Origin of the sequence: Bacteroides sp. B1-V-101, from assembly GCF_023656585.1 — a bacterium.
GTDB lineage: Bacteria > Bacteroidota > Bacteroidia > Bacteroidales > Bacteroidaceae > Bacteroides > Bacteroides thetaiotaomicron.
Window position 1 is genome coordinate 57,672 of the sequence record NZ_JAMOKH010000009.1, and the last position, 57,671, is coordinate 115,342.

Here is a 57,671-nt window from a genome sequence, read left to right on the forward strand (position 1 = left end):
TTACAATAACAATAAAATGAAAATATTACTTTTAGATAACTATGATTCTTTCACCTACAATTTGCTGCATGCAGTGAAAGAACTGGGAGCTACAGACGTCGAAGTAGTCCGCAACGACCAGATAAACCTTGATAAAGTGGAACGATTTGATAAGATCATACTTTCACCGGGGCCGGGAATACCCGAAGAAGCAGGCTTGCTATTGCCCATTATCAAACGATATGCACCGACAAAGAGTATTTTAGGCGTTTGTCTGGGACATCAGGCCATCGGCGAGGCTTTTGGTGCACGACTGGAAAACCTGAAAGAAGTATATCACGGTGTACAGACACCGATCAGCATCCTGCAGAAAGACGTACTTTTTGAAGGGCTGGGCAAAGAGATACCTGTCGGACGTTATCATTCCTGGGTAGTCAGCCGGGAAGGTTTTCCCGAGTGCCTGGAGATAACTGCTGAAAGTCAGGAAGGACAAATCATGGCATTACGTCACAAAACCTATGATGTACATGGCATCCAGTTCCATCCCGAATCCGTACTGACTCCGCAAGGAAAAGAAATCATCAAAAACTTCTTAAACGAATAAACTTATGAAACAGATTCTATATAAACTTTTCGAACACCAATATTTGGGACGCGATGAAGCACGTACTATCCTGCAAAACATCGCACAAGGGAAATATAATGACGTACAGGTAGCATCACTGATTACTGTCTTTCTGATGCGTAATATTTCTGTCGAAGAATTATGCGGATTCCGTGATGCATTATTGGAAATGCGGGTTCCGGTTGATTTGAGCGAGTTTGCTCCGATCGATATTGTCGGTACGGGAGGAGATGGAAAAAATACGTTCAACATTTCTACGGCGGCCTGCTTTACAGTAGCCGGAGCAGGTATTCCGGTAGTAAAACATGGCAATTATGGAGCTACTTCAGTCAGCGGTGCCAGCAATGTGATGGAGCAACATGGGGTTAAATTCACAAGTGATGTTGATCAGATGCGGCGCAGTATGGAACAATGTAATATTGCTTATCTGCACGCTCCTTTGTTCAATCCGGCACTGAAGGCAGTTGCCCCGATCCGTAAAGGATTGGCGGTACGTACATTCTTTAATATGCTCGGTCCGTTGGTCAATCCGGTATTGCCAACTTATCAGCTTTTAGGCGTGTATAATCTTCCGCTTTTGCGCCTTTATACCTATACTTATCAGGAGAGTAAGACTAAATTTGCCGTTGTACATAGTCTGGACGGATATGATGAGATTTCTCTGACGAACGAGTTTAAGGTAGCTACCTGTGGCAATGAGAAGATTTATACTCCGGAAGGTCTCGGATTTGCACGTTATCAGGATACTGATCTGGATGGTGGACAGACACCGGAAGATGCTGCTAAAATCTTTGATAACATCATGAACAATACAGCTACGGAAGCACAGAAAAACGTAGTTGTTATCAATGCAGCTTTCGCTATTCAAGTAGTTCGTCCGGAAAAAACGATTGAAGAGTGCATCGCCCTCGCTAAAGAATCACTAGAAAGTGGCCGGGCATTGGCTACACTGAAGAAATTCATTGAATTGAATAATAAGTAATAGGTAATAAGTTATAAATGATAAGTGGTAAAGGATGAATATACGATATCCTTTGCCTTGATTCAAAATTTAAGATTAATGAAAGATATATTATCCGAAATTATAGCTAACAAACGGTTTGAAGTCGATTTGCAAAAGCAGGCTATTTCCATCGAACAGTTGCAGGAAGGTATCAATGAAGTTCCGGCTGCCCGTTCTATGAAACAGGCATTGGCTTCTTCCGATTCCGGTATTATAGCCGAATTTAAGCGTCGGTCACCATCCAAAGGGTGGATCAAACAGGAAGCACGTCCCGAAGAGATTGTTCCGTCATATCTTGCGGCAGGTGCTTCCGCCCTCTCTATTCTCACTGATGAGAAATTTTTTGGAGGAAGTCTGAAAGATATCCGTACAGCACGTCCTTTGGTCGATGTTCCCATTATAAGAAAAGACTTTATCATTGATGAGTATCAGTTATATCAGGCAAAAATTGTCGGTGCGGATGCCGTACTTCTTATCGCCGCCGCACTGAAACAGGAAAAATGTCAGGAACTGGCAGAGCAGGCACATGAACTGGGATTGGAAGTATTACTTGAAATCCATAGTGCGGAAGAGTTACCTTATATTAATAGTAAAATTGATATGATTGGGATTAATAATCGCAATCTGGGTACTTTCTTCACAGATGTAGAAAACTCTTTCCAACTGGCAGGACAACTTCCACAAGATGCGGTATTAGTATCGGAGAGTGGCATTTCCGATCCGGAAGTGGTAAAACGTCTTCGGACTGCCGGATTCCGGGGATTCCTCATCGGAGAGACATTTATGAAAACTCCGCAACCGGGAGAAACGCTGCAGAACTTTCTGAAAGCCATTCAATAAATACATGAACTTCCAAAAACGGACAGCCCTATGATCAACGGAAAAATCATCAAAGTATGCGGTATGCGTGAAGCCCCCAATATACGGGATGTGGAGTCACTACAAAAAGTGGATATGATAGGATTTATCTTCTATCCCAAATCTCCCCGTTATATCTACGAACTTCCCGCTTACCTACCCGTTCGTGCCCGCCGTGTCGGAGTTTTTGTGAATGAAGACAAAGATGTAATCACGATGTACGCCGACCGTTTCGGGCTGGAATATATCCAGCTCCACGGCAAAGAATCACCGGAATACTGTCAGTCACTGCGCACCTCCGGCCTGAAAATCATCAAAGCTTTTTCTGTGGCTCGCCCAAAAGACTTGAATCACATAAGCAAGTATGAAAAAGCTTGCAATCTTTTCCTGTTTGATACGAAATGTGAGCAGTATGGTGGCTCAGGAAACCAATTCGACTGGAACATTCTGCATACCTACAACGGACAAGTTCCATTCCTATTGAGTGGCGGCATCAACTCACACAGTGCCAATGCATTGAAAGCATTCAACCATCCCCGTCTGGCAGGGTACGACCTGAACAGCCGTTTCGAACTGAAGCCCGGGGAAAAGGACCCGGAACGAATCCGGATGTTTCTAAATGAACTAAAGTCATAAATTTAAATTCTCAAAATCATGAACAGAATTAATCAACTCTTTAATAGCAACAAGAAAGATATTCTTTCTATTTATTTTTGTGCAGGTGATCCTGCCCTTGATGGAACAGTCAATGTCATCCGTACTCTCGAAAAACATGGCGTCAGCATGATCGAAATCGGAATCCCATTCAGTGATCCAATGGCGGACGGTATTGTCATCCAAAACGCTGCCACTCAGGCATTACGAAACGGCATGTCACTGAAACTCCTTTTCGAACAATTACGAAACATTCGTCAGGAAGTAAGCATCCCATTGGTATTTATGGGATACTTAAACCCTATTATGCAGTTCGGATTTGAAAACTTCTGCCGCAAATGCGTGGAATGCGGAATAGACGGCGTTATCATCCCCGACTTACCTTTCAGAGATTATCAGGATCACTACCGCATCATTGCCGAACGTTATGGAATCAAAGTAATCATGCTCATCACCCCGGAGACCAGTGAAGAGCGGGTACGTGAGATCGATGCACATACAGACGGATTCATCTATATGGTTTCATCCGCAGCTACTACAGGCGCACAACAGGACTTCAACGAACAGAAACGTGCCTATTTCAAAAAGATCGAAGACATGAATCTACGCAACCCGCTAATGGTAGGTTTCGGTATCTCCAACAAAGCTACTTTTCAAGCAGCTTGCGAACATGCTTCCGGAGCTATCATCGGTAGCCGCTTTGTCACTCTGCTTGAAGAAGAAAAAGATCCGGAAAAAGCCATTCTGAAACTGAAAAATGCACTTAAATAGACATAGGAAATAGTCAGACAAATAGTAGCTAAAATAGCCGGACAGCATCGTTTTGCTTTGCATAACCATTCTTTCCGAACAATTTTAGCTACTTGACTATTTTTACGACTCACTTCATTTTTTCTTTTAATCCATCGTATAATTCCGCATAAATATTCATATTTATAACATTTCACTGCAAACTACGAACAAATTCATCATTTACTATTCATAATTCGCAATTAATCTATATCTTTGTCAGCGTTTTAACAGAAATTCATCAATTATGAGAGTAGAGACCCCTTCTGTTTTGTTGATTTACACGGGTGGAACTATCGGAATGATAGAAAATCCGGAGACAGGTGCCTTAGAAAACTTTAATTTCGACCATTTGCTCAAGCACGTTCCTGAGCTGAAAAGATTCAACTATCGCATTTCCTCCTATCAATTCGAACCTCCTCTCGACTCCTCGGATATGGAGCCTGCTTACTGGGCAAAACTTGTAAAGATCATCAACTATAATTACGACCATTTTGATGGTTTTGTTATTCTGCATGGAACGGATACAATGGCCTATACTGCTTCCGCCCTAAGTTTTATGCTCGAAAATCTGAGTAAGCCTGTTATTCTGACCGGTTCTCAATTGCCAATCGGAACGCTGCGTACGGACGGAAAAGAAAATCTGATCACTGCAATCGAGATTGCTGCTGCCAAGAATCCAGACGGTACAGCTATTGTCCCCGAAGTATGTATTTTCTTTGAAAATCACCTGATGCGAGGTAATCGTACCACAAAAATCAATGCTGAGAACTTTAATGCCTTCCGGTCTTTCAATTACCCGCCATTGGCACGCGTAGGCATCCATATTAAATACGAGCCCAACCTTATTCGCAAACCGACCCCGGACAAACCACTAAAGCCACACTATCTGTTTGATACAAATGTGGTAATATTAACTCTTTTTCCCGGCATCCAGGAGGAGATCATCCATTCACTACTCCATGTCCCCGGATTGAAAGCTGTCGTGATGAAAACATTCGGATCAGGAAATGCACCGCAAAAAGAATGGTTCATCCGGGAATTAAAAGAGGCTACTGATCGTGGAATTATCATTGTTAACATCACACAATGTGCTTCCGGAGCAGTAGAAATGGGACGTTACGAGACCGGAATGCATCTGCTCGAAGCAGGTGTTATCAGTGGATATGACAGTACTCCCGAATGTGCTGTAACTAAACTGATGTTTTTGCTGGGACACGGACTATCTAATAAAGACATCCGATACAAAATGAACTCTTGTTTAATAGGGGAAATAACCAAACCCTAAAAAAGAAAATCTCTATAGTAATCTCCTGATTTTCATCCTATAATATTTCTGCAAAAGAAAAAATCAGGAGATTACTCTTTCGTTTTTCATATAAAGCGAACCAAAACGGAAATATCGTTGCTTTTTACACAAGAAATATCAATAAATACATCTTTAATCCAAAATATACAACTATCTTTGCAACAAACAAAAAAACAATCAAACAATAGACATTATGATGAAAAAAACAATTCTGCTTACATCTATAATTGCGATAGCAATAGTAAGCATGTTATCCAGTTGCGTAGATTCCGAGAAGGATCTATATGATCCGTCTTATCAGACAGCCAATCCAATGGGGGACGGTTTTGCTGCACCGGATGGATTTGACTGGAATATGACTACAACTAGTATTCTAAGCATAGAAATTGATGATGAACTATACAACCAAATAGAAATATTGGACGCAAATCCATTTTCAACGTCTGATTACCATATACTTGCCAAAGGAGTTGCCAAAAAAGGTCAAGCTTTTTCACAAGAAATAAATTATACAGAAGGAACTAATTACCTATATATTCGTAAGACAGACTCTAGAAGCAGAGTGTCTATTAGTACATGGGATGTATCTAAAAATAAAGAAATTGTAGGTTCAAGGACTACAAGAGTGGCAAAAGCGACCACCGGAAGCTATAATATTCCAGAAAAATATCCCGAAGAAACTTATGATACCACAGGAGCCATTGAGCTTAGAGGTAATACTAATTGGAATCAACCAAATCATCATTTGGAAACAGGCAAAAGCTATATCATAAAAGACAAATTTAATGGTGAAATCAACCATACCAGTGGATATTTGAATGGCGGAAGATTTACCATATTTGTAGAAGGTGAATGGACACCCTCGCAAAACCAAATACAAAGTGCAGATATTATTATTTTGAAGGGTGGAAAAATCAACACAGATTCATTCACGAGTTTTCTTATTGCTGACAACTCAATATTAACGATTCAATCAGGCGGAAGTCTTATTGGCAATAACATCAATCTTGCTGCCATAGGAGTATTACTGAAAAATTTTGGAACAATTAATGTCAATAGTATGAAGGACTTGAATACGACGTCTATTTTATACAATGCTCCTAAAGCCACAATTAATGTTACAGGAAAATCTGTTGCTTCTTGGGAACAGTCCATATTTACCAAAGGAGCTATTTATAACTTTGGAGAATTGACTATTCAAGAAGGTGCATTAAAGTTTAACTCTCAAGATGCAACATGCTATTTTTATAATGGAACTGAAGCAACAATTAATACTCCAACTTTCATTATAGGTGGAATTGGTGTAAATGATGGAACTGTTAATGCTCAAAAAATAAGTAATGATAATGGCGGTAACCCTACTTTTACTAATAATTGCAGTCTTTATGCCAAAAACTCTTTCGAATTCGGAGGAACAAACGGAACTATCATAATGAATAAAGGTATATTGGCTGGTGGCATAGAAAATGGTACTTTTATAGCTATTCCATCTTTTAAATGCAGTAATAGCGGAATCACTTTTGAACTGAATAATGGTTCTATGATAAAAGCAGAGATAATGGATATTCCTAATGTCACTTTTAAAGCTGCCGGAACCCGTTCATTATTAAAATCTACAAAAAGCATATCTACTGGTTGGACAACTAAGTTCAATGGTAATTTAGATATTGAATGCCCGGAAGGGGAATTCGCCAAAGGGGTACCTGCCAATAACCCTAATTACATTATGGAAAATTCAGTAGAATTATATATCCCTAATGGTTCCAAAACAATCATTACTTCATGTAGTGAAATTTCAGAAATACCTGACCCTACCCCTGACCCGGAAGATCCTGAATTCCCTATTGAAGTGGAAGACAACAAGGATTATACCTACCTCTTTGAAGACCAATGGCCACTATATGGAGATTATGATATGAATGACATTGTTCTGACCATTCAGAAAAGGAAAATATATACTAATAAAGAGAATAAAGTAACAAAATTCGAGTTGAGTATTGACTTATCCGCAGCCGGAGCAACAAAAAGCATCGGAGCAGCTATTATGCTGGACAATGTACCCGCCAATGCCATTACACAGCCAGTTGAATTCAGTGACAATACTCTTGCCAAGAATTTCAATCTAAATAATAACAATATCGAAAATGGTCAGGATTATACTGTGATTCCTCTGTTTGATGATGCTCATAAAGTATTGGGAAGAGATCGGTATGAGCAGATTAATACTGTTTCAGACTATGCAGGCAATACCAAACCTAAAAATATCAGTTTCTCCATTACATTCAATAATCCGACAATATCAGCAGATGCCTTTAATGTCAACAAATTGAATGTCTTTATCATCGTAGACGGCAACAGAAACCCACGTAAGGAAATACATGTTGCAGGCTACCAACCAACCAAACTCGCAAATACCGATCTGTTTGGCGGAAACAACGATAACAGCCATCATGCTAGCAAAAAATATTATATCAGTAAAGAGAATCTGGCATGGGGCATCATGGTTCCTTCCAATTTCAAATGGCCTTTGGAGTATGTAAATATCAAAACTGCTTATTCACAATTCAGTGACTGGGTAACGAGCGGTGGTACAGAAAATGAAAAATGGTGGAATGATTTTGATGTAAACAAGGTATTCCAAACAAATAAAAACTAATCTCCCTTATCAACACGGGTTTCATAAAAATAATGAAATCCGTGTTTTTTTTCCTCACTAAACGTATCAGATATATTCTATTAATAAATAAAAATAATAATCTTCATGAATTTTACTTCTGCTAATTGGAAGTTTATTCTAAAATTATATATATATTTGCACGAAGTGAAACAAAGGCAAGAGATTCAATTTAATCTATATAAATCAAGTAGCAAAGCAAGCGATAGAAAGGTTCTATTTGTATGAAAAAAAAGATACTATTAGTTGACGATAAAGCGACTATTGGAAAAGTTGCAAGTATATATTTAGGCAAGGATTACGACGTTATGTATTTGGAGAATCCTATTAAAGCAATAGATTGGCTTAATGAAGGTAATGTACCCGATCTCATTATTTCCGATATTCGTATGCCGTTAATGAGAGGAGATGAATTCCTCAGATATATGAAAGCCAATGAGTTATTCAAGTCAATTCCTATCGTTATGCTGTCCAGCGAAGAAAGTACTACGGAAAGAATCAAATTACTGGAAGAAGGGGCAGAAGACTATATTCTGAAGCCATTCAATCCTTTGGAACTAAAAATCCGAATCAAAAAGATTATCGACTAATACAGCCTTTAAATGCAATATTTTGTTTACATAGGCAGACACAACAAAACAATAGAACTGTTTTCGAAATTAAGTACCGGAGTATTCTATGCAGCACCAAACTGCTATAAGGCAACTAAAGTGCTAGACAAGATACGAGAAAAATACGACGCAGCTTTATTTATTGAGCAGGTAGAATTATCAAAAGATATCGCTGATATTCGCTCTATACGAAAAATGTATCCAGGGCTTTATATGGTACTGGTTATAGATTCCATTACTAAGGAAGAAGCTACAGAATACTTGAAGGCAGGAGTTAATAACACGATTAAGTACGAAACCAACAGTGAAGTACTGAAAGATCTGTCAACTTTTCTCACACGTAGAAAAGAACAAAAAATAGCAGCACTGCAACTCCAAACACAGAATTTAAAAGCCTTTCGCCTGCCTTCATGGAAAAGAATCTTCGATATATTCTTTTCCGGAATAGCACTACTTTTCCTTTCTCCTCTTTTAATAGCTACTGCTATAGCCATTCGCTTGGAGAGCAAAGGACCGATTATCTATAAATCCAAACGTGTAGGAAGCAATTATCAGATATTTGATTTTCTCAAATTCCGTTCGATGTATACCGACGCTGATAAACATCTGAAGGATTTCAATGCTCTCAACCAATACCAACAGGAAGAAGAAGAGGAAGAAGATATATGGGGAGAAGAATCCTGTGTCTCTGAAGAAGCAGACGAAGAAGAAATTCTCCTGATATCCGACGATTTTGTAATTTCTGAAGAAGACTATATCCACAAGAAATCAAAAGAGAAAAGTAATGCTTTCGTAAAACTGGAAAATGACCCCAGAATCACAAAGATAGGACGTTTTATCCGTAAATACAGCATTGATGAATTACCACAGCTTATCAATATCCTCAAAGGAGATATGTCTATAGTGGGCAATCGTCCCCTCCCACTCTATGAGGCAGAGTTACTGACTAGTGATGAACACATTGATCGTTTTATGGGACCAGCCGGTCTTACCGGGCTGTGGCAGGTTGAAAAAAGAGGTGAAGCGGGTAAACTCTCCGCAGAAGAACGCAAGCAACTGGATATCCAATATGCAAAAAACTTCTCTTTCGGACTGGACATAAAAATCATTCTGAAAACAGTTACTGCATTCGTTCAAAAAGAGAACGTATAACTCCTTCACTACAGGATGGACTACTTTATCTACATAGCAGACGATTTCTTCTTTTTGTGTATAGGGCTTTTGCTCCTATACCTTTTCATATTGGCTGTTGCCTCACATTTCAAACATTCCAATTATCCCAAAGCCAGAAAACAATATCAGTGTGCCATATTAGTTCAGGACGGAAGCCTCCTTCCTTTCATGTATCAACAGGAAGCATATGAATTCATCACATATAAAGATTTGCTGGAAGCAATTAATTCATTAGATAAAGAACGATACGAATTAGTCATCCTTCTTTCTGATAAAGCCAGTGCTTTATCACCCCATTTTCTGGAAAAGATTTATAATGCCTACGATGCCGGAATACAGGCAATGCAGTTACACACGATCATTAATAATCATAAGGGAGTACGGAAACATTTCCATGCTCTATCCGAAGAAATCAATAACAGTCTTTTCAGATCGGGGAATACTCAGATCGGCTTTTCTTCAAGTCTTTTCGGAACCAATATGGCTTTCGACTTAGAATGGCTACAGAAGAATCAAAGAACTGCCAAAACAAATCTCGAACGAAAGTTATTCAAACAGAATATATATATTGAATATCTGCCGGATGTGATTGTACACTGTGACTCCGCCCCTGTTTATCCCTATCGCAGGCGCATACGGAAGACCCTCTCTTATCTATTGCCGTCTTTATTAGAAGGCAACTGGAATTTCTGCAACCGTATAGCCCAGCAGCTGATACCTTCTCCGATGAAATTATGCACCTTCATCAGTATTTGGACTTTATTGATAACAGGATACCACTGGACCTCGTCACTCAAGTGGTGGATATTGCTTTTAGGATTGGCAATCACATACAGTCTGGCAATACCGAATTATTTAGTAGAAGATAAAAAGAAACAAAAACATTCAATATGGAAAAAAGGACACTGAAACTGCGAATCAAACAAAATCCGGCTTTGAAACAAGTCGTACATCGTTTTATTATGCATCCTGTAAAGACACGCCCCAACTGGTGGATACGCCTTTTCTATTTTGTATATCTGAAATGTGGAAAAGGTTCCGTGATTTATCGCAGTGTCCGCAAAGACCTTCCTCCTTTTAATCAGTTCTCGCTAGGGCGCTATTCGGTAGTAGAAGACTTTTCCTGCCTTAATAATGCGGTAGGAGATTTAATCATTGGAGATTATACCCGCATCGGATTAGGAAATACCATTATCGGTCCGGTTCTTATAGGAAATCATGTGAATCTTGCACAGCATGTAACAGTCACAGGACTTAATCATAATTATCAAGATGCGGAGAAATCAATCGACGAACAGGGAGTAAGTACACAGCCTGTCACTATTGAGGATGATGTATGGGTAGGTGCAAACTCAGTCATACTGCCAGGAGTTACTTTAGGGAAACATTGTGTAGTGGCTGCCGGAAGCGTTGTCAGCCGTTCCATCCCAGCATACTCTATTTGTGCCGGTTGCCCTGCCAAAGTGATCAAATCATATGATTTCGCAACGAAAGAGTGGAAAAAAGTAAAATGATATCCACCACTAATTATTAATAGTGAGAGCAGCTACGCAATATACCTTATAAAGGGGATTGTGACAGATACAGAAACGCACTATCTTTGCAGTATCAGAATTGAATTAATTAGTCATAATTTTATTACGTAGCCACATTTAAGTAAAAATGAAATAGGGTCCCGCCGAAGCGATTTCGTCGGGATTTTATTTTATACACTCCTGGCATTAGCAATCCCGGTATTTATATACCTTTCGGCTCCCCTGCGTCTATAAACAAAAAACGAGTCAATTCCTAGAAGGGAACCACTCGCCACAGCATCAGAAAAGCCAGAAAGGCTTTTCTTTTATTACCTCAATTCCTGAAAACTAATCTTCTTTTTACCTTTTAAACTTCTTACCTATTGTTATCCTTTTTACCTTTTACCAAAAAATGTCCTATTGAACACTAAAAAATTTAATACCTTAATTATTTAAATCTAATACCTTAATAATCTTTTCTTTTACCTTTTAAACTAATAGCAATTTCCCAATTGCACTGCAAAGGTACGAAAAGATTCCGTGTTCGCAAACGGCTTCAGATTTTATAACATTCTTTTAAGGTTATAAATCTTTCACATCATTTAGCGTAACAAGCTTATTTACAATAGCATAAATAGTCAGGCCAGCCGCACTGTGTATCTGTAGCTTTTTGCTGATATTTCTCCGGTGAGTAATGACAGTGTGAATAGACAAGAAAAGATTCTCTGCAATCTCTTTATTCGTCATACCTTTCACCACACAGATCACTATCTCTTTCTCCCGTTGGCTAAGCGTTTCCTGATTGTCAAGCTCCTCCTCTTCCGAAGCCAGATTTAGCAGACCATGAATCTTTTTAGAAAGAATATCCAGATCATCAAAGATAGAAATCGACTCATCATATTTAGTCAGCAAAGAGGCATCTACAAAAGAGCTAACCAAAGCAATCAAACGTATTTTCTTACCGGCAGTTTCTTCCCGGAACTTATTTACATCAAAGTAGTCACCAAAAGTAGGATTTACAATCAGCATTTCCGGATATTGCGTACGCAGGCAATCACTCAGAGCCTCTACTGAAAGTAATTCTATAGGTTGCACCTTCACATTAGGAAGACGCTTCAATGCAGCGGTCAGCCCACCCCGGATAATCACTGAGGTTTCGGCGATCGCAATTCGAATGGCTTCGTTATTTTTCATTTTCCCTAATCCTCCTTTCCAACTTCAGAATGGCAGGAACAAAAATATAGTCTTCAACCTTGCAGTGAGATTCCAAACCAGCCTCACAGGCGTATATATCGAAAAGAGCCGCATTCAACAGATTCTCATTGGCTTTGGCAGGACAATATTTAATGATGATATTTTTCAGTTCTGTCAGCTTCTCTCCCACCTGGTCATGATGCTTGGAGAATGTGCTAATCTGATAATTCCGGGGAGCATTGCCATTTATCAGCGCATCCACATATTTGAATACCGTTTTCTCCTCATAATCCATGTGTTTACGTACCTCTCGTGTATATTCATCAAAGAACTTAAGAATCAGAAAAGCTACATCATCCTGCGAACAGTCAATCGCTTCAATCAGTTTACGGCGAATGGCAGGAAGAGAAAAGTCCAGAAAGTAAATATGGGCTTGCCGCAGATAATCGATTAGTGCAGGTATAGAAATATCCTCACTGCTTCCATCCATCCGCGAAAAGCCTTCAGACATAAAGTTGACTACAATCAGAAAAGTCCTGCAATCTACTCCATTAAGCTCGCAAACTTCTTTCACTGTTTTGTCACCAAATCCCAACGAAAGGCCGAAACGGCTCATCACTTGTAACAAGGAATAGTTATCACTGATGAGATCAATCATCTTATCAGTTGGTTTGTATTTTTGCAAATTATCCATTTACACCTATTTATATTAGAGACTGCAAAGAAACGGAATATTTCGAGGATATGCAATCACCACAAATAGGTATTTTCGCTACCCACAGTTTCCCCAATACTAATTACTTGTTACTAATTTATAACAGGAGGCTAGGCTGGCTATTCTTTTTTTAGTAATTTTGTCGCTATCAATTTGTAATCAGTAATTCATAATTAAATAATATGGCAAACGAACTCGAACTGAAATACGGCTGCAACCCAAATCAAAAGCCTGCCCGTATCTTCATGAAAGAAGGCGAACTACCCATTGAGGTATTGAACGGACATCCCGGTTACATCAATCTGCTGGATGCATTCAACAGTTGGCAGTTAGTAAAAGAACTGAAAGAAGCTACCGGACTTCCGGCTGCCGCATCATTCAAACACGTCAGCCCGGCAGGTGCTGCTGTTGCTGTAGAAATGAGTGACACACTGAAGAAAATCTATTTTGTGGATGATGTAAAACTGTCTCCACTGGCAACAGCCTATGCACGCGCACGCGGTGCCGACCGTATGTCTTCTTACGGAGACTTCATCGCATTGTCCGATACTTGTGATGAAGAGACTGCACGCATTATCAACCGTGAAGTATCCGATGGTGTGATTGCACCGGATTACACTCCCGAAGCTTTGGAAATCCTGAAAAATAAAAGAAAAGGAACTTACAATGTGATCAAGATAGATCCGGCTTACCGCCCGGCTCCTATCGAACACAAAGATGTTTTCGGAGTGACTTTTGAGCAAGGCAGAAACGAACTGAAAATAGACGAAAGTCTTTTGAAAGAGTTACCTACACAAAACAAGGAAATTCCGGCTGAAGCCAAACGTGACCTAATCATTTCTTTAATCACCTTAAAATATACACAATCCAATTCCGTATGTTATACAAAGGACGGACAGGCGATTGGTATCGGTGCAGGACAGCAGTCACGTATTCACTGCACGCGCCTTGCAGGAAATAAAGCAGATATCTGGTATCTCCGCCAACATCCGAAAGTAATGAATCTGCCCTGGATTGAAAAAATCCGCCGTGCAGATCGTGATAATACTATCGACGTTTATATTTCAGAAGATCATGATGACGTATTGGCAGACGGCGTTTGGCAACAGTTTTTTACAGAAAAGCCGGAAGTACTGACCCGCGAAGAGAAACGTGCATGGCTGGATACAATGACTGGCGTAGCTTTGGGCTCTGACGCATTCTTCCCCTTCGGAGACAATATCGAACGTGCACACAAAAGCGGTGTAAGCTATATCGCACAACCGGGAGGTTCAGTACGAGATGATCATGTTATCGGTACATGCGACAAGTACAATATGGCAATGGCATTCACAGGCATTCGCTTGTTCCATCATTAAAACATATCAATCCCCTTTATAATAGAAACTAATCCGTTTCTCCATTATAAAGGGGATTCTTATGTTTTAAGACCTGCTCAGAAAAATAAGGGTATCTTTTAAAGCATCAACTCCACAACCAACAAAAATATTTTAGTATAATTCATCCTCATCTACATTCTCTGAAATAGTGAAATCAAACCAAGACAAGTCCGTCTTATTTATTACCCACTTGCTATAATTCTTATAAGCCTTCACTACTGACGATTTTTCTTTCGGATATCTCCATGCCGGGTCGCTTGCTGAAGTACGAGGAAAATCTAATGCCCAACAAGACATATCTTCCATCCGATAATAAATATTTCGTGATGCATCAGAACAGTCATCCGCAGTTTGAAGCAAGTTTGTATCCATCTTCGAAGTCGGAGCAAAGTCTGTTAAATGAATTTCATGAGAACGGTTATTCACAAATATAAATGGATTGAATTTCATCATTGAAACATTGTCAACCGGAATAGTCAGCGGAATAGTGATTTCAACTTCCGCTGCTGAAACAAAACTCGTCCCCTTTTCTGTATTTACAAAACCATTTATATTAGGAAAGAGTCTGCTTACATCTTCCCAAATCACAAAAGTCGCCTTTGAATTACCACTTTCGAAAGTCGCTCCCATCACCTTTGCAGCATCAATATAACTTTCTGCCAATGGAAGTTCAATGCCAAAACCGATCTTTGTATAAGCGGCAGCCCCTTTGGCTATTGGTTTAAAACGCAATTTAATGCTTGTAATCTTGTTTTCCGTATTCTTTCCCAAACCGTATGCATAATTTACTACAAAGTCATTCAGGTCATAATCACCGGCATTAGGCCACTGGTCTTCGAAAGCCAATGTACCATGAATAGATTCAGTTACAACTACTTCTTCTTCAACCGGAATATCCTCTCCCGGTTCAATTGCTTTTTCAGGAGTAGCAGTCACTTTCAACATTACATCATTAAAATCATAATCTGATTGATTATCGCCAAAAGGACGGATATCAAATCCGGTCACACAACAATTATAACCATCTAACTGACGAGTTACAGCCTGAGATTTTCCCCATTTATTCAATACCGGAGTAGAGTAATACATTCCAGAGACGTCACCATTAACAACAGGATTCGTTTTATTTTTAAAAGAATACGCATTCTTCGTTGTTACATCCGTACCATCCTTCTTATAACCGGCACGTGCTACAACAAAACCTATCCGTGTCCCTTTTGGGAAAATCTCAGTATACTCCTTTCCATTCCAATAAAGTAACTGAACTTTCAAACCCGACGGACACTGCAGCTGGTTAGTATTAGGCAACAACATAGTCATCCGAAGATGATCAATGTCATTTGGACTATTCAGTTCTTCCTCTTTATAATTATAATACATCAATGAATTATAAACAGTCTGATTAGCGACATAGAAACCACCATCACCGACATAAGTCACCCAAACTCTGGCTCCATTTTCATCAACGACCCGTAAATCCGAGTTTTTATCCAAATCTGCTTTCTGAACATTCTGCCTCTCTGGGTACCAACTATCAATCTGATTAATCAAAGCAGGAGATAGTTGCTCTTTAGAGACCAAAGAACACCCACCCTGCAGCGGAATACCATCCCTACTTATTTCAACATTCTTATAAGGGATATACAATTGATACAGACCACTGATCGGTCCGGAAAATGAAGGAATCTCAATCGAAAAAGCACGCGAGACAGCCATATGAGGAAAACTGACTCCTTGAAACTCCAATGAAACAAAATCCTGAACATCCGCTTCCTTCACCTGACCATAACCAGCAGTGAGAGGAGCCACATAAATTTTGGAAACATTATTTCCTATCACCACTTCAGCTTTCAACTTACCTGAAGCATCCGTATATCCGACAAAGACCGGATCAATAGAAATAACTCCTTCGCCCGTGTAAGGCTGACTCATAAACACACCGAATTTCACACCGGCCTGTGATTTTCCATCACCATCGACAGCAGTAATAAATACACTCCTTTGCGTTTTCAACAAGAAATCCGTAGATAAACCGAGTTGAGTATCCTCAGGCGTTCCTTCATCCGGATTATACAAATTTTTCTCTTCTACACATGAAGCAAGAACCATGCCGATAACTCCAAAAGAAAAATACTTTAAGCTTCTCATATTCATATAGTATATGTGTCTGTTTTGATCTCTGCAAAGATAATACATTATTTAAAAACAACTTTAATAAAAGTTGCATTTCTTGTAGAAAAAAAGCGAGAGAACATCCCCATTTATAATGAGAATAAAGCAATTATTCCACTATAAATGGGGATTTCCTATTTCTCCGAGACCCTTTATCTTTGCACCATCACATTAAAATAGAATCAAAGATGAATAAAATTGGAGTATTTTACGGTTCCACTACCGGAACAACAGAAGACCTTGCCCGTCGGATTGCAGAGAAACTAGATGTTCCTTCCGCACATATTTATGATGTATCCAAACTCACTGAAGCTTTGGTCGGTGAATATGATGTACTGGTACTAGGCAGTTCCACATGGGGAGCCGGTGAATTACAGGATGACTGGTACGACGGAATTAAAATTTTAAAGAAATGCGATCTGTCTCACAAATATGTAGCCTTGTTCGGTTGTGGTGATTCCGATTCTTACAGCGATACGTTCTGTGATGCTATCGGTATTCTTTATGAAGAACTGAAAGATACGCGCTGCAAATTCTGTGGAGCGGTGGACACAGCCGGTTATACATTCGATTCTTCTATCGCTGTCGTTAATGGCAAGTTCGTAGGTCTTCCACTCGACGAAGTCAATGAAGACGGTCAGACAGATGAACGTATCAGCGCATGGGTTGAACAAGTAAAACAAGAAATCAGCTAATCTTTATCTCCATATAAAATAACAGTTTACATCATGGCTACCGAAAGAATCATTCCCGGAGAAATCCGGATTTTCCTCAACCACATTTATGAGTTCAAGAAAGGCGTACGCAACATGGTACTCTATACGATGAGCAGAGAGCACGAAGAGTTTGCCATCCGCCGGCTGAAGAATCAGAAGATCAGTTATATGATACAAGAAGTAGGTACTAACAAGATTAATCTGTTTTTCGGCAAACCCGAATGTATGGAAGCCATGCGGCATATCATCATTCGCCCCTTGAATCAACTGTCTGCCGAAGAGGACTTCATCTTGGGAGCCATGCTGGGATACGACCTTTGCCAACAATGCAAACGGTATTGTAATAAAAAAGAAGGTATAAAGATAGCCGTTTAAAGAATAACTTTTGCATTGTTAGCTTTGTTTTGTATGTAGTTTATCTTGAGTAGAATCGTTTCAAAAAAAACAGGTTTTCACAAAAACATTTTCCACTGGAAACTTGTTCTAATAAGAAACGATTCTCTCAATAACAAACTAACAACAAACAGTATGCTGACACAACAACAAGAACCATCCAAAGCCTACGTACTTGCGGGCATTTTCACTCTCTCCTTACGACTGATCGTCGGCTGGACTTATTTCTCAGCTTTTTGGCGCAGACTCGTCCTTGAAAACAAACTCATTCCGGATGGAACCGGATACATTGGAGAAAAGTTCAATCATTTCCTTCCCAATTCCATTGGTATCAAACCGATTATTGAATACTTGGTCAGCACACCGGATTTACTTTGGTGGGCAATGGTAATTTTCACATTAGTAGAAGGCATCGTCGGGTTACTCTATATGCTCGGTTTCTTCACACGATTAATGAGTATCGGCGTATTCAGTCTGGCATTCGGCATTCTTTTAGGCTCCGGCTGGCTGGGTACTACCTGCCTCGACGAATGGCAAATCGGCATCTTGGGAGTGTCAGCCGGATTCACTATTTTCCTGTCCGGCGGCGGAAAATATTCTTTGGATTATCTGTTATTGCCTAAACTTTCCAAGAACAAATGGCTTGTATGGCTTACTTCCGGTGAACTTCCACTATCTATCAAGCAATTCAGTAAAGTCGCAATAAGCGGTGCAGTACTGCTTTTCATACTGACCTTATATACTAACCAAGTCTTCCATAACGGTGTTTGGGGACCTTTGCACAACAAATCGGTCAAACCGGAACTGGAAATATCCAACGCAAAGATTCAAGAGGATATCCTCACGTTCAAAGTATACCGGATAGAAGGAGCCGACGTGTACGGTTCCTTCCTGATCGGCATAACACTAAAAGACGAGAATGGAAAAACAATACTTCAAAAGAATGGAGAAGAGCTAGCCCGCTTCCCACTTACCCGAATAAAAAATGACTATGTAGCCAAAGTAGCTCCGGGAAAGCACAGCCTCATCATTCCTTTGGGAAGTAAAGCAACCCTTACAATCAGAAGTGATGTTTTTGTGGACTTGCCCAAAGGTGACTACGAACTAATTCTGACAGATATAAGTGGTATAACCTGGAAAGAGAATATTACTGTCAAATAAAGCAAGTCAGAAAAATCTAAAAACAAAAGAAGGTGTATATCAGCAAAAAAGCAAAAATGCTGATATGCACCTTTTACTCATTTACCCTTTTAAATTTCCTTACTTCCCATTCTTAGCTAAAAATTACCTACATATACTGAATTTAAGAAATAACTATGCCTACTTTTAGGTATTGCCAGCCTTTTTAACCTCATATAACTTTGCAGTCGATAAAATTATTAAAAAGATGAGAAAATTAACTGCAATCGTTGTTCTTTGCTTCCTGTCCTCTTTCTACACACTTTCGGCTCAGGAAACGAAAGATAATTCTAAAAACGACAAGCCTTCTACAGAGGAGTATTCAAAGTTCCGTTTTGGCGGATACGGAGAGATGGTCGCTAACTTCAAGGACTATGGTATAAACCGCTTCTATGGAGGAAATGACGGTAACCCTAACAAAAAAAGGAATACCATATCCATCCCCCGTTTCGTACTTGCTTTCGATTATAAATTTACATCGAAATGGATACTCGGAGCAGAAATAGAGTTTGAATCCGGCGGTACAGGCACAGCTTTTGAGCTGGAGAACTCCGAAAACGGTGAATATGAAACAGAGGTGGAAAAAGGTGGCGAAGTCGCTATTGAACAGTTCCACATCACACGCCTGATCCATCGGTCTTTCAATGTACGTGCCGGACATATCATTGTCCCTGTGGGATTAACCAATTCACATCATGAGCCGGTCAACTTCTTCGGAACATCCCGTCCGGAAGGTGAAACAACAATCCTTCCTTCCACTTGGCATGAGAACGGTCTGGAATTCTTCGGTTCCTTCGGAAAAGGGTATGCCAGTTTCGATTATCAGGCCATGATTGTGGCAGGTTTGAATCCGAATGGTTTTGACCGCAACACATGGGTAGCCGGTGGCAAACAAGGTATATTTGAAGAAGACAACTTCTCGTCTCCGGCTTATGTAGCACGCCTGGATTACAAAGGCGTTCCCGGTTTGCGTGTAGGTGCGTCATTCTACTATTGTGCCGATGCGGGCTCCAATTCAGACAAACTTGATAGTTATTCAAGTAAAGTCCCGTTGAGAATATTCACGGCAGATGCACAATACCGCAATAAATATGTAATTGCACGTGGTAATATCGTTTATGGAAATCTGGGCAATTCTACCGGAGTCAGTAAAGTGAATATCGGACAATCGAATAAATCTCCTTACAGCCGGCTAATTCCTGTTGCAAAAAATGCTGTAAGCTATGCAGCCGAAGCAGGTTTCAACATCAGTTCTCTTTTCAAAAACAATAAAGTTCCTGTGATCTATCCGTTTGCCCGATACGAATACTCCAATCCGCAGGAAAAAGGAGAAAAAGGACAGACAATGGAAAAGCGTTGTCAGGTCAGTATGTGGACAGCCGGATTGAACTGGTATGCTCTCCCTAATCTGGTAGTAAAAGCTGACTACTCGACACGGCAGATCGGAACAAGCAAAGTATTCGGAACCGGAAAATACAACAGCGAAAACGAATTCTCTATCGGCATTGCTTATGTCGGATGGTTTATCAAGAAATAAGAAACAATCTATTAATTAATTTTTATACGATGAAAAAAAGTTTTTTCTATGTTGCAGCCCTTATGTTAGGACTGGCATTTACAGCTACTTCCTGTAGTAATGATGATGATAATGAAGTATCTGCTGCTGATATCGACTACAACTCAGAGAATGCAACAAGCTGGCACAACTATATGAAAAATGTAGGCCGCCTTCTGCAAACAGATGCAACAAACCTTCAGGCAGCCTGGACAACAGGCGGATATGGAGACGCTTTTATCAACCATAACGGTGAATTCACAACTGCCAAGACCTGTGTACAGCAAATCATCGAAGGTTGTATTGATATTGCCGGTGAAGTAGGTTCACAGAAAATAGGCGACCCGGTGAGCAAATATAAAGCCGGAAATATTCAGGAAGCAATTTATGCCGTAGAATCATGGTATAGCTGGCACTCCCGCGAAGACTATAGAAATAACATCTATTCTATCCGCAATGCTTATTACGGAACACTTGATGGAACCGTTGCCGATAATTCTATCTCAAAAATTATCGAAGGCAGCAATTCAACATTGAACAACAATGTAAAACAAGCCATCAATAAGGCAGCGACTGCCATCTGGGGTATTCCACAACCTTTCCGCAACAACATCAACAGTTCGGAAGCAGAAGAAGCCATGGAAGCCTGTTCAGATTTGGAAACTGTACTGAAAGAGTTGAACTCTTATATCGGAAGTACAGCAAGCATTAACTCTGATGCCATACTTCAGCCGGTGGTAAAAACTTACGTTGAAGTAGTCGTATTGCCGACTTACGCATCACTGAAAAGTAAAGTAGATGCGTTATATGATGCAGTGATAGCTCTTTCCAATTCTCCATCCAATACAGCTTTTGAAACAGCGTGTGACGCTTGGTTACAGGCACGCCAGCCATGGGAAGTCAGTGAAGCCTTCTTGTTTGGTCCGGTTGCCAGCCTGGGTCTTGACCCGAATATGGACAGCTGGCCACTAGACCAGAACGCTATCGTACAGCTTCTGAATTCAGGAGACTGGGACCAGCTGAACTGGAGCGGTGACTATGATGAAGACAACGAAGGTATCGCAGCCGCTCAGAATGTACGCGGTTTCCACACACTGGAATTCCTGCTCTTCAAAGACGGACAGGCTCGTAAAGTGAAATAAGGGATTACCCCATAAAAGCATATAGAAGTAAAGGCGAGATTGACTAAATCTCCTTTTACTTCTTTGGTATGTTTGAGCATATTATTTTAAATAAAGTCAATTAAAGATGAATTGTATACTAAAATATTCATTCTCTCTCCTTTCTATATTGGCGTGCAGCGCTTGCGATAATGACGGAATTGACATCTTGGATATAGAGATACCGGATGGATACGCTCTGTCGGCAGGTACAGCTACCAATTTTCTGAACTCATCATTAGCCTACGACACTCCGGCAGACTGGGTGTCGGGTGTCTATGAAAACCGTTTCAATCAAGGAGACAGACTCTACGATGATGTACGGACAAGCGGTAATGGTCATGGCGGCGGACTCGGTCCTGTTTATGCCGGTTACTCCTGTGGTAGCTGTCATCGGAATGCCGGTCGTACCAAACCGACATTATGGAGCGAAGGTGGTTCCGGCAGCTATGGTTTCTCTTCCATGCTGGTTTATATCAGCCGCAAGAATGGTGCATTTTTTCAAGACTACGGCCGGGTACTGCACGACCAGGCAATCTACGGCGTAAAACCGGAGGGAAAATTATCTGTAGAATATACCTACGAAAGTTTCTCCTTCCCGGACGGTGAGAAATACGAACTCTGCAAACCGACTTACACCATATCCGAATGGTATGCCGAAGAAATCAAACCGGAAGATTTGTTTTGTACCGTCCGCATCCCCTTGCGCCATGTAGGTATGGGACAAATGATGGCATTGGACCCTACCGAAATAGAAGCACTTGCAGCGAAAAGCAACTATCCGGAATATGGAATCAGCGGACGTTGCAACTACATCACCGAACGGGGAGTAAGATCTCTGGGATTGTCCGGCAATAAAGCGCAGCATGCCGACCTTACTGTAGAACTCGGTTTTTCCAGTGACATGGGTGTTACCAACAGCCGTTATCCCGAAGAGATTTGCGAAGGACAAATACAAGTCAACCAAGGAAGCATGATGGGACTCTCCTATGATCAGCTGGATATTACCACCGAGGAGATGGAAGACGTAGACCTCTATATGCAGTGCCTCAGTGTTCCGGCCCGTCGCAATGTTAATGATCCGCAGGTGGTCAAAGGAGAACAAAACTTCTACCAAGCAAAATGTCACCTCTGCCATACAACTACCCTGCACACCAAACCCCGTGGCACCGTTCTGCTGAACAACACCCAGCTTCCGTGGCTGGGCAGACAAACCATCCACCCTTATTCAGATTTCCTGTTGCACGATATGGGATCCGAAATCATGGGAGTCGGTTTGAACGACAATTATGTCAGCGGTCTGGCACGTGGAAACGAATGGCGTACCACCCCTCTTTGGGGAATTGGTCTGCAAGAGAAGGTGAACGGACACACTTACTTCTTGCACGACGGTCGTGCCCGCAACCTGACTGAAGCCATCATGTGGCATGGCGGCGAAGGCGAAGCATCAAAAAACTTATTCAAAAAGATGAGTAAAGAAGACCGCGACGCATTGATTGCATTTATAAATTCACTTTAATAAAAAAGCAGTATATATCAGTTATTATGAAAAAATATATATTCATTGCCATGCTGTCGGCTTTGCCCTTCGTCGCTATGGCACAACATGAAGAAGATACGGAAAACGGCGTAGTTTCATTGGCAGGAAGAGAAGGATTCACCATTGAGACCAAAAAAGGAGACTTTGTATTCAAACCCTATTTGCTTGTACAGACCAGTGGCAATTTCAACTGGTATGACGACGAAGGACTGGACAAAGCCTACAATCAGGATAATGTAGCCAACTCCGGTTTTTCTATCCCTTACGCCGTACTCGGCTTCACGGGGAAAGCTTTTGGAAAAGTATCGTTCAATCTTTCCATGAATGCCGCAGCCAGTGGCGGAGCCTTGTTACAGCAAGCATGGTTCGACGTACAGCTGAAACAGCAATTTGCAATCCGTGTCGGCAAGTTCAAAACCCCATTCTCACACGCCTATCTGACGACATTGGGTGAAACACTCTTGCCATCACTGCCTGTATCGCTTACTGCCCCTGTTATTCTCCCCCATTCACTGAATGCGGTGACGCCCAATATCGGTACCGGCTTCGATCTGGGAGTAGAGATTCACGGTTTGGTTGCCGACAAGTTTGGCTATGAAATCGGTTTGTTCAACGGCACAGGCGCTTCGGTCAATACGGCTACAAAGACGCTGAGTGATGACTGGCACATCCCTTCCCTGCTCTATGCCGGGCGATTTACTTATATGCCCAAAGGCGTGATGCCCGCCACTCAGGGAAATCCGAACCGTCTGCATGAAGATAAAATCATGTTCGGAGTATCCGCTTCGATGAATGTAGAAAGCGAAAATGAAAGTACCAATGACTTCCGTGCCGGACTTGAATTTGCAATGTTGAAAAACAAACTCTATCTGGGTGCTGAAATGTATTATATGAACATAGGATTCACCGACCGACAAAAGATTTCTGACTCCTACAATTACTTAGGAGGATACGTACAAGGTGGTTACTTCGTTGCCCCGCGCCTGCAGGCAGCACTGCGCTATGATTTCTTCAACCGGAATGGAACAGATACAAATGGCTTTCTGAATATGCCCGCCGTAGGAGTAAACTATTTCTTTAAGAATTGTAATCTCAAGTTACAGGCGATGTATCAGTACATTGGTCGTACAGGTCATGACACACAGCTCGATCGTGACAATGATGACTTAGGAATAGCCGTACACTCAGCCAGTATCTTACTTCAATATACATTCTAACTAATGCGAGAAAGGATCTGTTTATGAAGAAATACATTCTTTTCTTTGCTTTTTCCCTGCTTGTCACGGGATTGACTTCTTGTGACGACGGCAGGATTTATGAAAATACAGGTTTCGTACCGAGAGAAGGACGGGTACTGAAACTGTCCGGCAAATTCAGTGGTATCAACAAATGGTCCGAGGGATACAGCATAGTGGTGGCAGGCTTCGATGATGAGAGCGAGTATGCCATTGTTTCCAAAGTTATTCCTACGCCGGAGACCGACGGCGGTGAAGTGGAAGTGATACTGTCTGGTATCAGTGAGGAAGTGACTGAGATAGAACTATGTGTCATCAACAGACTGCGAAAACGTGTCGTCAGTTTCCAGACCATCGAAGATTTCACGGCAACTGCCGACACTACCTTCATGGAAGTAGGCACGATTGATGTCAGTATGTATCATACCATCCAGCAACAGGTTTTCGATAAAACCTGTACAGCCTGTCACGGAGGAAGTGCCAAGCCCGCAGCCGAACTGAATTTGCTGACCGGAGAAAGCTATGAAGACTTAGTCAACCAACCTTCGACCATCGTAAACGATGTGTTACGGGTGAAACCCCGCAATGCCAAAGAAAGCATTTTACACCAGATATTGAATACGAATATCAGTTCAAGCTGGGGGATAGACCATTCACAGATGGTCACTTCATCCAACATCCTGACACTGATTGACAACTGGATTGACGACGGTGCGCAAGAGTAAAATAGAACTATTAGTCATTAAAAATTGCATATGAACAACAAAGAACAACAGAACATCCAGTCTGAAAAGACTCTAACTGAGATTTTTAAATATAATGCAGAGGCAGGAGCTTCGGAGTATCACGTAATGATACATTCCACTAAACCGGAAGATACATACGAAGAACAGCTGAATGCAGTTTTGAATACTTATGATAATTTACTTGCCAAAGAACTCAAAGGTGGGGTTGCCGTATTCAAGCGTTATTTCCTGAGCGATGCTGCCAATCAGGCAGATATGCTGCTGGCTTTAACCACCGAAGGTTCCGACTGCGCACTTTCCATTGTGGAGCAGCCACCATTGGACGGGACAAAGATTGCCCTGTGGGTTTATCTGCAAACCGACATACAGACGCAAGTACTGCACAACGGCCTTTTCGAAGTGAAGCACGGTGCGTACCGCCATCTTTGGGCCGGTAGCGCTTTCAACCGTGCAGCCAACTCAGAATATCAGACCCGCCTGCTGCTGAATGATTACGTGATGCAACTTATGGAACAAGGATGCAGACTGGCAGATCATTGTATTCGTACCTGGTTTTTCGTGCAGAACGTAGACGTAAACTATGCCGGAGTCGTGAAAGCACGCAATGAGGTCTTTGTGACACAAAACCTGACAGAAAAGACACATTACATCTCCAGCACAGGAATCGGCGGACGCCATGCCGACCCGAAAGTACTGGTACAAATGGATACGTATGCCATAGCCGGCGTGAAACCGGAGCAGATTCACTTTCTTTATGCGCCCACACATCTGAACCCGACTTACGAATACGGAGTGAGCTTTGAACGTGGCACGTATGTAGACTATGGAGATCGCCGCCAAGTATTCATTTCCGGCACGGCAAGCATCAATAACAAAGGTGAAGTAGTGCACCCCGGTGATATCCGCAAGCAGACCGAACGAATGTGGGAGAATGTAGAGGTGCTACTGCAAGAAGCCGACTGCACATTTGATGATCTGGGACAGATGATCGTATATTTGCGTGACATCGCAGACTATACTGTCGTTAAAGGTATGTACGACAAACGCTTTCCGCACACGCCTAAAGTATTTGTTCATGCCCCCGTATGTCGTCCGGGATGGTTGATAGAGATGGAATGTATGGGAGTGAAAGCCTGTAAAAACAAGGATTATGCTTCCTTTTAATATCACCAAAAGATTGTACTGTTGAAAAGGCTACTTGTTATTTTATATGTCTGTCTGGTGGGATTGCTTGCTGTGACTACCTTCGTAGAGCAAGCGTATGGGACGGACTTTGTGGAAAGAAATATATATCATACGATCTGGTTTTGTTGTTTATGGGGAGCAATAGCCGTAATAACACTTGCCGCTCTCATCCGGCGTGCCTTATGGCGGCGGCTTCCCATATTGTTGTTGCATGGCTCCTTCCTCGTTATCCTGGTGGGGGCCATGATTACGTTTATCGGCAGCAAGAAGGGATATATACATCTGCGCCCCGGCGTAGCAATGAATAGTTTCGAGGAACCGGAAAGCGGAAAGAATATAAAACTGCCGTTTATCATGCGGCTGGACAGTTTCCGGGTAGTATATTATCCGGGGACGGAAGCGCCTGCCGATTATGTCAGTTATATCAGTCATTCCCTTCCCGTCTCACTATCTGACTCTCTCTCCGGACAAAAAGACACTTTCTTTCATGAACAAATTTCAATGAACCGCATATTTACTTCGCAAGGCTTTCGCTTCTATCAGTCGTCTTTCGACGATGACGGGCAGGGAAGTTGGCTGACGGTGAATTATGATCCATGGGGTACGAGGGTTACTTATGCAGGATATATTCTGCTGGGCATCTCCATGATCTGGCTTCTGTTCTCTCGAAGCGGCGAGTTCCGTCGCTTGTTGAATCATCCGTTACTGAAAAAAGGAGGAGTGTTCATCTTATTCCTTTTCTGCCTTGCCGGAACAGCGCAGGCGCAAAAGAGATCACTCCCTGCCCTCAAGCGGATACAAGCAGATAGCCTGGTACGCGAACAAGTGATTTACCACGACCGGGTAGTGCCTTTCAATACATTAGCCCGCGACTTTGTTCAGAAGCTGACAGGCAAATCGTCCTACAAAGGACTGACTCCCGAACAAGTAATCGGAGGCTGGTTACTCTATCCCGAAGTGTGGAGAAATGAATCGCTGATATACATAAAAAGTGCAGAACTACAACAGTTGCTTGGCCTGAAAACACCTTACGCACGCCTCACTGATTTATTCGACGGATCAGTTTACCGCTTACGGGAACACTGGCAACGGGAACAGGGACAAAGCAAACTGGCAAAAGCCATCCAAGAGACAGATGAGAAAGTAGGACTCATTCTCATGCTGGAGCAAGGGACATTCATTCAGCCATTACCTGCCGATGGCAGTGTGAAACCTCTCTCCGAGATACAAGTGAAAGCTGAATTGCTCTACAACAGTATTCCATTCAGCAAGATTCTCTTTATGGTTAATCTGGCTTTTGGACTGTTGTCTTTCCTGCTTCTACTTCACAACTGCCTGCGGAGCACAGCTCTTCCACCAAAAGTCAAAACAGTTTCACATATAGCAGGAGTCTCTTTTTCCGTGGTGCTTTATGCGGCTTTTCTATTTCATTTGGCTGGATATTGCCTCCGTTGGTATATCGGCGGACGCATTCCCCTAAGTAATGGTTATGAAACGATGCAATTCATGGCATTATGTATACTCCTGGTGGCCTGCCTGCTCCATCGTCGCTTCCCTTTCACACTTCCCTTCGGGTTCTTGCTTTCCGGCTTTGCCCTGTTAGTTTCTTATTTGGGACAAATGAATCCACAGATCACTCCTTTAATGCCGGTGCTCGTTTCTCCATGGCTTAGCATTCATGTTTCACTGATTATGATGTCTTATGCTCTATTGGCTTTCATCATGCTGAATGGAATACTGGCACTATGTCTGCGGAAAAAAGAAACAGAAAACCATATTACCGGGGGGGATGAAAGACAGGATAATCGGGTAGAACAATTGACACTGCTTAGCCGCCTGTTGCTTTATCCTGCCACATTCTTTCTGGGAGCAGGCATCTTTCTTGGTGCAGTCTGGGCAAATGTTTCATGGGGACGCTATTGGGCATGGGACCCGAAAGAAGTCTGGGCATTGATTACTTTCCTTGTATATGGTGTGGCATTCCATTCACAGAGTCTGCAGATTTTCCGCAAGCCTTTGTTCTTCCACATTTATATGATACTAGCATTCCTCACTGTTCTGATGACATATTTCGGAGTGAATTATGTTTTGGGTGGAATACATAGCTATGCAAATAGTTAACGTTCATTCCAAGAAACAAAATACAAATTGTCAAAAGTGACAATTTGTATTTTGTAATGCTCAGAGTTTCGCTAATTCCGCCCCTTCTCTACCCTCGGAATTTTTATCGGATTCTAGGCAATCAGCGATTTATCAATATCGAAGTTTTATAGCAATTATGATATCACTCTGCACCTTCATCTTTCTCGTTCCGGTTCTCTAAGCGAACAATTTAGCCAATAGTCTTCCCTTCTGCTCTAACTATTTCGTTCAAGTCTATGAACGAAATAGAAAGGGAAAAGACAAAAAACAGTCTATTTCCACCTTCTTTTCAGGATACTGACGCTATTTGCAGGGTATAGTTACGCTATTCGCAGGCTATAGTTACACTATACGCACCGTATACTTACACTATATGCACCGTATACTTACTCTATATCTTGTCTAACCTTACTCTTCACGCTAATAAGCCCCGTGCTGAAGCACTCTGAGAGCCGGGCCGGGAGTAGAAGAACTCCTTTCAGAGAGCAGGGAATCGCTATTTGAGGTTATTCTACAACATACAACGACAGGAAATTACCTTAAATCAAATCAAAAAGAAAGAATATCACAGAAAGTATTGCACTTTTTGCTATTACACATACCTTTTCCCAATATATGCGAAAAGGGGAGAATATCAATTCGCACATCCTGTGGATAAATACCTGTCCCCATTTAATACGGTTTTGTTTAATTACCCACAAAAGAATCAAGATGTTTTCTCCTTTATCCCATAAGATTGTATTTCCTGATACCCCATTATACAATCATCCCCAATCTCTAAAATCATCTCATTCAAAAAATAAAACGAACAATAGAGAACAACCGATTCAAAGATTAATTATCTTTGTCCCAACAAGAACTAAACGCGTTAATAACATGAGAAACAAATATCTACTAAGTCTGCTCGCCGCTTTAGGCTTTTCCGGATGTGGCAATAATAACGAAATCTGGGACGAACCTTGTTATTATGGTCCCGGTCCCGACTGGACTCCTGACATTATAATAAGCAGTCAAGTACAAAATGAAGAAAAAGAAAATATTAATGGTATTCGCGTAGTATCCAGTTATATGAATCAAGAAGATTCATTAATTACAGATACTGCCTATACCGAGTCACGTGAAATAGAGCATTATACGGTAGGCGGTATAGCAATCAATACATTTAAATTCGAAGAGTATCCTCCAAAAAAATCTGAAATGTACCTTGAGTATACAGATGTAGACGGCGAAAAGAATGGCGCATACCAGACAAAAAAGATTAGAATACAAGACCTTGGAAAAGAGGGAAAAGTCACTTTACTTAAAGAGGAGAAAAAAGAAGAAGAATGAAACGTATCATCCCCCTTACTCCCCGCCGATGGCTGGCTTTAGAAATATTTCGCCGGATGAAACACGAAAGAGTGGAAGAACATCCGCTCAGACAGCTTTTTGGGGAATGCACCTTACGATGTAATGTACGTTGCCGCCATTGTGGCAGTGACTGCAAGTCCTCTCCCGCTACTCCGGATATGCCTCTGCAGGATTTTCTAAAAGTACTGGACAGCATAGCAACACATACCAATCCGCACGATGTATTCGTCATTATCTCCGGTGGAGAGCCAACCGTACGTGAAGATTTGGAAACTTGCGGCAAAGAAATATCCCGACGGGGATACCCGTGGGGCATGGTATGCAACGGCCTGTGTCTCACACGCGAACGGCTTCACAACCTGATCCGCAGCGGTATGCGTAGTATATCCATCAGCCTTGACGGACTGAAGGATGTACACAACTGGATGCGACGACATCCCGAAAGTTTCGATTGTGCCGTAAATGCCATACGGGAAATCACAGCTATCCCTGAACTGACATTCGACGTCATTACCTGTGTCACCCGCCGTAGCCTGCCACAGTTGCCGGCTATGAAAGAGTTACTTATCAGTCTCGGAGTCAAACGATGGAGAGTATCTACCATCTTTCCGGTAGGACGAGCCGCCGAAGAACCGGAATTCCGTATGAACGGAGAAGAACTGAAACAAGTACTCGACTTCATCCGTGACACCCGAAAGGAAGGAATTATCCGTGCGAGTTACGGCTGCGAAGGTTTCCTGAGTAACTATGAAGGTGAAGTACGGAATACTCCTTTCTTCTGTAGTGCCGGAATATCAGTCGGCTCCGTTTTGATTGACGGTTCTATCAGTGCCTGTAGCAGCATCCGCTCCAACTACCATCAAGGAAATATCTATCAGGATGATTTTTGGGAAATATGGCAAACGAAATTCCAGCCTTATCGCGACCGTTCATGGATGAAAAAAGACGAGTGCGCCCGATGCAAATACTTCCGTTATTGTCAAGGCAATGGTATGCATTTGAGAGATAATGAAGGAAAACTACTGGTATGTCATCTGAACAGGTTGACAGGAAACTCTGCAAATGTTCCGGAATAAAAGATTCAGACCCACTATATATTGCTAGTAACCCGCCCAAGAATACCCATTTCAGGTGATTGCAGGAAATCGTCAAAGCCCCTATCTTTGCAATATCAGAATTGAATTAATTAGTCATAATTAAAAATTACGTAGCCACATTGAAAACATTGGAATCGGCCGAAGTGATTCTCCCGCATTCTCACATTTGGTTGTTAGTTTAAAAAAACCATATAATGTATTCAATATTACAGAATAAGTGTAAATAGCATAAATTCTAGTAAACAAAAGGCCCGGCTTGTGAAAGCCGGACCTTTTCGTTTTATCTCTGATGAGCCGTTTTTATAGTTTCCATCCCGATGTCTGTTCCTGTATATTCCAAAGTTTGGCGTACAGCACCGGCCGGCTCAAAAGTTCATCATGAGTGCCTTGTTCCGCAATTCGTCCTTCTTCCAGCACAATAATCCGGTCGGCATTTCGGATCGTTTTGAGGCGGTGAGCGATAACGATTACCGTCCGTCCCGCAATCAAGGTATTGATAGCCTGCTGCACTTCTACTTCATTCTCCGGATCGAGAGAGGCAGTAGCCTCATCCAGCAGCACGACCGGAGCTTCTTTCAGCATGGCACGGGCAATGGAGATCCGTTGTTTTTCTCCTCCCGAAAGAGTGCAGCCACCTTCTCCTACCATCGTATCGTATCCTTTGGGCAGACGCATGATGAATTCGTGACAACAAGCCTTTTTCGCTGCCGCTACGATCTCTTCATCCGTAGCATCTGTCCTGCCGAAACGGATATTATTCTTCAGCGTATCCTGAAACAGATAGACATCCTGAAAAACCATGGAACAATGTTTCATTAATGACTCCGGCTCCAGTTCTTTCATATCCATTCCGTTAAAACGAACCGAGCCTTTACGCGGATCATAGAAGCGTGCGCAAAGTTTCAGCATCGTACTCTTTCCGCTTCCGGAAGGACCGACCAAAGCAGTGAGCGTCCCTTTTCTAAGAGTCACGGAAATATCATGCAGTATTTCCTTTTCCTGATAACCGAAAGATACATGATCAAAAGTAATATCTCCGCTTTCGGGCACATCACGATCTCCCTTCATTTCCGGTTCGTTCATCAACGTAAGGATACGTCCTCCTGCGATGGAGAAGTAGCGAAACTCGGCAAAGTTAGTCAAGGCAGATGTCAGCGGATCGAAAACACGGGAACCGACCACCAGAAACATGACAAACGTGAGCAGTGAAAGTTCGCCTCCTATCAACAGGTACGTACCGCAAAGTATCATGAATGTCAATCCGGCACGAATCAATGTGACCGAGAATAAGATAAATGGACCGAGAAGCGCCTCCTGCCGGATACAGGCACGACGGAGATCACTAAAAGCCATTTTCAGGCGTTCGAACTTGCCTCCCAGCAAATTATATGCTTTCATCACCCGTATGCCTTGCAGATATTCTTCCAAGCGGTTTCCGGCATTAATCTTGGCTTCAATCTGTCGCACACTCAGCTTACGCTGGGCGATATTGCTAAGCAACAGGACAGCAACCGCAAGCGGTAAAGCTACGAACATGGCCACCGCCATGCGCCAGTCAATCCAAAGCAAGCCAAGGAAGGCAAAAACCGGCATTACCAACGCTCCCATCAATTGGGGCAAGTGATGGGATATTCCCGTTTCCGCCATGGTAAAGTCAGTGATCAGCATGGAAGAAAGATCCCCCGGATCTCTGCGGGACAGGAATCCCAAGGATAATTTACGCAGATGCTCGGCTAAATTAATACGCCCTTCGGCACTCATCTCATAAGCACCGCGAAAGTTGGCACGATAGGCGGCGCGTTCGGCAAAAGCCATCACCACCATATACACGACCAATATAGCAAAAATCATCCAAAGACGATTCGTATCCAGCGGTGTACCACTACCGTCAAACGTACGGAAAATCACATTTATGGCTTCGATAGAAAGACAGAACGGAACGATATTCACCAGATTGGCAAGCATCGTGTAACCGACAGGTTTACGCAGACGTTCGGTATGTCCTACCGTAATATTCTTGATTGCATTCATTTTGTTTCCTCCTTTTTGATAGTTAATTGCCAACGGAATGCGCTGGTATAGGCATCCCACATTCTTTTATATACACCGTCCGTTTTGCTCAGCACTTCGTGACGTCCGCTTTGTACGAGCTTGCCTTCTTTCAGGACAAGTATCTGTTCGGCTGAAATGATGGACGAAAGTCTGTGAGCAATAATGATGACCGTTTTATTTTTGATAAGTTGCTGAATGGCTTGCTGCATCTTATATTCGTTCTCCGGATCGGCAAAAGCAGTCGCCTCGTCAAGCACCAGAATCGGAGCATTTTTAAGAATGGCTCTTGCCACACAAACCCGTTGGGACTCACCGCCGGACAAATACACTCCTTTGTCACCGATCCGCGTATGATAGCCGTCCGGCAGACTCTCTATAAAATCGTGGCATTGAGCCGCACGGGCAGCTTCGATCACCTGTTCACGGGTAGCAGACGTATTACCGACCCGAATATTCTCATAGAGCGTATCAAAGAAGAGGAAGCTGTCCTGAAAAACAAAGGAAACGAGATTCATCAAATCCTCGGTCGCTATCTCTTTTATATTCATTCCGCCAATGCAGATCTCCCCTTCACTGACATCCCAAAAGCGCGGAATCAGGTTGGCTACCGTAGATTTTCCGGAACCTGACGGACCGACCAGCGCAGTAATCGCTCCCTGTGGCGCAGTAAAAGAGATGTCTTTCAGCACTTCGGTACGGGTAGTTTCCGCCTTGTTTTCGTAGGCAAACGATACGTGACGAAACTCGATATCATAGGAAGCGGGCAAATGCGAAACCGCAGTTTCGGGAAGTACCTGTTCATCAAATATGCGGTCGATTCGTTTCACTCCCTCATCAATCTCGTTCGTACTTGAACCGAGATACATCAGTTTATAGATAGGAGAAACCACGCCGGGCCCCATAATAATAAAGAAGAGATAAACTGCCGCCAGACCAATATTCTGCGGCTCTCTGCTCAGAAGCAACAGACCTACGGGCAAAATGAAAGTTATCAGCGAATTCAGCAAAACAGTAAAAGCAATCATACCGGGCTGGTAGGTGTCGCAGACTCTTAAAGCATAACTTTTATAGGCCTCTATCTCACTATTAAACTGGCGGAACGAGCGCACACTCTGACCAAATATCTTCACCACGGGCATTCCTCTCACATACTGGACAGCTGAAGCACTCATACGCTCCTGCGTATCATAATAGATTTTCGTAAACTCTTTGGCTTTTTTCCCAAAGAAATTCATAAACTGCAAACCGATACTACAAACGATGCAGACCACACAAATAGCCGCCATCCACCCGTTCAGGGAGAAGAAGATGATAAACATCAGCACAATGGTTGCCAGCACATTGACCAGATCGGGAATGGTGTGCGCCACAAAATTCTCTATCTTCTCCACATTCTGTTCCATAGTCTTCTTGATCGCTCCGGTGGAAGTACCGTTCAGGTATCCCAGCGAAAGGCGTCCGATATGCCCGGACAGACGAATGCGCAACCCGTAGAGAATACGGAACGCCGCTATATGCGATGCCATCAATGCTCCATACAGCAAAAGCAGTCCTGCCACCAGACCGACAAATGCCACCCATCCCCAGTGTATAAGCACACTGCTATCCAACTCGCTTATCTTGCTGCCATGCAACAAAAGCTCTTTCAGCACTTCATATACCGACCAATAAGGCACCAGCATACACAAGGCACTGACCGCCGAAAGTACCCCGGCAAGCATCAGTAAGCCTTTCTTCTCACCTGCTATCTCAAACAAGCGACTCACACCACTTTTCTTTTTCTGTTTTTCTTTCATACCTTTTCATTTATATATATCTGATTTTTAAAAAAGAACATTCCTCTGAATCGTTCAAAAAAAAGAAGGAGCTCATACATTCATGAGCTCCTTCCAACCTGCCGTTTCAAAGGCTATATATTCTGCTATAAATTTCTGCATTTCTTCTTTCTTCACGTGGTGCAGCACCAGTTCTTCGAGCAAGGCAAACAGCCACACCGTATTGAGATGAATAAAGAAATCGGTGATACCTATATTCAGGTGCGGGTACTTCCGCTTCATCCCCTGAAAAAAGACAAAAATAGTACGTGTCATCGCATCGGTATACTCCGAACGGAAGTTTTCCAGGGATGATCCCTGTGCCTGGAAAAGTAACATACGCAACCGGGCACGGTGTTCAGAAACCAAATCGATATATTCCTGCACGGATTCCTGCTGATAGTCCGAATTCGTAAAAACTTCTATGGACATCTGATTGGCATCATGGCTGTATATCTTGGCATACAAATCATTCAGCACGGGTTTCAGAATCGTGCGGAATATCTCATCCTTATTGGTGAAATAATGGTAGATATTGCTGACTGTAATCCCTGTTCGGGAAGCAATTTCGCGCATGGAAGCATCCTTATATCCTTTTTCGGAGAATACTTCTTCGGCTATGTGGAGGATTTTTTCCTGTATGTCTTCTTTCAAATATTGCATAGTGGCGTTTTATTCACTCTGCAAAGTTGAGAAGAACTTTTGATTTGGGAAATACCCATTTATAGGGATATTTCAACAAGAATTACCTACAGAATAAAAACAGCGGATAAAAGTATCCCTACTTCTACCCGCCTTCTATCAAACCTTATCTATATTAATACCTGATAAAAAATCTTCAGGGGATCTGTTTATTCATATTTCAGCCATTCTTTAGGAAGCACTTCTTTCTCACCCTTTTCATTGACTAATTCCATCTGCAAAACTCCGCCATTGCAATCGAAGTAGCGTACTTCTATCGGGTGCAGTCCGGCCTTCAAGGCCTTCTGTACTATAATCTCTACCGGCGAGTGTGCTCCGTCATTATCTCCCAGTAATTCACCGTCCAGTTTCAGCGTACTGCCGTCGTCCGAAAGAAGGGCAAATGTATAGATGCCATCGGCAGGTATTTCTAGGTAACCCTTGAGTATCAGGCCGATATCTCCTTTCACCTCTTCGGGGATAGAAACAGATTCTACGATATACTCACCATTCACGGGAGCCGCATCGATATCCGCACAAAGATTACCACAGAATTTATGCCATACCGCTTTCAGTCCGGAATTCAAAGAAGCCGGAGCAGCAGTTGCCTCCGCATAAGGAGCTTTGACGTATCGGGTACGTGCTACGTCCGATGGAGTACCGTCGGGACGGAAGGTGCGGAAAGTGAAATCTGTCGTTTCCGTCACTTTCAGATTTCCTTCATAAAGAGTGGATTGCTTAGTCGGCATACTTCCGTCAGTAGTATAACGAACTTCAATGCCCGGCAACGGACAAGTCAGATCAACCGAAGCCTCATCAAGGAAAGCATTCACTTTGTAGAATCCTTCCAGATCGGGTATCCGATAGTTCAATCCAAGGATATCCATCCGCTTGAAATGCGGAACAAGCTGACGATAGAACTCTTTCAGATCCGGTTTCGCCTCCGGCTGCACCCAAGCTATTTCACTCAACGCCACCATACGGGGAAGTATCAGATATTCGATACGCTTCATAGACGGAATCCATTCTGCCCAAAGATTAGCCTGCACGCCCCAAAAACATTCTTTCTGTTCGGGTGACAAGCGATCGTCTGCATACGGATCGTATGCCAATATCTTCTTCACGGAGTTTTTATCCTGCGCATAATCAAAATAGAAATATTCATTCGGGCAGGCAATCACTCTTTGTCCTTGCGAAGTGGCCATAGGCACCGCCTCTTTCGACCAGCTCCTCCACCAGGTAATAGCAGCATCCGAAGTCAGTCCGTCGGCAACAACTTCATCCCAGCCTATCAACTTCTTTCCATTGGCAAGGAAGAATTTCTCCATATCGCGCACGAACCACGCCTGCAAATCTTCTACCGATTTAAGTCCTTCCGTGCGGATTCGCTTCTGGCAACGGGGGCACTTTTTCCAGTTATTTTTCTCAACTTCGTCACCACCCATGTGTACATATTCATAAGGAAAGAGATCGAAAATCTCTTTAAAGACATCCTGGCAGAATTCCAGCGTCGTATCCTTTCCCGGACAAATAGGAGAAGAGAATGTTTCTCCCCAGCCGATCAGTCCGTCACAAGCGAGATCAGGGTATTGGGTAATAGCAGCCAGGAAATGCCCCGGCATATCTATTTCCGGAATCACATCGATTCCTCTCTGTGCAGCATAATCTACAATTTCTTTGATATCTTCATGCGTATAGTAACCACCATACAGAGTATCTCCTTCTACAATCCGTATTTTGTTTTCCGGAATCAGGAAGTCGGTATTGTCCTCTTCTACCGCACGCTCCATACAACCACGGTCGTGCTTGTTAAATTTCCGCCACGCTCCTTTTTCCGTCAGCAACGGATATTTCTCAATTTCAATCCGCCATCCCTGATCATCTGTCAGATGCCAGTGGAACTTATTCAGTTTATACAAGGACATCAGGTCCAGTATATGTTTCACTTCATCTTTATTCCAGAAGTGACGGGAAGCATCCAGCATAAAGCCACGCCATTCAAAGCGCGGTGAGTCCTCTATTTGCACGGCAGGAATGGAGAAAGTCTGTTTCGTTCCCTGCACTTCTATTCCGGCAGGCAGCAGTTGGTGGAGGCTGGCAATAGCGGAAACGATGCCCGAATAATCTCCGGCTTCAACCTGAACAGACTTGGGGGTAGCCTGAAGTTTGTAAGAACCGGGCTTTCCATTATCCTGCCCTAGCTGGAGATAGATATCCGCCTTATCGGCTTCGGTCACCTCTACAGAAGTAGACACTACATTCCGAAGAATATCCTGCAAATATCCGGCAGCCGGAAATAAGGACTGATCGGAAACACCGATTTTCATTCCATCCTTTAAGACGAAGGCACCCGGCTGTTCCGTCAGACTAACGGGGGTAGGTAAAATTGCGATCTCCTGCTTCACCGTAGGCGTGCAAGAGGACAAAATACATGCTGATGCAATCAGTAGAGAAGTACTTAGTTGTTTGAACATAAGGTTAACTGTTTAATAAGTTGATTACTTTGACTTTATTGACTATCTATATATAATACAACTCAAACAGGCAAACTACTAAAAGGGAAAGAAAAGTTTTTAGTAATTTACTACTAATGATGCTCCATCGCTTCCATCAGACTATAAGGGCATTCTTTCATAAAGATTCGAACAATCTCAATAATATTTTTCTATTCCGCCAAATCCGGTTATCATCTTATTCTCTTTCACTTTACAGATAAAGTTGTTTAATCGCTTTTCAAATTCTTCCGGTCGCTTCCTTGCTGCTTCAATGTATGCAATTCGGATACGCTTATATGCGTCGGAAAAATGCCGGTAGTTTTTCCATGCTATTTCATCTTCTTTCAATCTGTCCATTATATCATTGGGGAAAATAAAAGGGTCAGATAAAACAGTGCGTATTTTATCTTCAAATTCAGGGTGTATCATTTTATTTGCCAATAACCATTTAAGTCTTTCTTTGTTGGCTTGCGAGTATGTACTTTTAGGTTTTCTAGGCGTGAAACGCTGAATTCTATGTTCTTTATCAAGCGGTTTTATCGTACTGTCAATCCATTCGAAACAAAGGGCTTCTTCAACAGCATCGTTGTATGCAATACTTTTTTCACCTGACGATTTAAGAGGAAATACAAACCAAATTTCGTCTTCGGTTTCAAAGTTGTCCATCAGCCACTTTCTCCAGTCTTCCCGATTTTCAAAATACTTTATTTTATTTTCTGTTGCCATAATAGGTCATTCAAACTAATTATTTTACTGCCTTTACATTCGTAATAATGAAGCATTTCGTCCATCTTCTTTTTATCATAACCCGTAATGCAATCTGATAAGACTTTGAATTGCTTACTTACAATCGCCAAAAATACTAAAAATCGGTCAGGCAGACATGATTATCGTTGAAATCATCAATACCAAATCTGTCGCTTATTTATAAAACATCCGGGAAGCAATCGTTTTATCACATTCCCGGATGCATAAAATGTTCTGAAAATAACGGACCGATATCGTATCAATAACTGATCTTCACTCCGGCAAAGAAACTTCTCGGAAGCGAAGGACCGTAGATATAGTTGGAATCCCGGTTAGCTCCTCTGTCGAAATCTTTCTGATAGGCTTCAAAGATATTCTGGACACCTCCGCTAAGTTGTAAGTCTACCGTTTTATAGAGTTTGAAGTCATACGCTATCTTCACTCCCATATCGAAGAACCGGGGTGTACGGATGGCTTCCGCTTTTCGCTCGGGCATATCGCCCATTGCTGCGTTTTCTGCGCTGATGTCCATACGCTGCACAAGCATACTGCCGGTATATGTACCCGAGAGAGCGATGGACAACGGTTTGACGGGAGTATAAGTAGCCGTAAAATATCCGTAAGTATCGGGAGTACGGAAGATTTTTCTTTCTGCCGGCGCATCATCGTGCCATTTATGTGGTTCATCGTAACGGCTGCGCTGCAATGTCAGTCCTGCCTGTATTTGAAGCAAAGAAAGATAAGCAATCTTTCCTTCCAGAGTCAATCCCATTACTTTGGCTCCCGGACCATTGCTGCGTATTTTCACCAATACACCGTCACCACGGTCAAAGGGCTCTCCTAACACGAACACATCAGTCAGCCTCGTATAAAATCCTTCTACTAACAGATTAGTCTGAAAAGCACCAAAGCGGTGATACATATCTGCGGATGCACTAAAACTCTGCGATTTTTCCTCCTTCAAGTCCTTTGCACGCTCGATCATCACCACTGTTCCACCTACATTTTCGATATGCATATCTTCGTCAAATGCCTGTGGGGCGCGGAAGCCGGAAGAATAGCTCAAACGCAGATTGATATTATCCATAGGATTGAAACGCAGGTTAGCACGCGGGCTGAAAATAACATCATCCACCATATTGTGCTTATCCAGACGCCCGCCAATCAAAATTCCCCAGTGTTTGTTTTTCCATTCGTTCTGTAGAAAAGCACTGTAAACCTTGACCGTCTGGTCCGTATGGCGGTCGTATCCCCACATATTATCTTTCAGCCGGTCACGGTTATATTCAAGTCCCACCGTCAGGTCGGAAGGCATAAAAAGACATTTGTCGAATGTGTGCACATATTGCGCACCGCCCATAGCGGTGAGGTCGGTCGTCTTTCCGTATGCTTTCAGAGGATCGTTGCCGGGACCATAATAACTGTCACGATCCGTATTGGCTGCCGAGGCAAAAACACTTAAACGATTCTTTTCATTCGGTGAGAAATAATCGTATTTCAGACTTCCGCCATCTATGGAGTGTTGTAACTGCTCGGCAATATGGGCTTCGTGAGGAGGACGATCCAGCATATCTCCACCACGGCGGAATTCCTGCATATGATGGTATTCAAACGTTAGTTTGGAGTAAGTACTCGTTTTCAGATAAGAACGGAAACCGACCGTCTGATTCTTCAGTTTCGGAAGTTCCGTAAATCCGTCTCCGTCATAATCATATCCCGACCGATGACGGTTTTGCCCGAAGATATACAATCCGGCACGATGATCGTCCGTTACAAGGGAAGCATTCAGCGAGGTGTTGTTATCGAATGCGGAACTGCCACCAATGGAAGTGATCGTATGCGATAACTGACCGGAATTTCGCAGAGGCTCCTTCGTGATGATATTGATCGTTCCCGCAATGGCCGAAGAGCCGAACAATGCCGATCCACCCCCGCGCATGACTTCTACACGTTCGATCATGCTGGCAGGAATCTGCTCCAGCCCGTATACTCCGGAAAGGGCACTGAACACGGGACGGGAGTCGATGAGTATCTGTGTATAGGGGCCGTCCAGCCCATTGATCCGGACTTGCTGAAACCCACAATTCTGACAGTTAGTCTCTACACGGACACCAGGCTGAAAATTCAAGCCCTGTGATAATGTAGAAGAATTAGTGGTTTCAAACAGTTTCAAATCTACTACATTGACCAGAGTCGGTGCCAGACGTCGGGTCGTTTCACTACGGTTGGCAGAGACGACTACTCCGTCCAGAGCAATTGCATCTTCTTCCAGTTCAAAGTTCTCTTCCAGCGTTTTACCTTTTTTCAAGGTCACACTACGGGTAACCGTCTTATACCCTACCGAGCTGACTTCCATCATAAAGTTTCCTTCCGGCAGATTCTTCAGGAAGTAGTGTCCGGTAGCGTCGGTGACGGTCCCTATCGTGGTTCCCTTTAATGCTATGGTAATATAAGGCAGATGCTCACTTGTCTTTTTATCCAATACATGACCAATTATATTCGCATCGGATTTTTTCAATTCCGGATACTCCGGATGTTCAGCCAATGCAGGCAACAAGGCACAACATAGGCTGACCAGGACTAAAAGATATTTTTTCATTGTCGTTAGTCTTTTAATGTTTTAAATCAAAAATAATAAGGATGGGAAGCAACAGCAGTTTCCAAAGAAGACCTGCCTGCTTCTACGTGATGCAGACTAAACGACGGGAGGTGCTCTGAGAGAAATAACGCCCGGACAGGGACGACAATACCGCATACGCTGCGGAGAGGCGAGAAAAATACATAAAAGAGACAGGACAGAAGTCACAAACAAAGGTGTCAAACCATTATCTGTCACCAATGTATGGTCCAATATGTGAATCAGCTGAAACTCTACTGTCGTATGGCTATGTTCGCCACCTTTCTTAAAGGGATGTGAATGAACAATCGTAACCCCGTTTACCACATGGGAGTGAGTAAACAAAGTAATCCCTGCCATGTACGAAATAAACAGTACAGGCAAAAACCACTTCATTATATTCAGGTATATTTGTTTCATTCGTCAGTTTTTGTGCAGCGAAGATAAGGTTTATCTTCTGCGGCAAAGATAGGGATTGTCCGGTTCCGAAACAATCCCCATTTATAAGGATTTATAAGCTAAAAAGATTATTAAACCATTATTAATAGCTAATTTTCACTCCAGCAAAGAAACTTCTCGGCAGTGAAGGGCCATAAATATAGCCCGAATCACGGTCGGCTCCCTTATCAAAGTCATTCTGATAAGCATTGAAGATATTCTGTATTCCGGCATTCACCTGCAAGTTCATCGTCTTATAGAGTTTGAAGTCGTATGCCGCCTTCAGAGCGATATCGAAGAAGTCTTCCGTATTGACCGTAATCGGTTTGTCGAGGAATCCGGGAACAGGTTCGTGAGGTATCAGCATCGAACCCGTATAGGTACCGGAAAGGGCGATAGACAACGGTTTGACCGGAGTATAAGTAGCTGTAAAATAGCCGTAAGTATTCGGGGTACGCATCATCTTCTTTACTGCCGGAGCTTCTTTGTTCCACACGTGCGGTTCGCTGTAATGGCTCTGCTGCAAAGTAGCCCCAGCCTGGATCTGGAATTTATTCAGATAAGCCATCTTTCCTTCCAGTGTCAGTCCCATCACACGTGCTCCGGGAGCATTATAGCGTGTACGTGTCAGAATTCCGTCTTTTACTTCGCCATCAGTCAATGCAAAGACATCCGACAATTTAGTATAGAACCCTTCCACCAAAAAGTTAATCTGGAATGCACCGAAACGGTGGTAAATATCTGCTGAAGCACTTAAGCTCTGTGATCTTTCCTCTTTCAGATCCTTTGCAAGCTCAACCATTGCCACATTTCCACCTACGTTCTCCACATGCAAATCTTCATCAAAAGCCTGCGGTGCACGGAAACCGGAAGAATAGCTCAAACGCAGGTTAATATTTTGGGTAGGATTGAAACGCAGGTTAGCACGCGGACTGAATATAATATGATCAATCAGGTTATGCTTATCCAGACGACCGCCAAGCAAGAATCCCCAATGATCGTTCTTCCATTCATTTTGCAGGAAAGCGCTACCGATATTTACTTTTTGATCTACCGTGCGGTGATATCCCCACATATTGTCTTCCAGCTTATCCTGGTTGAATTCGATTCCGGCAGTCAGGTCCGAAGGCATAAAAATACATTTTCCGAAGCTGTAGACATATTGTGATCCTGCCATCCAAGTTCAGGTCGGTAGTGTTTCCGTAAGCATTCAGATCCTGCCCGCCACCATAATAGCTGTCACGATTGATGTGTTGTGCGGATGCAAACACATTAAAACGGTGCTTCTCGTTTGGTGAGAAATAGTCATATTTCAATCCACCGCCATTGATGGAATGTTCTGTCTGTTCGGCCACATTCGCTTCATGAGGCGGACGGTTCAGTAAGTCTCCTCCCCTGCGGAATTCTTCCATATGATGATATTCGAAAGTCAGTTTTGAATAAGTAGTCGTTTTCAGGAAGGAACGGAAACCGATTGTCTGGCCATGTATTTTCGGTATTTCAGAATATCCGTCTCCATCATGGTCGTATGCCGAACGGTGGCGGTTCTGACCAAAGATATATAAACCGGCACGCTGATCGTCCGTTACAAGAGAGGCATTCAAAGCAGTATTATTATCGAAAGCGTCTCCATCTCCAATACCGGTAATGGTATGAGACAACATTCCTGAATTGCGAATCGGCTCTTTAGTAATAATATTGATTGTACCGGCAATGGCAGACGACCCGAACAAAGCTGAACCGCCTCCACGCATTACTTCCACACGCTCTATCATGCTGGCAGGAATCTGCTCAATGCCATATACACCCGAAAGTGCACTGAAAATCGGACGGGAATCAAGCAAGATTTGTGTATAAGGACCATCCAAACCGTTAATACGTACTTGCTGGAAACCACAATTCTGACAGTTGGATTCTACGCGTACTCCCGGCTGAAAGCTCAATCCCTGTGCCAGAGTAGTGGAGTTGGTCGTTTCAAACATTTTCATATCGACTACATTCACCAAAGTAGGCGCTAAACGACGGGTGGTCTCGTTACGATTGGCGGAAACAACTACGCCGTCCAAGGCAACCGCATCTTCTTCTATTTCAAAATCTTCTTCCAGCGTACGGCCTTTCTTCAGTGTTACATTGCGTCTTACGGTTTTATAACCTACTGAGCTGACTTCAAGCACGAAGTTACCTTCGGGGAGGTTCTTCAAAAAGTAGTGTCCGGTAGCATCGGTCACAGTACCGATCGTTGTACCTTTCAATGCCACAGTAATATAAGGCAGGTGTTCTTTGGTGTTTTTATCAAGGATATGACCTACGATGTTTGCATCCGATTTACGTAAATCCGGATATTCGGGATGCTCATGGAGAGCAGCTTGTCCTTCGAGGGCAGGCAACAATGCACAGCACAAGCAGACAAGCGAAAAGATGTATTTCTTCATTTTTCGTTTGTTATTCGTTTTCGTTAAGTGATGATGTGAACAAACAGATGAGGACTTCCCGCTTTACTATAAAGCAGGATACCATCGGTTCAAATGACGGAAAAGCGAATAGCAGGAGGGGCTCTGAGTGCCACCACCCCATGATAGGGAGAATAGTAGTGCGTATGCTGCGTAATACCATGCAACCGCCACAAGAGGAATGGAATAAAAAGAGAGAGAGCAAACACAACAGCCGCACCGTCCGTTGTCAGATGTGACAGGAAATGAACTAATAACAGTTCGACTGTTGAGTGCTTATGTGCCGCCCCTTTCTTGAAAGGATGCGAATGGACGATTGTCACGCCATTGACCACGTGTATGTGAGCAAAGAATGTGATACTTACCAAATACGATACAAACAGTACCGGCAAGAAACAGCGCATGATATTCAATGACAATCGTTTCACCTCATCTTAAATTTTGAGGCGGCAAAGATACAAACTATTATTTTAACAATCAATACCTATATATACTGATTTTCATTAATACACAGCTGAAGATATCACCTGTATAAATAAAATAAGGAATACCATAGCAATCGGATAAACAGTCGCGTATGCCACGCTTGGAATATTACTGTCTACCATCGAATCGGCAGCAGCCAGTCCCGGAGTACTGGTCATACCTCCCGTAATGGTTCCCAGTAGATCAAGTATGTTGATCTTGAATACCAAGCGTCCTACAATTACCGCAACCAGCATCGGTACTACCGTGATAGCTGCACCCACTCCGAACATCAGTAATCCGCTTTCCTGAAAAGTAGCCACAAGGTTCTTTCCGGCAGAGGTTCCGACTTCAGCAAGGAAAAGCAACAGACCTAACTGCCGCAACAGTTGATTGGCGGGGCCGGACATAGACCAAATGATAGGCCCTGTCTTACCAACGGCACTCAAAACCAACGCCACCATCAATACTCCTCCGGTCAATCCAGGTGAAAACGACAGTGTATCGGAGAAAGAAATATTCAGCTTACCAAATAAGACCCCCAGCACAATACCCATCGCGATGGGGAAGAAATCAGTATCGGAAAGTTTCTTCGCATTGTTTCCCAGTAGGCGGGCTACTCCTTTGATGCCTTCCTTCTCTCCTACCACCATCAGTTTATCACCAAACTTCAAAGCCAAATCCGGTGACGGAGATAAGTCAATACCGCTTCGACGAACACGGGTCACCGTACAACCGAAGTTTTTCTGTAAATTCAGATCACCCAGTTGCTTATTGATCATATCTTTCTTGGTCAATAGTAAGGACTCGATTTCCTGTGTTTTATCCAAAGGAAGTTCACCTTCTTCACGTTCGCCAATTAATACAGACAGCTGATTCAGTGATTCCTCACTGCCTACTGCCTGAATATAATCTCCTTCGTGCAATACTGTATGCGCGGTGGGGATGGATATTTCATCTTTATGTTTCAGACGGGAAATAACAGCACCTGTCATTGCCCGTGCATTAATCTGCATCAAGCTACGGTTGAATACGCTTGCATTAGTGACACGGTAGATACAAGTGCCCAACTCCGGAAATTGTCCGCGGCGCTCTATTTCAAGGCGACGGGCTTCCTGATCCAAATTTACACGCATGATTTTGGGGAGCAACTTCACAAACAAAATCACTCCGATTACACCAAACGGATAAGCGATACCGTAAGCAATGGATGCTAACGGAGAGTGGGTACTATCAATTGCTACCGCCAATCCCGGAGTACTGGTCAAAGCTCCTGCAATCAATCCGACTACACTCGGCGTATCAATATCGAACGCATACTTCAAACCTACTGCCGTGAGGCAGGCAGAACAGATAATAAGCATAGTAATGAGAATCAGCGTCTTTCCTTTACTACGAAAAGAGTCGAAGAATCCGGGACCGGCCTGAATACCGATGGTAAAAATAAAAAGTACCAAACCGAAGTTTCCTAATTCTTTAGGAATAATAACACCAAAGTGTCCAAAAAGAAGAGCAATAAAGATCACCGCTGACACATCAAGCGATAGCCCCTTAATCTTAATTCTTCCTAACATAAATCCCAACGCTACTATCAGAAAGAGCGAGAAATAAGAGGAATGCAATAAGTCAGTAAACATGTTTTTTTAAAGGTTAGTTAGTTTAAGGGCGCAAAGGTACGGATTTATTTCAATCCTCACAACATTCTGTGCTACAAGTCACTTCCTCGCCCTCTATCTCTAATGTAGCATGATGGATACCTGCTGCTTCAAGCGCCTCCTTTATACGATGTTTTATTTCCTCCATTTTTGCTATATCATCCACTACAACGTGTGCAGTCAAAGCCGTTTCCGTAGTACTGATGGCCCAAATATGCAGATGATGACAGCTTTCTACCCCCGGCTGTTCCACTATCAGTTGCTGAATCTGCTGAGTATCGATTCCCACCGGAACACCATCCAGCGATAATCGAAGACTGTCATGAAGTAATCCCCAGGTAGAAACAATAATAATCACAGCGATGCCCAGTCCGATAATCGGATCGATGATGCTCCATCCCGTATACATGATAATAATACCGGAAGCAACTACTCCGACAGAGACCAGTGCGTCAGCTGCCATATGCAGGTAGGCTCCTTTTACATTCAGGTCTTTATCCTTATCCTTCATAAAAAGCCAGGCAGTAAGTGCGTTGACCACCACTCCCACTCCGGCAGTCCAGGCAATGGCGGAACCGTCAACTGATACCGGATGAAACAGCTTGTCTATGCTTTCAGCGATAATTATCCCGACAGCAACCAATAATATGACTGCATTTAGTAAAGAAACGAGGATGGTACTTTTCTTATATCCGTAGGTATAACGACTATTCGGGTGTACTTTCTCCAACCGGAAAGCCAACATAGCAAGAATCAGGCTTGCCACATCTCCCAAATTATGTCCGGCATCAGAGAGCAATCCCAGAGAATCGTAATAAAAACCAACTCCGAACTCGACTATAACGAAAGAGATATTCAGAACGATACCTATTATAAAGGCTTTATTAAGAGACGTTACCCGATGATTATGTTCGTGATGATGAGGTTCCATATTCTAAATAGTTTTATATTTAGAAAACAGTTATCTAAGAAATTAGTTCACACAACAAAGAAAGCCCCCAAAAATCATTTGAAAAGAATATGCTCCTCATGCTCCATCGTTCACTTTTTTAGTTACCTTTGCGCCGATTTTAAGAATCCCTTTGAACTAAACCCTAAGTACTGTGTTGAAACCATAACAGGAATTTACGTATAACTTAAAAGGGTAAGAAAGATGTCTACAGAAATATTAGTGGATACTGTAACCACAACCACAGATAGCTGCCAGATGGTAGCAACAGAAACAACACTGCAAGTAACAGCAGCCACCAAGTCTGACAATCAGACTACAGCCAACGAGGCTTATACCGCTGTACCTCCACGCCGTACTTTCAATGAACAGAAACCGTTTGTTTTTTCAATCGTAGGCTTTGCCGTGGCGTACATTGCAGCACTCGTTATCGGACGGATTATCAAAATGCGAATGCCACATCATTCTTAAAAGAAACGTTTACAACAACCAAAAAAACAAGTCACCGAAATGATCACTCATTCCGATGACTTATCCCCTTTAAACACCTTTAAACAAAATGGAAAATATGCCTCATTACTAACTAAACTAACTAACCCTTTGAGGCATATTTTGAAGAGGCTGACGCATCAGCCTCTTTTTTATTTATAGATAGCTTTCGCTCTCTAATCTTATTTCTTGCGGGCCTCAGCAATATAGCCAAGAGCTTCTTCGCATTTTGCAGTCACATAAGCCCAGTCTTCTGCTGCTACCTTGTCTTTCGGGAACAGTTTTGACCCCATACCTACGCAGAACACGCCTGCTTTGATCCATGCAGTCAGGTTTTCCTTGGAAGGCTCTACCCCACCTGTCACCATCAGCTTAGACCATGGCATCGGAGCCGTCAAACCTTTCACAAAGTTAGTTCCATATACATCACCCGGGAACACTTTGCAAAGATCGCAACCTACTTCCTGCGCAAAACCTACTTCAGATACAGAACCACAACCCGGAGTATAAGCTACCAGACGACGGTTACATATCTTAGCGATTTCCGGATTGAACAACGGACCTACCACAAAATTAGCTCCTAACTGAAGATACATAGCAGCAGTAGCCGGATCAACGATTGAACCGATACCGATAGCCATTTCAGGACATTCTTTTGCTGCGTATTTCACGATTTCAGCAAATACTTCCTGTGCAAAGTCACCACGGTTGGTGAATTCGAAAGCACGAACACCACCGTCATAACAAGCCTTTACTACTTTTTTTGCCACTTCCGCATCTTTGTGATAGAATACAGGAACCATACCTGTAGAGCCGATTTTATTCAATACGGCTATTTTATCGAATTTTGCCATCTTAATTTCTTATTTTAAATGAATTGGGTTTTCAAACTCTCAACTTATCTCTGTACGCGACCGCTTGCGTCACCACCAGCCAATGCTTCCACTTCTTCTACAGAAACAAGGTTAAAGTCACCATTGATTGTGTGTTTCAAAGCAGATGCAGCAACAGCGAATTCAAGAGCTGCGCCCTGGTTAGGCTTAGTCATCAAACCGTGGATAATACCGCCGGAGAAAGAGTCACCACCACCTACACGGTCGATAATCGGATCGATATCATAACGTTTGGAAGTATAGAATTCTTCGCCATTGTATATCATAGCTTTCCAGCCATTGTGAGTAGCAGAGAAAGATTCGCGCAATGTAGAAACCACATACTTGAATCCGAATTCTTTCATCATCTGCTGGAAGATACCTTTATAGCCTTCAGCATCTGTGTGGCCTGCTTCAACGTCAGCATCCGGTTTGAAGCCCAGACACAGTTCCGCATCCTCTTCGTTACCGATACATACATCCACATACTTCATCAACGGTTTCATGATAGACTGTGCTTTTTCCTTTGTCCACAGTTTCTTACGGAAATTCAAGTCAACCGATACAGTTACGCCATGACGCTTAGCTGCTTCGCAAGCCAGACGAGTCAGTTCGGCAGCTTTGTCAGAAATAGCCGGAGTGATACCGGACCAGTGGAACCAGTCAGCACCTTCCATAATAGCATCAAAATCGAAGTCGGCAGCATCAGCTTCAGCGATAGCAGAATGAGCACGGTCATAGATAACCTTGCTGGGACGCATAGAAGCGCCTGTTTCCAGATAGTAGATACCTACGCGGTCGCCACCACGAGCAATAAAGTCTGTCTTTACACCATATTTACGCAATGCGTTTACAGCAGACTGTCCGATTTCATGTTTCGGCAATTTGGTTACGAAATAGGCTTCATGTCCGTAGTTGGCACAGCTTACTGCAACGTTCGCTTCTCCACCACCATATACTACATCAAAAGAGTCAGACTGAACAAAGCGGGTATTGCCCGGAGTTGACAATCTAAGCATGATTTCGCCTAATGTAACGACTTTCTTTCCCATAATCTTATGTTTTAAATTCTAAGTTATTAATATTATGAAGTTTCAATTTATCATTTTTACCCCATTTTATGAGTTAAACTACTGATTACATGACTATTAATACATAAACAGAGTTATACCACACACCTTTCGTGTGCGGGCACAAAGATACAACAATTTTCGTAATTACAAAAATTGTTATATATTTGTATCGAAAATATTAAGATTATTATTGTGTGCGAGCACATAAACCTATATAAATAAGGTGATCGTATGAATAAATTGCCCGAAAGAATCAGAATCAAAGACATCGCCCGTTTAGCAGACGTGTCTGTAGGAACAGTAGACCGCGTCATTCACGGACGCAGCGGAGTATCAGAAGCAAGCAAAAAACGGGTGGAAGAAATTCTGAAGCAGCTTGACTATCAACCTAACATGTATGCCAGTGCCCTGGCTTCCAACAAGAAGTACACATTCATCTGTCTTCTGCCTCAACATCTGGAAGGCGAATACTGGACAGCAGTAGAACTGGGTATCCACGAAGCTATCGCGACCTACTCGGACTTCAATACCTCGGTAAAGATCAACTATTACGATCCATACGACTATCATTCGTTTGTAGACGCCAGCGAAGCTATCCTGACTCAGCAACCGGACGGAGTGATGGTGGCCCCTACGGCTCCGCAATATACGAAAGGCTTTACTGATCAGTTGCAAACGTTGGATATACCTTATATATATATAGACTCAAATATCAAAGACGTGCCTCCCCTCGCCTTCTTCGGTCAGAACTCACGCCAAAGCGGATACTTTGCCGCCCGTATGCTAATGCTGCTTGCCAGAGACGAAAAGGAAATCGTTATTTTCCGTAAGATACATGAAGGAATTGTCGGTTCTAACCAGCAAGAGAACAGGGAAATCGGATTCAGGCAGTACATGGAGGAACATCATCCGTCTTGTACTATACTGGAGCTTGACTTGCATGCCGAACGCAATGATGAAGATAACGAAATGCTGGATGAATTCTTCCGTTCTCACCCGAACGTAAAGAATGGAATCACTTTCAATTCAAAAGTCTACATTATCGGCGAATACCTGCAAAGTCGCGGAAAGAAAGATTTCAATCTGATAGGCTACGACCTTCTGGAACGGAATGTCACTTGCCTGAAAGAAGGAAGCGTTTCCTTCCTCATCGCCCAGCAACCGGAGCTGCAAGGCCTCAACGGCATCAAGGCGCTCTGCGATCACCTCATTTTCAAGAAAGACGTGACTTGCATCAACTATATGCCGATTGACTTGTTGACTGTAGAAACAATAGACTATTACCATAGCAAATAACAACAAAATCCAACTAAACAAGTACATGGAAACAAAGTATTTAAGAATTAATCCTGCCGACAACGTTGCCGTTGCCATTGTTAACCTCCCAGCAGGAGAGCATCTATCCGTAGATGGAATAGAGATTACACTAAACGAAGACATTCCTGCCGGACATAAGTTTGCATTAAAAGATTTTGCAGAAGGCGAGAACGTAATCAAGTACGGCTACCCTATCGGTCATGCCCGTATGGCAAAAAAACAAGGAGACTGGATGAATGAAACGAATATCAAGACTAATCTTGCCGGACTGTTGGAGTATACCTACCATCCGACTCAGGTTACTCTGGATATCCCTCATAAAAACCTCACTTTTAAAGGTTACCGCCGTAAAAATGGTGATGTCGGCGTAAGAAATGAAATCTGGATTATCCCGACTGTAGGTTGCGTTAACGGCATCATCGGACAACTGGCCGAAGGCCTGCGCCGTGAAACGGAAGGAAAAGGGGTAGATGCCATCGTGGCTTTCCCGCACAACTACGGTTGCTCACAGCTTGGCGACGATCACGAAAACACGAAAAAGATTCTTCGCGATATGGTACTTCACCCGAATGCAGGCGCAGTACTGATAGTAGGCTTGGGCTGCGAAAACAACCAGCCGGACGTATTCCGTGAATTCTTAGGAGACTATGATCAGGACCGTGTGAAATTCATGGTAACCCAGAAAGTTGGTGACGAATACGAAGAAGGAATGGATATTCTGCGCGATTTATATGCCAAAGCATCCAAAGATGAACGTACGGAAGTACCTTTGTCAGAACTTCGTGTCGGACTGAAATGTGGTGGTTCCGACGGTTTCTCAGGTATCACTGCCAATCCGTTGCTGGGTATGTTCTCAGACTTCCTGATTGCACAAGGCGGTACAAGCGTGCTGACTGAAGTTCCGGAAATGTTTGGTGCGGAAACAATTCTGATGAACCGTTGCGAAAACAAAGACCTGTTCGAACAGACCGTACACTTGATCAATGACTTCAAAGAATATTTCCTGTCACATGGCGAGCCTGTGGGTGAAAATCCATCTCCGGGAAATAAAGCCGGCGGTATCTCCACTCTGGAAGAAAAAGCACTGGGATGTACACAGAAATGTGGCAAAAGCTATGTATCCGGTGTGATGCCTTACGGAGAACGTCTGCAAAAGAAAGGACTGAACCTGCTTTCCGCTCCGGGCAATGACTTGGTAGCTGCTACTACCCTTGCTGCAAGCGGATGCCATATGGTACTCTTTACCACCGGACGTGGTACTCCTTTCGGCACTTTCGTTCCGACGATGAAGATTTCCACCAATTCTACTTTGGCTAAAAACAAACCGGGGTGGATTGATTTCAATGCCGGAGTCATCGTTGAGAACGAACCGATGGAAAAGACTTGCGAACGCTTTATCGAGTATGTGATTAAAGTAGCAAGCGGTGAGTTCGTTAATAACGAGAAGAAAGGTTATCGCGAAATTGCCATCTTTAAAACAGGAGTTACGTTATAAGCGTTTCACCATCAAAGGAAATATTACAGTTATGGGGAGGGTGTATCAAAACACCCTCCTTTTTATATCACTCGTTAAACATGCCAATAGCCCCATCCGCAGAAATCATTTCAGCCGTTATTTTCAACCTGCGGCAACGGCTGTTGTTATAGAACCTCACCTGAGCATTCCCTGCTTCATCCGGCATCACTTCCGGGTTCCAGTATAACGTGCGGCGATAGTCCTCTTCTTTGGGAAGAACAGAATAATCGGGATGATAAAACTCTACAGGTTCGCTATAGCCATCCAACCAGGTTTTTCTGACTCCCCTGCCTCCTTTTACGGGAATCTCTCCTTCCGGATAGGTTTCAATAAAAACAGCACAGCTATATATTTCATCTACATCCATCGGAGACATACGGATGTCAGCATAACGACACCTTGCCGATAATTCCTCATTGATATAAATAGACTTGATAGCCACCAGGCGAAGTGTCCGGTATCGGGTCTGATCTATTTCAGTAGCCTCCGTTCGTTTATAGTTTACCACATACAAGGGAGAGCGACCTTTGTACTGCAACCATTCCTCACCACCACTATACCTGCGTATGAAATTGGGATTCATACGGACAAGCAGCTCGTGGATATCTTCACCGATATAACCTCCCTTATCCAAAATATCATCCATCTCCGAAGGCACATCGTAGTAAGCAACCGATTTCGAACGATTTTCATAAATATCCTTCTCACGACTCCATTTCTTAGCCTTCACCACTACTTCACCCAAACGGTGATTTTTCTCTCTCATACCCCGTTTTGACAGAGAATCTTCATAAGCATCCATAAAACGATTATAATCGATATCATCACCAATCACAGTATCTGTCTGCAGCTCCTGTTCTGCTCCCGGTTTATCTCTGCCGGACAGGCTTATCTGCATTTCTCCCAGCGGATATTGTGTAGGTTGAGGGCTGAAGACTCTGTCTAATACAATCCGGTGGTCTTTACGCTTACCTTTCTCCATCACAGAAAGAATCAGATTCCACTTGCCAATAATATCGGTAATAAAAGCAAAACGTCCCACACTGTCTGTTTCAAACAGGTTAAGAGAAAGCGCTCCCGGTGAAGTTTCCTCATCTCCCCGCTTCGCCAGAAAAGAAGAGACTTGTATATTTGGTTTAGGCTTACCTCTAACAAATGAAACAACTTGTCCATGCACTTCAATCCCTTGTTCGGGCATGTACTTCAATTCAAACGGTTCTACCCCCGACTCGTATTTCCATGCATAACGCCGCCATCCCTGCACCAACAACAAATGATCCAAAGCTGTTCTGTGCTCTTTATCATCTGCTTCGAAATAATAGAGCGGACGATGAACGTAGCCTTTAATCTCAGACATTAACAATAAGTCCGCTAACATAGAATGCCGGCTTTCCACTTCTTCCCATCCGTCACGCACAGATACTGATATCGGAGCGGACACAGGCTTACCCGCCGTGTCACGTACTGAAAAGTCCAATAAGACACGATCAAACGGCTGATAATCCTCTTTGTTTTTCCGGACACTGATTGTCAATGGCTCCGGTTTTCTCATAAAGATAAGGCGGTCGGCAATAATCTGTCCTGCTGTATCAAACAATATGATCTGTACCACCCCTGCCTTCCATTCCGTCTTGTCAAGTTTGAAAGAGACAGGCGTATTTTTCCGGATGTTCAACAGACAATAATTAAGCAGTTTCCCATGACCAAGCACAGCTAAACCTAAGACAGACTCCGGTGTATACGGATTCTTTTGTACACTGACTGCTATACTGTCTTCCGAAGAAAGATTGTCAACCTGCAAGACATATCCCTGCAACCGGGCTTCCGGCAAATCAAAACGGTACTTTTTTCCATTCAACTCCACCTCAGCCTTATGATTTCCTCCGTTCGTAGGAGTATATACAAAAGTGCCACGTCCTTCGTGTACAGTGGCAAAGGAGGCGATTTCTTTCTTTTCCCGGTTGATAACCGTTCCGGACAGTGCAATCGGATTTCCATAGGCATCCGTTGCCTCAAAAGCAACGCGGGAAGGAATGCCTTCGACCAAATTTCCTCCTTCAGGAAAAAACTTCAGATTGGCTTTTTTCTCCTTAGCCGTTTTTTTCCGTACCTGCGGATATTTATAAACAGCATATTTCTGTATGTTCTTCTCTTTAAAATCACCAGCCACCCGAGGCTTATCAAATACCGGAAGAACCCGGGAGAAAATAACCTCCTCTCCAAAGTTCAACATATATTTCGTGTAGGCACGAACCTCATAAAAACCGGAATAAAAAGGTAGTTGTGTTAATTCGAAACTACCGTGGCAACGGCCGTTCTTAACAGGCAATACACGTTTCGCTATGACTTCCCCACCCGGATTCAGCAATTCGACATAAAGGGTTTTACTCAAATCCGACGGGCGGTTCAGTTCGGATGTCACAACATAACACTGAAACCAAACAGGGTCTCCCTGATAATAACTGGTATTGTCGAAATGTAAATAGACTTTTTCCTGTGGCAGCATTTCTCCGAAATTCTGCACTGCTTCAATATAGCCCGATAATTTACGAACGATACTGTCCGGCATCTGGGCTTGCAAAGAAAATGGCAGTGCCGACAAGAGGAATAGTAAGACGAGGATAGCCCTGTTCATCATAATTCATCTATTTCAAATTTGTGTTTAAGATTAGATCTGTCCTACTCCGGAGAGAATCTGTTCTCCAGTGATTACCAGCCAAATATAGGAAAAAGAATTGAAAAATTGGGATGATTTACTCTTTTTTATATGCTATACCATATCATCTCCCGTCTTGGCAAATGTAACACGAATCGTCTTATGAAACGGAATGAAACGCGAGATAACAGCTATTATGATCGATATCACCAACAGATAACCTAATATTTCTTTCAGTGCAAGCAACAGACTCTGCTCCTGCAAAGTTCCATAAAGAGAATGGGTAGCTATCTGTACCGCTTCATCATATCTGTGTCCTTGTGCAAGCGCATTATTCAGAGACTGAGTATAACGGGACGCAGCCAGCGGGTCGGCAGTCGTGATAGTCTCCGACAAAGAATATATATATTTCTGTTGCAGACGATACAGCATATTGCTGTAAAAAGAAGTAGCCATGATAGGTGCCAGTACCGAACGGAAGATTATCAGAAAGAAAGCATTCGACAACAAAAACTTCGGGTTCAAATCTTCTACGGCAAACAGGGCAAAGGCTATAATCAAAGTCAACATACCCAATCCGCGGAAAAAGATGGGCAGATATAACATTTCATACGTACTGTTCGGCGCAATGCCAAAATATAGAATACCAAAGAAAATAACAAAACAACTCATTCCGCCCGCTATCAGAAACCGGAAACGCCAACGCTGCCAACGAAACCACCAGAAACAGATAAAAGCTCCGATTACATACCCCGGGAGCAAAAAGATATAAAGAGAATAGGTATGCGTGCTGTCAACTTTCAGGATGATGCTCAGGTAATTGGTTAATAATGTGGTGGATGTACTGAAAAACATAACAAGCATCATATAGAAATATCCGATGATTGCTTTAGGCTGAAACAGAGGGGCAAGACTAACATAGGGATTCTTCGAATGGTGCTGAATCCAGATAAATAATGCGATCAGTATAGGAGAAATTACAATATAAGCACAAAGTTTGGCAGAAGCCATCCAATCCAGAACTTTCCCATAATTGATGACGTAAATCAGCATCAGCAGCCCTACCGAAATGATAAACATCTCCCGAATATGCAAATCGGATAACGGCACCGATTTAATCGGGCGGTTATGCCGGAAACAGATGATAACAAACAGAACAGAAACCAGAATCAAAAGCATCATGAAGTAATACATATACTTCCAGTTATAGTGATATGCCAATTGCGCAGTGACCAACATGGAAGCCTGTCCGCCCCCGTACACTAATGGATAAAAATAAGAATAGAACTCGCTGCGGATATTCTTCGCACTGAAAATCTTCTGTGCATAACGAATAAACCATAACATCAGAAAACCTTTCAGAAAGCCGATAGCAAAACTGCAGGCAATCAGAATATCGGCATTCTGCGAACGGGCGCAAATCCAACTCAAAAAGAACTGCAGGAGCAAGTCTATCAACAAGAGAAACTTGACCGAAACGGCTGCCAGCACTTTAGGAATAATAGGATAAGCAATGGCCATGCCTGCCGAAGCCGCATAATATCCCATCGTTATATCTTCCGAATTGGTTCCAAGCGTATTCGATACTTCGAGCATGCTTCCAGTATACGAACCATTCAGCATGGTAACCGGAAGAATAACAATGAAAATGCAACAGAACCCCAGCCAATCGGGCACCCAGGAACGAACGGGTACTCCCAACTCTTTCATTGTTATCATTTGCGCAAAGCTTCTGTTTCAACCATCATACCCGCTCTTAATTGTGCCATTTCTTCAGTAGAGATATTCTCCAGCTCTATCCGTACCGGGATACGCTGTTGTACTTTTACAAAGTTTCCCGCGGAATTGTCTGTGGGGACCAGAGAATATTTCGACCCGGTTGCCTCCGAGATAGCAGTGACTTCCCCGTTAAAAATCTTTCCGGGCAACGCATCTACTTTAACGCGCACCTGCTGACCAATATAGATATTGGCAATCTGTGTTTCCTTATAATTAGCAGTAATCCATTTATCCTTGTTGCGTACCAGATAAGAGATGGTTTGCCCCGTCTGGACATACTGTCCGGGTTCTAAGGTACGCCTGCCCATATATCCATCGTATGGAGCAGTGAGTACCGTATAAGACAAGTTCAATTTAGCCAGATCCAAATCCGCTTCTTTACGCAAGATACCGGCTTGAACTCCGGTTGTCTTTTTACTCGTTTCCGCATATTGCGACAAAGCAGCCTGTTTTTGCGCGACTAATGCCTGATAGCGTGCCTCAGCTGCTTCATACGCGGCTTTGGTCTGCTCGTACTGTTGTTCCGGCACCGATTCTTCTTTCAGCAGACGTTCAAAGCGGTGAAAGTCCTGTTCCAGTTGCCAGAGCTTCGCCTTCGCTTCGGCTATATTGGCGTCCTGCACGGCTATATTAGTATGGGAAGTTTCGATGCCCGAGTG

General features: G+C 42.9%; 45 protein-coding genes and 1 pseudogene (1 of these 46 only partly in view). 27 read left to right on the forward strand and 19 right to left on the reverse strand.

Annotation, left to right across the window (positions count from 1 at the left end; all coding sequences use genetic code 11):
* Positions 1 to 16: 16 nt before the first annotated feature.
* The 11 genes from NBH01_RS08980 (at position 17) to NBH01_RS09030 (ending at position 11,189) form a co-directional block, all read left to right on the forward strand.
* Entirely contained in the window at positions 17 to 583 is a 567-nt protein-coding gene (locus NBH01_RS08980; protein ID WP_143919625.1) for an anthranilate synthase component II, read from the forward strand.
* A gap of 4 nt (positions 584 to 587) precedes the next feature.
* Positions 588 to 1,586, forward strand: a complete 999-nt coding sequence (gene trpD, locus NBH01_RS08985) for an anthranilate phosphoribosyltransferase (protein WP_008763093.1) — start codon at positions 588 to 590, stop codon at positions 1,584 to 1,586.
* 78 nt (positions 1,587 to 1,664) lie between these two features.
* Entirely contained in the window at positions 1,665 to 2,447 is a 783-nt protein-coding gene (trpC, locus tag NBH01_RS08990) for an indole-3-glycerol phosphate synthase TrpC (protein ID WP_225680739.1), read from the forward strand.
* Between the two features lie 30 nt (positions 2,448 to 2,477).
* On the forward strand, positions 2,478 to 3,101 hold the full coding sequence (locus tag NBH01_RS08995) for a phosphoribosylanthranilate isomerase (protein ID WP_008763091.1): 624 nt from the start codon (positions 2,478 to 2,480) through the stop codon (positions 3,099 to 3,101).
* 18 nt (positions 3,102 to 3,119) lie between these two features.
* On the forward strand, positions 3,120 to 3,890 hold the full coding sequence (trpA, locus tag NBH01_RS09000; RefSeq protein WP_008763090.1) for a tryptophan synthase subunit alpha: 771 nt from the start codon (positions 3,120 to 3,122) through the stop codon (positions 3,888 to 3,890).
* Positions 3,891 to 4,155: 265 nt separating this feature from the next.
* Positions 4,156 to 5,196 (forward strand): asparaginase, encoded by a 1,041-nt coding sequence (locus tag NBH01_RS09005; protein WP_016267298.1) that lies wholly within the window; start codon positions 4,156 to 4,158, stop codon positions 5,194 to 5,196.
* A gap of 217 nt (positions 5,197 to 5,413) precedes the next feature.
* Entirely contained in the window at positions 5,414 to 7,873 is a 2,460-nt protein-coding gene (locus NBH01_RS09010) for an LruC domain-containing protein (RefSeq protein ID WP_373151007.1), read from the forward strand.
* A gap of 242 nt (positions 7,874 to 8,115) precedes the next feature.
* Positions 8,116 to 8,481, forward strand: coding sequence for a response regulator (locus tag NBH01_RS09015; RefSeq protein ID WP_008763087.1), 366 nt, complete (start codon positions 8,116 to 8,118; stop codon positions 8,479 to 8,481).
* 12 nt (positions 8,482 to 8,493) lie between these two features.
* Positions 8,494 to 9,654 (forward strand): sugar transferase, encoded by a 1,161-nt coding sequence (locus tag NBH01_RS09020; protein WP_061473145.1) that lies wholly within the window; start codon positions 8,494 to 8,496, stop codon positions 9,652 to 9,654.
* A gap of 15 nt (positions 9,655 to 9,669) precedes the next feature.
* Entirely contained in the window at positions 9,670 to 10,584 is a 915-nt protein-coding gene (locus NBH01_RS09025; RefSeq protein WP_225679109.1) for a glycosyltransferase family 2 protein, read from the forward strand.
* Complete coding sequence (locus NBH01_RS09030) at positions 10,566 to 11,189, forward strand: acyltransferase (RefSeq protein WP_195591974.1); 624 nt, start codon at positions 10,566 to 10,568, stop codon at positions 11,187 to 11,189. Before NBH01_RS09025 ends, NBH01_RS09030 begins: the two co-directional genes overlap by 19 nt.
* A 582-nt stretch (positions 11,190 to 11,771) precedes the next feature.
* Here NBH01_RS09030 and NBH01_RS09035 read toward each other — a convergent pair.
* Positions 11,772 to 12,383, reverse strand: coding sequence for a response regulator transcription factor (locus tag NBH01_RS09035; RefSeq protein ID WP_008763083.1), 612 nt, complete (start codon positions 12,381 to 12,383; stop codon positions 11,772 to 11,774).
* Positions 12,373 to 13,077, reverse strand: a complete 705-nt coding sequence (locus NBH01_RS09040; protein ID WP_008763082.1) for a hemerythrin domain-containing protein — start codon at positions 13,075 to 13,077, stop codon at positions 12,373 to 12,375. Before NBH01_RS09040 ends, NBH01_RS09035 begins: the two co-directional genes overlap by 11 nt.
* A 203-nt stretch (positions 13,078 to 13,280) precedes the next feature.
* Between NBH01_RS09040 and NBH01_RS09045 the strand changes: the two genes are divergently transcribed.
* The gene (locus NBH01_RS09045; RefSeq protein ID WP_048698730.1) at positions 13,281 to 14,456 is read left to right on the forward strand and encodes a phosphoribosylaminoimidazolecarboxamide formyltransferase; all 1,176 of its coding nucleotides are present in this window, start codon (positions 13,281 to 13,283) and stop codon (positions 14,454 to 14,456) included.
* Positions 14,457 to 14,588: 132 nt separating this feature from the next.
* Here NBH01_RS09045 and NBH01_RS09050 read toward each other — a convergent pair whose 3' ends face one another.
* A complete protein-coding gene (locus NBH01_RS09050) occupies positions 14,589 to 16,631 on the reverse strand; it encodes an LruC domain-containing protein (protein WP_048698727.1) in 2,043 nt (680 codons plus the stop codon).
* Between the two features lie 206 nt (positions 16,632 to 16,837).
* Between NBH01_RS09050 and fldA the strand changes: the two genes are divergently transcribed.
* From fldA to NBH01_RS09110, 12 genes are all read left to right on the forward strand, one after another.
* Positions 16,838 to 17,344 carry a flavodoxin FldA gene (gene fldA / locus NBH01_RS09055; RefSeq protein WP_048698724.1) on the forward strand — a complete coding sequence of 169 codons (507 nt, stop codon included), beginning with the start codon at positions 16,838 to 16,840 and terminating at the stop codon, positions 17,342 to 17,344.
* A gap of 33 nt (positions 17,345 to 17,377) precedes the next feature.
* Positions 17,378 to 17,740, forward strand: a complete 363-nt coding sequence (locus NBH01_RS09060) for a DUF2023 family protein (RefSeq protein ID WP_008763079.1) — start codon at positions 17,378 to 17,380, stop codon at positions 17,738 to 17,740.
* 153 nt (positions 17,741 to 17,893) lie between these two features.
* Positions 17,894 to 18,919 carry a TQO small subunit DoxD gene (locus NBH01_RS09065; protein WP_048698720.1) on the forward strand — a complete coding sequence of 342 codons (1,026 nt, stop codon included), beginning with the start codon at positions 17,894 to 17,896 and terminating at the stop codon, positions 18,917 to 18,919.
* Between the two features lie 226 nt (positions 18,920 to 19,145).
* A complete protein-coding gene (locus NBH01_RS09070) occupies positions 19,146 to 20,474 on the forward strand; it encodes a hypothetical protein (protein WP_225679112.1) in 1,329 nt (442 codons plus the stop codon).
* Between the two features lie 29 nt (positions 20,475 to 20,503).
* The gene (locus NBH01_RS09075; protein WP_048698740.1) at positions 20,504 to 21,634 is read left to right on the forward strand and encodes an imelysin family protein; all 1,131 of its coding nucleotides are present in this window, start codon (positions 20,504 to 20,506) and stop codon (positions 21,632 to 21,634) included.
* Between the two features lie 106 nt (positions 21,635 to 21,740).
* Positions 21,741 to 23,171 (forward strand): di-heme oxidoredictase family protein, encoded by a 1,431-nt coding sequence (locus tag NBH01_RS09080; protein WP_048698713.1) that lies wholly within the window; start codon positions 21,741 to 21,743, stop codon positions 23,169 to 23,171.
* A gap of 26 nt (positions 23,172 to 23,197) precedes the next feature.
* On the forward strand, positions 23,198 to 24,409 hold the full coding sequence (locus NBH01_RS09085) for a porin (protein WP_195382184.1): 1,212 nt from the start codon (positions 23,198 to 23,200) through the stop codon (positions 24,407 to 24,409).
* Between the two features lie 23 nt (positions 24,410 to 24,432).
* The gene (locus NBH01_RS09090) at positions 24,433 to 25,152 is read left to right on the forward strand and encodes a hypothetical protein (RefSeq protein WP_048698707.1); all 720 of its coding nucleotides are present in this window, start codon (positions 24,433 to 24,435) and stop codon (positions 25,150 to 25,152) included.
* Positions 25,153 to 25,182: 30 nt separating this feature from the next.
* On the forward strand, positions 25,183 to 26,337 hold the full coding sequence (locus tag NBH01_RS09095) for a Rid family hydrolase (protein ID WP_225679114.1): 1,155 nt from the start codon (positions 25,183 to 25,185) through the stop codon (positions 26,335 to 26,337).
* Positions 26,338 to 26,358: 21 nt separating this feature from the next.
* Positions 26,359 to 28,479, forward strand: coding sequence for a cytochrome c biogenesis protein CcsA (locus tag NBH01_RS09100; RefSeq protein ID WP_195382186.1), 2,121 nt, complete (start codon positions 26,359 to 26,361; stop codon positions 28,477 to 28,479).
* Between the two features lie 897 nt (positions 28,480 to 29,376).
* On the forward strand, positions 29,377 to 29,829 hold the full coding sequence (locus NBH01_RS09105) for a radical SAM-associated putative lipoprotein (protein ID WP_055229456.1): 453 nt from the start codon (positions 29,377 to 29,379) through the stop codon (positions 29,827 to 29,829).
* Complete coding sequence (locus tag NBH01_RS09110) at positions 29,826 to 30,926, forward strand: TIGR04133 family radical SAM/SPASM protein (RefSeq protein WP_250700075.1); 1,101 nt, start codon at positions 29,826 to 29,828, stop codon at positions 30,924 to 30,926. The genes NBH01_RS09105 and NBH01_RS09110 overlap by 4 nt, the downstream gene beginning before the upstream one ends.
* 321 nt (positions 30,927 to 31,247) lie before the next feature.
* Here NBH01_RS09110 and NBH01_RS09115 read toward each other — a convergent pair whose 3' ends face one another.
* The 11 genes and pseudogenes from NBH01_RS09115 to NBH01_RS09165 form a co-directional block, all read right to left on the reverse strand.
* Positions 31,248 to 32,978: an ABC transporter ATP-binding protein gene (locus NBH01_RS09115; RefSeq protein WP_225679119.1), complete on the reverse strand. Its 1,731-nt coding sequence runs from the start codon at positions 32,976 to 32,978 to the stop codon at positions 31,248 to 31,250.
* A complete protein-coding gene (locus NBH01_RS09120; RefSeq protein ID WP_225679121.1) occupies positions 32,975 to 34,795 on the reverse strand; it encodes an ABC transporter ATP-binding protein in 1,821 nt (606 codons plus the stop codon). Before NBH01_RS09120 ends, NBH01_RS09115 begins: the two co-directional genes overlap by 4 nt.
* 72 nt (positions 34,796 to 34,867) lie before the next feature.
* On the reverse strand, positions 34,868 to 35,476 hold the full coding sequence (locus NBH01_RS09125) for a TetR/AcrR family transcriptional regulator (protein ID WP_008763073.1): 609 nt from the start codon (positions 35,474 to 35,476) through the stop codon (positions 34,868 to 34,870).
* A 188-nt stretch (positions 35,477 to 35,664) separates the two neighbouring features.
* The gene (locus NBH01_RS09130) at positions 35,665 to 37,968 is read right to left on the reverse strand and encodes a family 20 glycosylhydrolase (RefSeq protein ID WP_132059857.1); all 2,304 of its coding nucleotides are present in this window, start codon (positions 37,966 to 37,968) and stop codon (positions 35,665 to 35,667) included.
* 177 nt (positions 37,969 to 38,145) lie between these two features.
* Positions 38,146 to 38,715 (reverse strand): YdeI/OmpD-associated family protein, encoded by a 570-nt coding sequence (locus tag NBH01_RS09135; protein ID WP_074858777.1) that lies wholly within the window; start codon positions 38,713 to 38,715, stop codon positions 38,146 to 38,148.
* A 280-nt stretch (positions 38,716 to 38,995) separates the two neighbouring features.
* Positions 38,996 to 41,335 (reverse strand): TonB-dependent receptor, encoded by a 2,340-nt coding sequence (locus tag NBH01_RS09140; RefSeq protein ID WP_132059859.1) that lies wholly within the window; start codon positions 41,333 to 41,335, stop codon positions 38,996 to 38,998.
* A gap of 96 nt (positions 41,336 to 41,431) precedes the next feature.
* On the reverse strand, positions 41,432 to 41,749 hold the full coding sequence (locus NBH01_RS09145) for a DUF8478 family putative metalloprotein (protein WP_490019301.1): 318 nt from the start codon (positions 41,747 to 41,749) through the stop codon (positions 41,432 to 41,434).
* A 145-nt stretch (positions 41,750 to 41,894) separates the two neighbouring features.
* A pseudogene (locus tag NBH01_RS09150) lies at positions 41,895 to 44,223 on the reverse strand (TonB-dependent receptor).
* Positions 44,224 to 44,312: 89 nt separating this feature from the next.
* A complete protein-coding gene (locus NBH01_RS09155; RefSeq protein WP_011107299.1) occupies positions 44,313 to 44,645 on the reverse strand; it encodes a DUF8478 family putative metalloprotein in 333 nt (110 codons plus the stop codon).
* A gap of 99 nt (positions 44,646 to 44,744) precedes the next feature.
* On the reverse strand, positions 44,745 to 46,343 hold the full coding sequence (locus NBH01_RS09160; protein ID WP_008765024.1) for an aspartate:alanine exchanger family transporter: 1,599 nt from the start codon (positions 46,341 to 46,343) through the stop codon (positions 44,745 to 44,747).
* Between the two features lie 49 nt (positions 46,344 to 46,392).
* Complete coding sequence (locus tag NBH01_RS09165; RefSeq protein ID WP_008765023.1) at positions 46,393 to 47,292, reverse strand: cation diffusion facilitator family transporter; 900 nt, start codon at positions 47,290 to 47,292, stop codon at positions 46,393 to 46,395.
* A 222-nt stretch (positions 47,293 to 47,514) separates the two neighbouring features.
* On the opposite strand from NBH01_RS09165, the gene NBH01_RS09170 reads away from it, so the two are divergent.
* Complete coding sequence (locus tag NBH01_RS09170) at positions 47,515 to 47,781, forward strand: hypothetical protein (protein WP_055218420.1); 267 nt, start codon at positions 47,515 to 47,517, stop codon at positions 47,779 to 47,781.
* Positions 47,782 to 47,981: 200 nt separating this feature from the next.
* On the opposite strand, the gene NBH01_RS09175 is transcribed toward NBH01_RS09170, so the two are convergent.
* Positions 47,982 to 48,653, reverse strand: coding sequence for a bifunctional 4-hydroxy-2-oxoglutarate aldolase/2-dehydro-3-deoxy-phosphogluconate aldolase (locus NBH01_RS09175; protein ID WP_250700076.1), 672 nt, complete (start codon positions 48,651 to 48,653; stop codon positions 47,982 to 47,984).
* 44 nt (positions 48,654 to 48,697) lie between these two features.
* Positions 48,698 to 49,723: a sugar kinase gene (locus NBH01_RS09180; protein WP_008763049.1), complete on the reverse strand. Its 1,026-nt coding sequence runs from the start codon at positions 49,721 to 49,723 to the stop codon at positions 48,698 to 48,700.
* A 252-nt stretch (positions 49,724 to 49,975) separates the two neighbouring features.
* Here NBH01_RS09180 and NBH01_RS09185 point away from each other — a divergent pair, with 252 nt between their 5' ends.
* Both NBH01_RS09185 and NBH01_RS09190 read left to right on the forward strand, forming a co-directional pair.
* Positions 49,976 to 51,040 (forward strand): LacI family DNA-binding transcriptional regulator, encoded by a 1,065-nt coding sequence (locus NBH01_RS09185; RefSeq protein WP_008763048.1) that lies wholly within the window; start codon positions 49,976 to 49,978, stop codon positions 51,038 to 51,040.
* 25 nt (positions 51,041 to 51,065) lie between these two features.
* Positions 51,066 to 52,556: a UxaA family hydrolase gene (locus NBH01_RS09190; RefSeq protein ID WP_008763047.1), complete on the forward strand. Its 1,491-nt coding sequence runs from the start codon at positions 51,066 to 51,068 to the stop codon at positions 52,554 to 52,556.
* A 67-nt stretch (positions 52,557 to 52,623) separates the two neighbouring features.
* On the opposite strand, the gene NBH01_RS09195 is transcribed toward NBH01_RS09190, so the two are convergent.
* From NBH01_RS09195 to NBH01_RS09205, 3 genes are all read right to left on the reverse strand, one after another.
* Entirely contained in the window at positions 52,624 to 55,215 is a 2,592-nt protein-coding gene (locus tag NBH01_RS09195; RefSeq protein ID WP_225679123.1) for a bifunctional DNA primase/polymerase, read from the reverse strand.
* A gap of 132 nt (positions 55,216 to 55,347) precedes the next feature.
* Positions 55,348 to 56,952 carry an MFS transporter gene (locus tag NBH01_RS09200; protein ID WP_008765011.1) on the reverse strand — a complete coding sequence of 535 codons (1,605 nt, stop codon included), beginning with the start codon at positions 56,950 to 56,952 and terminating at the stop codon, positions 55,348 to 55,350.
* Positions 56,949 to 57,671: the 3' portion of an HlyD family secretion protein gene (locus NBH01_RS09205; RefSeq protein WP_072066287.1), read on the reverse strand. 345 nt of this gene lie beyond the right edge of the window; 723 of the gene's 1,068 nt are visible here — the last part of the coding sequence; its start codon lies off the right edge, out of view; its stop codon occupies positions 56,949 to 56,951. Before NBH01_RS09205 ends, NBH01_RS09200 begins: the two co-directional genes overlap by 4 nt.

What these genes read in the sequence shown, in the direction of transcription:
- NBH01_RS08980 (WP_143919625.1), top strand. Translation starts at nt 17, where the DNA reads ATGAAAATATTACTTTTAGATAACTATGATTCTTTCACCTACAATTTG.
- trpD (WP_008763093.1), top strand. Translation starts at nt 588, where the DNA reads ATGAAACAGATTCTATATAAACTTTTCGAACACCAATATTTGGGACGC.
- trpC (WP_225680739.1), top strand. Translation starts at nt 1,665, where the DNA reads ATGAAAGATATATTATCCGAAATTATAGCTAACAAACGGTTTGAAGTC.
- NBH01_RS08995 (WP_008763091.1), top strand. Translation starts at nt 2,478, where the DNA reads ATGATCAACGGAAAAATCATCAAAGTATGCGGTATGCGTGAAGCCCCC.
- trpA (WP_008763090.1), top strand. Translation starts at nt 3,120, where the DNA reads ATGAACAGAATTAATCAACTCTTTAATAGCAACAAGAAAGATATTCTT.
- NBH01_RS09005 (WP_016267298.1), top strand. Translation starts at nt 4,156, where the DNA reads ATGAGAGTAGAGACCCCTTCTGTTTTGTTGATTTACACGGGTGGAACT.
- NBH01_RS09010 (WP_373151007.1), top strand. Translation starts at nt 5,414, where the DNA reads ATGAAAAAAACAATTCTGCTTACATCTATAATTGCGATAGCAATAGTA.
- NBH01_RS09015 (WP_008763087.1), top strand. Translation starts at nt 8,116, where the DNA reads ATGAAAAAAAAGATACTATTAGTTGACGATAAAGCGACTATTGGAAAA.
- NBH01_RS09020 (WP_061473145.1), top strand. Translation starts at nt 8,494, where the DNA reads ATGCAATATTTTGTTTACATAGGCAGACACAACAAAACAATAGAACTG.
- NBH01_RS09025 (WP_225679109.1), top strand. Translation starts at nt 9,670, where the DNA reads ATGGACTACTTTATCTACATAGCAGACGATTTCTTCTTTTTGTGTATA.
- NBH01_RS09030 (WP_195591974.1), top strand. Translation starts at nt 10,566, where the DNA reads ATGGAAAAAAGGACACTGAAACTGCGAATCAAACAAAATCCGGCTTTG.
- NBH01_RS09035 (WP_008763083.1), bottom strand. Translation starts at nt 12,383, where the DNA reads ATGAAAAATAACGAAGCCATTCGAATTGCGATCGCCGAAACCTCAGTG.
- NBH01_RS09040 (WP_008763082.1), bottom strand. Translation starts at nt 13,077, where the DNA reads ATGGATAATTTGCAAAAATACAAACCAACTGATAAGATGATTGATCTC.
- NBH01_RS09045 (WP_048698730.1), top strand. Translation starts at nt 13,281, where the DNA reads ATGGCAAACGAACTCGAACTGAAATACGGCTGCAACCCAAATCAAAAG.
- NBH01_RS09050 (WP_048698727.1), bottom strand. Translation starts at nt 16,631, where the DNA reads ATGAATATGAGAAGCTTAAAGTATTTTTCTTTTGGAGTTATCGGCATG.
- fldA (WP_048698724.1), top strand. Translation starts at nt 16,838, where the DNA reads ATGAATAAAATTGGAGTATTTTACGGTTCCACTACCGGAACAACAGAA.
- NBH01_RS09060 (WP_008763079.1), top strand. Translation starts at nt 17,378, where the DNA reads ATGGCTACCGAAAGAATCATTCCCGGAGAAATCCGGATTTTCCTCAAC.
- NBH01_RS09065 (WP_048698720.1), top strand. Translation starts at nt 17,894, where the DNA reads ATGCTGACACAACAACAAGAACCATCCAAAGCCTACGTACTTGCGGGC.
- NBH01_RS09070 (WP_225679112.1), top strand. Translation starts at nt 19,146, where the DNA reads ATGAGAAAATTAACTGCAATCGTTGTTCTTTGCTTCCTGTCCTCTTTC.
- NBH01_RS09075 (WP_048698740.1), top strand. Translation starts at nt 20,504, where the DNA reads ATGAAAAAAAGTTTTTTCTATGTTGCAGCCCTTATGTTAGGACTGGCA.
- NBH01_RS09080 (WP_048698713.1), top strand. Translation starts at nt 21,741, where the DNA reads ATGAATTGTATACTAAAATATTCATTCTCTCTCCTTTCTATATTGGCG.
- NBH01_RS09085 (WP_195382184.1), top strand. Translation starts at nt 23,198, where the DNA reads ATGAAAAAATATATATTCATTGCCATGCTGTCGGCTTTGCCCTTCGTC.
- NBH01_RS09090 (WP_048698707.1), top strand. Translation starts at nt 24,433, where the DNA reads ATGAAGAAATACATTCTTTTCTTTGCTTTTTCCCTGCTTGTCACGGGA.
- NBH01_RS09095 (WP_225679114.1), top strand. Translation starts at nt 25,183, where the DNA reads ATGAACAACAAAGAACAACAGAACATCCAGTCTGAAAAGACTCTAACT.
- NBH01_RS09105 (WP_055229456.1), top strand. Translation starts at nt 29,377, where the DNA reads ATGAGAAACAAATATCTACTAAGTCTGCTCGCCGCTTTAGGCTTTTCC.
- NBH01_RS09110 (WP_250700075.1), top strand. Translation starts at nt 29,826, where the DNA reads ATGAAACGTATCATCCCCCTTACTCCCCGCCGATGGCTGGCTTTAGAA.
- NBH01_RS09115 (WP_225679119.1), bottom strand. Translation starts at nt 32,978, where the DNA reads ATGAATGCAATCAAGAATATTACGGTAGGACATACCGAACGTCTGCGT.
- NBH01_RS09120 (WP_225679121.1), bottom strand. Translation starts at nt 34,795, where the DNA reads ATGAAAGAAAAACAGAAAAAGAAAAGTGGTGTGAGTCGCTTGTTTGAG.
- NBH01_RS09125 (WP_008763073.1), bottom strand. Translation starts at nt 35,476, where the DNA reads ATGCAATATTTGAAAGAAGACATACAGGAAAAAATCCTCCACATAGCC.
- NBH01_RS09130 (WP_132059857.1), bottom strand. Translation starts at nt 37,968, where the DNA reads ATGTTCAAACAACTAAGTACTTCTCTACTGATTGCATCAGCATGTATT.
- NBH01_RS09135 (WP_074858777.1), bottom strand. Translation starts at nt 38,715, where the DNA reads ATGGCAACAGAAAATAAAATAAAGTATTTTGAAAATCGGGAAGACTGG.
- NBH01_RS09140 (WP_132059859.1), bottom strand. Translation starts at nt 41,335, where the DNA reads ATGAAAAAATATCTTTTAGTCCTGGTCAGCCTATGTTGTGCCTTGTTG.
- NBH01_RS09145 (WP_490019301.1), bottom strand. Translation starts at nt 41,749, where the DNA reads ATGAAGTGGTTTTTGCCTGTACTGTTTATTTCGTACATGGCAGGGATT.
- NBH01_RS09155 (WP_011107299.1), bottom strand. Translation starts at nt 44,645, where the DNA reads ATGCGCTGTTTCTTGCCGGTACTGTTTGTATCGTATTTGGTAAGTATC.
- NBH01_RS09160 (WP_008765024.1), bottom strand. Translation starts at nt 46,343, where the DNA reads ATGTTTACTGACTTATTGCATTCCTCTTATTTCTCGCTCTTTCTGATA.
- NBH01_RS09165 (WP_008765023.1), bottom strand. Translation starts at nt 47,292, where the DNA reads ATGGAACCTCATCATCACGAACATAATCATCGGGTAACGTCTCTTAAT.
- NBH01_RS09170 (WP_055218420.1), top strand. Translation starts at nt 47,515, where the DNA reads ATGTCTACAGAAATATTAGTGGATACTGTAACCACAACCACAGATAGC.
- NBH01_RS09175 (WP_250700076.1), bottom strand. Translation starts at nt 48,653, where the DNA reads ATGGCAAAATTCGATAAAATAGCCGTATTGAATAAAATCGGCTCTACA.
- NBH01_RS09180 (WP_008763049.1), bottom strand. Translation starts at nt 49,723, where the DNA reads ATGGGAAAGAAAGTCGTTACATTAGGCGAAATCATGCTTAGATTGTCA.
- NBH01_RS09185 (WP_008763048.1), top strand. Translation starts at nt 49,976, where the DNA reads ATGAATAAATTGCCCGAAAGAATCAGAATCAAAGACATCGCCCGTTTA.
- NBH01_RS09190 (WP_008763047.1), top strand. Translation starts at nt 51,066, where the DNA reads ATGGAAACAAAGTATTTAAGAATTAATCCTGCCGACAACGTTGCCGTT.
- NBH01_RS09195 (WP_225679123.1), bottom strand. Translation starts at nt 55,215, where the DNA reads ATGATGAACAGGGCTATCCTCGTCTTACTATTCCTCTTGTCGGCACTG.
- NBH01_RS09200 (WP_008765011.1), bottom strand. Translation starts at nt 56,952, where the DNA reads ATGATAACAATGAAAGAGTTGGGAGTACCCGTTCGTTCCTGGGTGCCC.